Annotated in this window: 44 protein-coding genes and 3 pseudogenes (2 of these 47 cut by a window edge); 13 read left to right on the forward strand and 34 right to left on the reverse strand. The window is 65.0% G+C overall.

All coding sequences use genetic code 11. The annotated features are described in order from the left end of the window. Positions 1-291: the 5' end (the start) of a GDP-mannose 4,6-dehydratase gene (gene gmd / locus W7S_RS15275; RefSeq protein ID WP_008257886.1), read on the reverse strand. It extends 732 nt beyond the left edge of the window; the window shows 291 of its 1023 coding nt (coding positions 1-291); its start codon is at positions 289-291; the stop codon falls past the left edge of the window. On the opposite strand from gmd, the pseudogene W7S_RS27880 reads away from it, so the two are divergent. Together W7S_RS27880 and W7S_RS15280 are read left to right on the forward strand one after the other, a co-directional pair. Further along, positions 263-352: pseudogene (locus tag W7S_RS27880) on the forward strand (hypothetical protein); the annotation flags it as partial. The gene gmd and the pseudogene W7S_RS27880 sit on opposite strands and share 29 nt — an antisense overlap. A 382-nt stretch (positions 353-734) precedes the next feature. Further along, positions 735-1421 (forward strand): FkbM family methyltransferase, encoded by a 687-nt coding sequence (locus W7S_RS15280; protein ID WP_008257887.1) that lies wholly within the window; start codon positions 735-737, stop codon positions 1419-1421. Positions 1422-1443: 22 nt separating this feature from the next. Here the strand turns inward: W7S_RS15280 and W7S_RS15285 are convergent, their stop codons facing one another. Beyond that, positions 1444-2298: a 6-hydroxymethylpterin diphosphokinase MptE-like protein gene (locus W7S_RS15285; RefSeq protein ID WP_225337588.1), complete on the reverse strand. Its 855-nt coding sequence runs from the start codon at positions 2296-2298 to the stop codon at positions 1444-1446. Positions 2299-2884: 586 nt separating this feature from the next. Here W7S_RS15285 and W7S_RS26335 point away from each other — a divergent pair. Beyond that, entirely contained in the window at positions 2885-3703 is an 819-nt protein-coding gene (locus W7S_RS26335) for an FkbM family methyltransferase (RefSeq protein ID WP_165604839.1), read from the forward strand. A 267-nt stretch (positions 3704-3970) separates the two neighbouring features. On the opposite strand, the gene W7S_RS15295 is transcribed toward W7S_RS26335, so the two are convergent. The 6 genes from W7S_RS15295 to W7S_RS26340 form a co-directional block, all read right to left on the reverse strand. Further along, positions 3971-4693: an SDR family NAD(P)-dependent oxidoreductase gene (locus W7S_RS15295; protein ID WP_008257890.1), complete on the reverse strand. Its 723-nt coding sequence runs from the start codon at positions 4691-4693 to the stop codon at positions 3971-3973. Beyond that, positions 4690-5622, reverse strand: coding sequence for a phosphoglycerate dehydrogenase (locus W7S_RS15300; protein ID WP_008257892.1), 933 nt, complete (start codon positions 5620-5622; stop codon positions 4690-4692). Before W7S_RS15300 ends, W7S_RS15295 begins: the two co-directional genes overlap by 4 nt. Beyond that, positions 5619-6293 carry a cytidylyltransferase domain-containing protein gene (locus W7S_RS15305; protein ID WP_014711955.1) on the reverse strand — a complete coding sequence of 225 codons (675 nt, stop codon included), beginning with the start codon at positions 6291-6293 and terminating at the stop codon, positions 5619-5621. Before W7S_RS15305 ends, W7S_RS15300 begins: the two co-directional genes overlap by 4 nt. A 19-nt stretch (positions 6294-6312) precedes the next feature. Then, positions 6313-7272 (reverse strand): glycosyltransferase, encoded by a 960-nt coding sequence (locus W7S_RS15310; RefSeq protein ID WP_014711956.1) that lies wholly within the window; start codon positions 7270-7272, stop codon positions 6313-6315. 120 nt (positions 7273-7392) lie between these two features. Then, entirely contained in the window at positions 7393-8271 is an 879-nt protein-coding gene (locus W7S_RS15315; RefSeq protein WP_081490119.1) for an SMP-30/gluconolactonase/LRE family protein, read from the reverse strand. Between the two features lie 41 nt (positions 8272-8312). Next, a complete protein-coding gene (locus tag W7S_RS26340) occupies positions 8313-9074 on the reverse strand; it encodes an FkbM family methyltransferase (protein ID WP_081490120.1) in 762 nt (253 codons plus the stop codon). 148 nt (positions 9075-9222) lie between these two features. Between W7S_RS26340 and W7S_RS15325 the strand changes: the two genes are divergently transcribed. After that, positions 9223-10479 (forward strand): glycosyltransferase, encoded by a 1257-nt coding sequence (locus W7S_RS15325; RefSeq protein ID WP_008257898.1) that lies wholly within the window; start codon positions 9223-9225, stop codon positions 10477-10479. A 7-nt stretch (positions 10480-10486) separates the two neighbouring features. Here the strand turns inward: W7S_RS15325 and W7S_RS15330 are convergent, their stop codons facing one another. The 8 genes from W7S_RS15330 to W7S_RS15365 form a co-directional block, all read right to left on the reverse strand. Next, entirely contained in the window at positions 10487-11266 is a 780-nt protein-coding gene (locus W7S_RS15330) for an SDR family oxidoreductase (protein ID WP_036428983.1), read from the reverse strand. Between the two features lie 96 nt (positions 11267-11362). Next, complete coding sequence (locus tag W7S_RS15335; protein WP_008257900.1) at positions 11363-12166, reverse strand: class I SAM-dependent methyltransferase; 804 nt, start codon at positions 12164-12166, stop codon at positions 11363-11365. Positions 12167-12281: 115 nt separating this feature from the next. After that, positions 12282-13088, reverse strand: coding sequence for a TylF/MycF/NovP-related O-methyltransferase (locus W7S_RS15340; RefSeq protein WP_008257902.1), 807 nt, complete (start codon positions 13086-13088; stop codon positions 12282-12284). Positions 13089-13183: 95 nt separating this feature from the next. Beyond that, the gene (locus W7S_RS15345) at positions 13184-14470 is read right to left on the reverse strand and encodes a glycosyltransferase (RefSeq protein WP_148277772.1); all 1287 of its coding nucleotides are present in this window, start codon (positions 14468-14470) and stop codon (positions 13184-13186) included. A gap of 361 nt (positions 14471-14831) precedes the next feature. Then, positions 14832-16100: a glycosyltransferase gene (locus tag W7S_RS15350; protein WP_041297895.1), complete on the reverse strand. Its 1269-nt coding sequence runs from the start codon at positions 16098-16100 to the stop codon at positions 14832-14834. Between the two features lie 91 nt (positions 16101-16191). Further along, on the reverse strand, positions 16192-16998 hold the full coding sequence (locus tag W7S_RS15355) for a TylF/MycF/NovP-related O-methyltransferase (protein WP_041298244.1): 807 nt from the start codon (positions 16996-16998) through the stop codon (positions 16192-16194). A gap of 153 nt (positions 16999-17151) precedes the next feature. Beyond that, the gene (locus W7S_RS15360; RefSeq protein ID WP_014711961.1) at positions 17152-18261 is read right to left on the reverse strand and encodes an NAD(P)-dependent oxidoreductase; all 1110 of its coding nucleotides are present in this window, start codon (positions 18259-18261) and stop codon (positions 17152-17154) included. A 134-nt stretch (positions 18262-18395) separates the two neighbouring features. Beyond that, positions 18396-19388 (reverse strand): sulfotransferase family protein, encoded by a 993-nt coding sequence (locus W7S_RS15365; protein ID WP_041297897.1) that lies wholly within the window; start codon positions 19386-19388, stop codon positions 18396-18398. Between the two features lie 762 nt (positions 19389-20150). On the opposite strand from W7S_RS15365, the gene W7S_RS15370 reads away from it, so the two are divergent. After that, positions 20151-20843: a rhamnosyl O-methyltransferase gene (locus tag W7S_RS15370; protein ID WP_041298246.1), complete on the forward strand. Its 693-nt coding sequence runs from the start codon at positions 20151-20153 to the stop codon at positions 20841-20843. Positions 20844-20922: 79 nt separating this feature from the next. Here W7S_RS15370 and W7S_RS15375 read toward each other — a convergent pair whose 3' ends face one another. The 6 genes and pseudogenes from W7S_RS15375 to mutA all read right to left on the reverse strand — a co-directional run bounded on the left by W7S_RS15375 (position 20923) and on the right by mutA (position 30160). After that, on the reverse strand, positions 20923-21837 hold the full coding sequence (locus W7S_RS15375) for a sulfotransferase family protein (RefSeq protein WP_014711964.1): 915 nt from the start codon (positions 21835-21837) through the stop codon (positions 20923-20925). Between the two features lie 333 nt (positions 21838-22170). Further along, positions 22171-23253 carry an acyltransferase gene (locus W7S_RS15380; protein ID WP_014711965.1) on the reverse strand — a complete coding sequence of 361 codons (1083 nt, stop codon included), beginning with the start codon at positions 23251-23253 and terminating at the stop codon, positions 22171-22173. 373 nt (positions 23254-23626) lie between these two features. Next, positions 23627-24913: a serine hydrolase domain-containing protein gene (locus tag W7S_RS15385; RefSeq protein ID WP_014711966.1), complete on the reverse strand. Its 1287-nt coding sequence runs from the start codon at positions 24911-24913 to the stop codon at positions 23627-23629. Positions 24914-24967: 54 nt separating this feature from the next. Continuing rightward, positions 24968-25950 (reverse strand): annotated as a pseudogene (meaB, locus tag W7S_RS15390) (methylmalonyl Co-A mutase-associated GTPase MeaB). Positions 25951-26026: 76 nt separating this feature from the next. Next, complete coding sequence (gene scpA / locus W7S_RS15395) at positions 26027-28276, reverse strand: methylmalonyl-CoA mutase (RefSeq protein WP_014711967.1); 2250 nt, start codon at positions 28274-28276, stop codon at positions 26027-26029. A 6-nt stretch (positions 28277-28282) separates the two neighbouring features. Next, a complete protein-coding gene (gene mutA / locus W7S_RS15400; RefSeq protein WP_008257925.1) occupies positions 28283-30160 on the reverse strand; it encodes a methylmalonyl-CoA mutase small subunit in 1878 nt (625 codons plus the stop codon). A 180-nt stretch (positions 30161-30340) separates the two neighbouring features. Here mutA and W7S_RS15405 point away from each other — a divergent pair, with 180 nt between their 5' ends. Together W7S_RS15405 and W7S_RS15410 are read left to right on the forward strand one after the other, a co-directional pair. Further along, positions 30341-31108 (forward strand): TVP38/TMEM64 family protein, encoded by a 768-nt coding sequence (locus W7S_RS15405; RefSeq protein WP_008257927.1) that lies wholly within the window; start codon positions 30341-30343, stop codon positions 31106-31108. 49 nt (positions 31109-31157) lie between these two features. Continuing rightward, complete coding sequence (locus W7S_RS15410) at positions 31158-32141, forward strand: S1 family peptidase (RefSeq protein WP_008257929.1); 984 nt, start codon at positions 31158-31160, stop codon at positions 32139-32141. 46 nt (positions 32142-32187) lie between these two features. Here W7S_RS15410 and W7S_RS15415 read toward each other — a convergent pair whose 3' ends face one another. Together W7S_RS15415 and W7S_RS27315 are read right to left on the reverse strand one after the other, a co-directional pair. Then, positions 32188-33186, reverse strand: a complete 999-nt coding sequence (locus tag W7S_RS15415; protein ID WP_233471587.1) for a fatty acid desaturase — start codon at positions 33184-33186, stop codon at positions 32188-32190. 605 nt (positions 33187-33791) lie between these two features. Continuing rightward, positions 33792-34565, reverse strand: coding sequence for a 1-aminocyclopropane-1-carboxylate synthase (locus W7S_RS27315; protein ID WP_193375006.1), 774 nt, complete (start codon positions 34563-34565; stop codon positions 33792-33794). A 243-nt stretch (positions 34566-34808) separates the two neighbouring features. On the opposite strand from W7S_RS27315, the gene W7S_RS26345 reads away from it, so the two are divergent. Both W7S_RS26345 and W7S_RS15425 read left to right on the forward strand, forming a co-directional pair. Continuing rightward, positions 34809-35006, forward strand: a complete 198-nt coding sequence (locus tag W7S_RS26345) for an MbtH family NRPS accessory protein (protein WP_009953281.1) — start codon at positions 34809-34811, stop codon at positions 35004-35006. Between the two features lie 33 nt (positions 35007-35039). Beyond that, entirely contained in the window at positions 35040-45320 is a 10281-nt protein-coding gene (locus tag W7S_RS15425; RefSeq protein WP_014711968.1) for a non-ribosomal peptide synthetase, read from the forward strand. 108 nt (positions 45321-45428) lie between these two features. On the opposite strand, the gene W7S_RS15430 is transcribed toward W7S_RS15425, so the two are convergent. Together W7S_RS15430 and W7S_RS15435 are read right to left on the reverse strand one after the other, a co-directional pair. Further along, complete coding sequence (locus W7S_RS15430; RefSeq protein ID WP_014711969.1) at positions 45429-46913, reverse strand: cell wall metabolism sensor histidine kinase WalK; 1485 nt, start codon at positions 46911-46913, stop codon at positions 45429-45431. Then, positions 46910-47641 (reverse strand): response regulator transcription factor, encoded by a 732-nt coding sequence (locus W7S_RS15435; protein WP_014385186.1) that lies wholly within the window; start codon positions 47639-47641, stop codon positions 46910-46912. Before W7S_RS15435 ends, W7S_RS15430 begins: the two co-directional genes overlap by 4 nt. A gap of 255 nt (positions 47642-47896) precedes the next feature. Between W7S_RS15435 and W7S_RS15440 the strand changes: the two genes are divergently transcribed. Beyond that, positions 47897-48313, forward strand: a complete 417-nt coding sequence (locus W7S_RS15440) for a hypothetical protein (RefSeq protein WP_014711970.1) — start codon at positions 47897-47899, stop codon at positions 48311-48313. Positions 48314-48320: 7 nt separating this feature from the next. Next, a complete protein-coding gene (locus W7S_RS15445) occupies positions 48321-48815 on the forward strand; it encodes a nitroreductase family deazaflavin-dependent oxidoreductase (RefSeq protein WP_036428986.1) in 495 nt (164 codons plus the stop codon). Here the strand turns inward: W7S_RS15445 and W7S_RS15450 are convergent. The 3 genes from W7S_RS15450 to W7S_RS15460 are packed head-to-tail and all read right to left on the reverse strand — an operon-like array spanning position 48812 to position 50778. Further along, on the reverse strand, positions 48812-49168 hold the full coding sequence (locus W7S_RS15450) for a DoxX family protein (RefSeq protein ID WP_008257948.1): 357 nt from the start codon (positions 49166-49168) through the stop codon (positions 48812-48814). The genes W7S_RS15445 and W7S_RS15450 overlap by 4 nt on opposite strands. Positions 49169-49177: 9 nt before the next feature. Next, positions 49178-50308: an SPFH domain-containing protein gene (locus W7S_RS15455; protein ID WP_014711971.1), complete on the reverse strand. Its 1131-nt coding sequence runs from the start codon at positions 50306-50308 to the stop codon at positions 49178-49180. Between the two features lie 35 nt (positions 50309-50343). Then, positions 50344-50778 carry an NfeD family protein gene (locus W7S_RS15460; RefSeq protein WP_008257952.1) on the reverse strand — a complete coding sequence of 145 codons (435 nt, stop codon included), beginning with the start codon at positions 50776-50778 and terminating at the stop codon, positions 50344-50346. A 56-nt stretch (positions 50779-50834) separates the two neighbouring features. Between W7S_RS15460 and W7S_RS15465 the strand changes: the two genes are divergently transcribed. Continuing rightward, positions 50835-51779: a hypothetical protein gene (locus tag W7S_RS15465; RefSeq protein WP_014711972.1), complete on the forward strand. Its 945-nt coding sequence runs from the start codon at positions 50835-50837 to the stop codon at positions 51777-51779. Here the strand turns inward: W7S_RS15465 and W7S_RS15470 are convergent. The 5 genes and pseudogenes from W7S_RS15470 to W7S_RS15490 all read right to left on the reverse strand — a co-directional run. Further along, positions 51751-52798: pseudogene (locus W7S_RS15470) on the reverse strand (ferrochelatase); the annotation flags it as partial. The gene W7S_RS15465 and the pseudogene W7S_RS15470 overlap by 29 nt on opposite strands. Before the next feature lie 6 nt (positions 52799-52804). After that, positions 52805-53614, reverse strand: a complete 810-nt coding sequence (inhA, locus tag W7S_RS15475; RefSeq protein WP_014711974.1) for an NADH-dependent enoyl-ACP reductase InhA — start codon at positions 53612-53614, stop codon at positions 52805-52807. A 34-nt stretch (positions 53615-53648) separates the two neighbouring features. Then, on the reverse strand, positions 53649-54416 hold the full coding sequence (gene fabG1, locus W7S_RS15480) for a 3-oxoacyl-ACP reductase FabG1 (protein WP_009953266.1): 768 nt from the start codon (positions 54414-54416) through the stop codon (positions 53649-53651). Between the two features lie 115 nt (positions 54417-54531). Continuing rightward, complete coding sequence (locus W7S_RS15485; protein WP_369751691.1) at positions 54532-55725, reverse strand: IS30 family transposase; 1194 nt, start codon at positions 55723-55725, stop codon at positions 54532-54534. Positions 55726-55788: 63 nt separating this feature from the next. Then, positions 55789-56628 carry a hypothetical protein gene (locus tag W7S_RS15490; protein WP_041297901.1) on the reverse strand — a complete coding sequence of 280 codons (840 nt, stop codon included), beginning with the start codon at positions 56626-56628 and terminating at the stop codon, positions 55789-55791. A gap of 107 nt (positions 56629-56735) precedes the next feature. Here W7S_RS15490 and W7S_RS15495 point away from each other — a divergent pair, with 107 nt between their 5' ends. Then, positions 56736-57671: the 5' portion of an IS30 family transposase gene (locus W7S_RS15495; protein WP_369751691.1), read on the forward strand. Its footprint extends 258 nt past the window's final position; the window shows 936 of its 1194 coding nt (coding positions 1-936); the start codon lies at positions 56736-56738; the stop codon falls past the right edge of the window.

A 57671-nucleotide genomic window follows, 5' to 3' on the forward strand; every position in this document is an offset into this window, starting at 1 on the left:
TTCGTCGAAGCTGACACGTACGTGCGACTGCGCCGCAAGGTTGTACACCTCGTCGGGGTCGATGGTGCTCAGCAGGGTCACCAAGCGGGTCCCGTCGGTGAGGTCGCCGTAGTGCAAGAACAGGCGAGCGTCCGGTTGATGTGGATCGACGTAGAGGTGATTGATCCGCGATGTGTTGAAGGTCGAGGCTCGACGAATCAGCCCGTGGACCTCGTATCCCTTGTTCAGCAGCAATTCGGCGAGATACGAGCCGTCCTGTCCGGTGATTCCGGTAATGAGCGCTCGCTTCACTGGATTCCCGCTTCTGTCGCTGCATGCCCGTCACCGCACGACCGGCATTTCATCATCGCGGCTCTCACTCCTGCGCGTTACAAGGGCAGGGCGTTGCCGTTGCCTCATAGTAGATGTCGAAAGCAACAAGCATCGAGCGACCTCGGTTGCCGCCACTTGAGCGCGTTCGAAGGGACCACATCCCAGCGAGAGCTGCTGCGGAAGTCAATGAGGCACAACGGGTTCCAGTGTGCCGACTGACCACCTCGACTGGGCTGCTGCAACGACTACGCTGATCGCGTTCGCGACAAGGTTCTCGCCATTCTCCCGAAAAGGTAGACTACGGGACCGCACGACTTACGGGAGAGGCGATGACTCAATTGAACGCGATTCGGCAGGCCGCGACGACCCTGAGAAGAAGCCTTGTTTGGTCTCTTTTTGTTAGGCGCCGACTCCCCTACGTTGTGACTTTGAGGGACTTCGAGAGAGACGGCGTGCGGTTCGAGGTTACTAATGTCGTCGAATACTTCCGAGTCGCCGACCACGGCGGGGAGACGGAGTATCTCGCCGCGATGCTTCGGGATCTTCAGGATGAAGACGTGCTTTTTGACGTCGGCGCAAATGTAGGCCTGGTCGCAATCCACGCCGCCAAAATCTGCCGCACAGTAGCCTTTGAGCCTGACCCATCTTTCAAGCATCGACTCGAAACCAATACGGCGCTCAACCCTGACCGCGCATTTACTCTCCAGCCAATTGCCATCAGCGACTCGGACGGCACCGTTGTGCTGTACACGGACGGCGCCGCCGGCAACAGTCCTAGTCTGGCTCATCAGCGCGGTGAACACGAGAGCGTGTCAGTTTCTGCGCGGTCGCTGGATAGCCTCATGGCCGAAGGTGCCTTACCGCGCCCAACAGTGATCAAGTTGGATATCGAGGGCGCCGAGATCCTCGCCTTACGAGGCGCCAAACAACTCTTGACCGGTCCCGAGCGCCCTCGCGCTCTGTTTATAGAGGTTCACGACACGTTCCTGCCGGGCTTCGGATCTTCAGCTGACGAAGTTTATGCACTGCTGCAAGAATTGGGGTACACGACGACCGTCTATAGGGCCCGACGAGCCGACCAAACGCACCTGATTTTGCACGCTGCATAAGAACTTGACCTCCAGCAAGTTCTCACTTTCGGAGCGCCTCTTCGAGTGTGAGTTTGGGAAATACGGTCAGCGCACCGTCGACAGTCGCGTCGACAATTCGCCGCCCATCGTCCTCGAACACCTTGCGGGCAAGCCTATATGCAATCTCAGAGTTCTCGAGATCAGGTAGTTGCCACTTGAAACCCTTCGCAAAATAGCGCGGATCGAAATGGCTTGTGTCCGGTCCACTGGATTCGACCAGCTGGTTGGGGGCTCCGCTGACAGCGAAGCGGTGGTCGACCCCGATAAGTATCACCTCGGAGAACCCCATGTAGTACGCCAGCTGCATCGCCACGTACGTGACAGTATAGCCCTCCCAAATTCCGCGGCTCACATCGCGCGCGAACCACGGCCCAACCACGCTGTAGAGATAGGCGGTATTCGGTGCGCTGTCGAGGTATGCGCGGTTCAGGACGGTCGTGAAGAGCGGTGCTTTGATCTCCCGGAAATCCTCGACACATTGCTCGACCACATACCGGTTGACGACGGCATGGAATGTGGTCTCGAAACCAAGTTCGTCGAACATCAAATAGATGCGGTTCAAACCGAAGGTGTATTCGTCGCGCAAGAGGCTCAGGTCGGTGTTCCGAAGACTTGGGCCGTTTCCGATGATTACACACCGCTCATCAGCATGGATGCCCTTGAACTGGCGAATATATGCGCGATTAGCGCGGCCGCCAGGCGTCAGACTGGAGTGCAGGCCTGCTAAGCCGAATGAGATCGATCGAGTCAGGCTACGAGCTGGGCGGCTGCCAAGCATTTTCGCCGCCGTCCTGTGTTTCCAGTCGAGTTCCTCGGAGTCGACCACCACAACCTGCTGCTCTTCCGGCTCACCCACAGCGGATATCTTCCCCTAGTCGCGGTTATCTCGCTCCACGGACAACATCTGTCTTCTCCAGACGTGTCAAGCTTGCCACACCCTGATTGCCGCATTGGAATATGCCGACCGACTATGGACGCCCCCCGGTTGGCAGGAACCCATCGGAAGCACTAGCGATGGTCAGCGTTCATGCAGTCAGCGCACGGCCGCGCGCGAAGACTCGCCCGTGAGCTGGCCGCATGGTGCTGGTGGCTGGCCGTCCTGACAACTGAGCTGTGGCAGCGCCGCGCGACGACCGTGCGAAGAGCTTGGCGGTTGCGCAGCAACGTGCGCTAGCGTCCTGCGCCAGGAATCGGCTAGTAATTTTGAGCTAGATTCATGGCGCGCTGGAAAGACCCAGGTGAAGATGGCATTTACTGACGCGAGTGGTAGCCTCGCCGTCCAAGCCGTTGCAGGCAGCACGAAACGTTATGAACGGACAAAGCAGAAGGAAAAACTGCGACGCGGTGACCGAACGTGTCGCTGCCAGGTGTGCAACGGTTGCTCTCGCGCTTCGTCGTTCGGATTTCATCCTCGAACGATACGAGACTATCTGGGAGGGATCATGAAAATCATCGATCGTACTAAAACTGTGGTCAACATTTTGAGGCTTTACACGCAGAATCAACTGGGGAGGCCAGTAAGCGTTAAGATTGATGGGGTTAGTTATTATTTGAACCCGGAACCAGCCGCGCTCTATCACGCGCTCCATTCCGTGCCGAAACTCGAACGCATGGTGGAATTAGTCGCTGATGCTAGAACTATTTTCGATGTTGGTGCAAATTGCGGAATATTCGCAGCGCTCTGTGCCCAGAAATTTCCGTCGGCTGCCATACACGCTTTCGAGCCCGCGAAGGCGCTTCAGCCGATTCTCGCACGTAACTGCCCGGCGGAGAGCATTTCGGTGCACCAGCTTGCAGTCGGCGAACGCAACGAGGACGTCACACTATTCGTTAACCCGGATTCACAGCAGACCAATAGCCTGAAGCCCTCTGCAGTACAAGCCTTCGCAGATTCAGCTGATATTGAAATGGAGACCATTCGTTGTGTCACGCTGGATTCCTTCGTGGCCGAATACAAGAGTGGTCCAATCGATGTACTGAAAATCGATGTACAGGGTTTAGAAGGCGCAGTATTACGTGGCGCTCGGACTGCGTTGGAAACCGTAGAATACCTGTTTATTGAAGTGACCTGGCTGGACCTCGAGGGGGTGCAACGCGTTTTACCCACAGCCGAACACTATGGCTTTCAGCATGGCACGGTGGTCAATCCAGTTCACACGGGGGCAGATTTGCTGTTCACGCGGGAGCCACTGACCGCCGATATGCCGAACCTTCTCCGCTTTCGCCTCGGCGCTGAAAGCGAAGGGGAACCGTGGTTCTAATGCCGCTAGTACGGACGAAATGCGGACGTGTTATCCCTCGATTCAACCAACGATTCCTGACGTCGGCTGATTATGGGTCATCCAAACCCTGCGAAGGATCCTGACTGGCCGGCGAGGACAAATGAAGCGGCAGCCAAACGGAAGAATCCGATGCTATTCCTACGCCCCATTCGCCGGGGTTTGCACGGTGTGGGTTGCACACTGGTTGGAATTCTCCTAGCAGGCGGTGACCAGGCACGCTGTTACCACGCCCCGCCAAGCCATACTTCATTCCGATCCCAGGCGAGCCGTTGCTCCGCCGTCGACGACCAATACCGTTCCGGTGATGAAACGGGCGTCGTCACCAATCAGAAATGACACGGCTCCTGCGACGTCACTCGGCTCTCCGATGCGGCGAAGCGCAGTGCGCTGGCGCAAGAGGGCTTTGCGTTCCTCGGCTGTCTCCCCCCAGCGGGCGAATCCCTCGCGAAGCTTCGCGGTGTCGATGGCTCCCGGCGCGATGGCGTTGACGCGGATGCTCGGGCCAAGGTCCATAGCCGCGGACCGCACCCAACCCTCCAACGCGGCCTTCGTCGTTGCGTACGCCGTGATGCCTCCCGTTGTCGCGCGGCCATGAACGCTACTGATCACGACGATCGAACCATTGTTAACCGCAAGGTTTTCGTGAGTGCCCGACATCAGGGCGTCGACGGCGATGACGTTCACGCGCAGAGCATTTGTCCATACGTCGAAGGGCGTCTCCCCTGCACCCGCAATGGGCTGCACCGCGCCGTTGTGCACCACGGCTTTCAGCTTGTAGTCACCCGCCAACTCTCGGCCGAGGTCCACGAGTTGCTCGGACTCGCTCAGATCGACCTGAAGGTAGACATCTGCAGCCGGAGCAACGTCTTTATCGATCCCGATCGTGGTGTACCCGTCTTTGCGCATCCGTTCGCACAACGCCGCGCCGATTCCGCCTGCGGCACCCGTGACGATGACCGCGCGGCTCACCGCCCAAGCTCCTCGATCAGGAAGTCGACAGCCGCCTCACTCGCCCGCACCACACCCTCGCGGGTGTTCGATCCATTGTGCGCGCCCAGTACCACGTTGTGCAGCGTCCGAAGCTCGCTGTCCAGCGGCAACGGTTCGACCTCGAACACATCGAGTGCGGCTCCCGCGAGCCGACCATCCTTGAGAGCGTCGATTAGATCCTGCTCCATGACGACGGGGCCTCGGGCAACGTTCACCAGGTAAGTGTCCGGCCGTACCCGAGCGAGACGTTCGGCGTTAATGAGGTGAAATGTCTGCGGAGTTAGCGGACAAGCCAGGACGATGAAACGACTTGTTTCCAAAAGCTTGTCGAGGCCGACAATCGGCACGTCCGCTTGCGCACCGTCGGCGAATGGGTCGTAAGCAACGACATCCATGGCGAAACCCTTTGCACGATTGGCGATCTCACGCCCGATCGTTCCAAACCCCACGATGCCAAGCTGCGCGCCGGCCAGTGTCACCCCTTCCACCTTCGGCCACTCGCCACGACGGACGGCGGCATCCACCGCAATGTGGCCGCGCACCAGATTCAAGATATAGCCGAATGCCGCGTCTGCGACCTCGTGGCCGAAGACCCCCGGGGTGTTACGCACAGTTACCCCGTGGTCTCGAGCGGCTTGAAGATCAACAGAGTCCATGCCGATCCCCCAGCGGATCACGGTCTTGATCTTTTTTGCATTTTCAAAGAAGTCACGGTCAAGCTGGTCGTCGCCGGCAATGATCCCCACCAGGCGGTCGCCGTATTTGAGCAGTTCCGCCGCGGTGAGCTGTTGCCGCCCAAGGAGATCCGGCGCAACAACCTCGTAGCCAAGTTTCTCGATACGCTCACGGTGCCGCGGAAGCTCGACCTGCATCTGCCGGCAGGTCACCAGGATTAGCGGGGCGGTCACGCCCTGATCTCACCGCGCTCGGCGATAGCGGCGGCGAGAGAGAAGTCCTCTTCCGTGTCGATGTCCACCGCTTCAAGGGGCGCGATTTCAACCATAAACGGCCGTGCCCCAATGCGGGAGCCGTGCTCACGCAACAATTTCGGAGTGAAAATAAAAAAGCAGGAATTCTCGATGAACAAGGGCGGCAGATCCTGCGTTCGGAGCAGCATAGATGGGTCGTGGTTGATGGGCCTACTTTCAGCGTCCCAGAGCCTGGCCTGCAAGCGCGTGACACTAAAGACGGAGTCGCACTCACGATCGTGAGCCGTAAACAGTTGCAGCGCCGCAGAAACCGTGTCGGCCTTGAGGAATGGATTTGTCGAGTGTGTCTGCAGGACAATATCGGCGTATACCTGATCGAGCGTATTGCGCAAGACGTCGTTCATCGCGATGCCGCCGTCGCGTAGGTGCTGTGGACGAGCAACCACCTGCACGTGCGGGAAATTCTTGGCGCAGTCGTCGGTGATCAAGTCGCTGTCGGTATCGACCACAATGAGGTCGACTTCGGGCACCGAACTCAACATACGGACCACGTGGTGATACAGCGGGATTCCAGCCAGTGGGCGATAGTTCTTGCGCGGAACACGCTCACTGTTGTGGCGCATGGGTACGACGGCGACAGTGCGGGTCATGGCTCTCCACGGTTGTTGGCTACGGGTCTTCGGAGTAGACAATCTTCCGGCCAAGAGCAGGTGGAAGGTCGTCGCCTTGCGATTCAGCAGGGTAGTAAAAGCGCTCCAGCAAGCGTGCCGACACATGATCAGGCTCGCGGAAGCCCTGCCAAGCCCCAATAAACTGGGCGAATCGGAACTGCGGGATACTCAGTGCGTTGCTACGCAGAAGGTCCGCCTTGATCGCATCGCGATAATCACTCGCGATGTTCGATAATGCTAGCCCTACCGCCCTCGGCAGGGACATGTTCGACCCCTTGACAATACGGGCGTAGGCCATCGCCTCCCGCCGATAGCGATTGCGGATCGTGCTCCAGGTCTCCTCGTGCACATGGACCACCGGTGCGTCCGCGACATAGGCGATCTTGTGCCCCCTGTCCAGGGCCTTCTTGGCGAAGTCGAGATCTTCGAGGCCGGTGAGGCTCTCGTCATAAGGCGTCTCCTTCCACACCGACCTCAGTACCGCGGCGTTGGCGTTGTTGCTGAAGGGATGACCCTGGTCCCAGATGTTTTGGTTGGGGAACCATTTCAGCATCACCCGCGATTCGGAGAACTTGGTTCGCTCATCTCCAACCTGGCGCCCGTACGCGATGGCCACGCCATCGCGGTCGAACGCGCTGACGATGTGCTCGACGTAGGTGTTGTAGACCGGGTAGACGTGGGCGGAAGCAAACAGCAGAATATCGCCACTCGCTGCTGCGCAACCTTTGTTGAGCGCCCGCCCAAACGAGAACTCGTTCTTAGCGATGTGAACGACGGTGCAGCCGGCGGCCTCAGCGATCGCGACCGTGTTGTCTGTGGAACCGGAGTCAACCAGGATGACCTCGTCGAGTTTGACGGTCTGCTGTTCAAGCCCCTTGAGCAGTCGGCCGATATGCTTGCCTTCGTTCAAAGCACGGATGACCACCGACACCCGGCGCGGAGGATTGTTGTCACTCATCGCTGACGAGCATGCCCCATATCAGATGACTTTGTGTCTTGTCCATCAACTCTTCTCCGGTCGGCTCTCGTTGGAGGTGCAAGCGTGAAGCCTCACACGGTGAGCAGCTCTAGACGCCAATCATCCGGCAAACGCCGAAGTAACCGCGCCTCGGGATCCGGTATGCACTGCGAATAGTGCGCCGGCAGAATGCTCGTGATCGTCCGGCAGTCCTTGACGGGAGGTGGTGATATACAGGACATTGCCGCCGTCGCCACCAAACGCGCACGAACTGACCTGGGTGACGTTGGGAACCCTGATTGTCTCCACCAGCCGCCCAATTGGGTCGTAATGGTTAACCGCACCGCCACCCCACAACGCAACCCAGAGCCCATCTTCTTCATCGATTGCCATCCCGTCGGGGTATCCCGGCGAGTCGTCGATATGAATATGGAGCCGGCGGCCGGACCACTCGCCTGTCTGTGGATCGACGTCAAACACATCAATCCGCCGGGTCGGGGTATCGATGTAGTAGACGCGGGTACCGTCGGCTGACCATTGGACCCCGTTGGAGACGGAGACGGGCGAAAGGAGCACGGTGACCTGATGGCCGGGGGTGACACGATAAACGGCTCCCCTTCCTGGACGCTCGTCATACGCCATGGTGCCTATGACGAAGCCGCCTAGTGGGTCACAACCCCCCTCGTTGGTCCGGAGGTTGGGATCGTCGGTGACATCGGCGATTCGGTCGAACACCGACAACTCATCATTCGCGCCTATAAGACCGTGCTCGGTGGCGATCACAAAGCCACCCGACGCTCGACTTCTGATCACCGTGGTTACTGGACTCGGCACGTTGTAGCGCGACAGCCTACCGGACGAATCGGCCGCAACTATTTCACCGGCGAGGACATCCATACACAAAAGGCGACCGGCGGACGCATCCCAGTACGGACCCTCGCAATGGTAGGCGACGGGTACCGTCACGCGCTCAGCGTTTGTCACCGTGCTCCCCGGCACCGTGCCGTGGGCATGCCACGGCTACGCATGGTCCACTCGGTCTATAGGCCGTAGGCTTGGCGAATAGCATCTACGACCGGCCCCGCCGCTCCGCGACGCAAAAATACGCAATCGTTCTGAGAGTCGAACGACCCGTGCGGCGGATACTCTTTGACCAGGCTGAATCCCATGCCGTCGACAATCTCCTCAACCTCTGGTCGGAGCGCGATTCCTTTGTACAAGGGCAGCTTGAACAGCTCAAGGTGCAGGGCCATGCAGTCGCCACCGGAAAGATACTGAGCCGCGCCTTCCAGAATCTGCCGCTCAGCACCCTGAGCGTCGATCTTGAGGAGATGGTACGGATCTGGACGGTCAGCCAGCACAGCATCCAACGTGGTGCAATGGATCTCCTCGATGTGATCAAGCCGCGACCGCTCGAACCATGTCTTCGCAAGATGTGAGGGGCCGCGGGTCCGCAACGCATCGAAGTTGGCGCGCACATAGTCGGCGTTCTCCCGAAACATCGACGAGCCGTGTCCGGCCAGGCCTGCATACACGTAGAACGGCAGAGTGGCCGTTTCATTCCATAGGGCCGTGTCAATACTGACAACCCGAGAAGTTTCTACGCGCGGGTCGCGGGGTTCGAATTTGAGGACGTGGCTGAGAAGGTCAGATCGCTTATGCCAGGGGGTCGGCAATGGGCCTACCGAGCCGACATCGATCAATCCGACTAGTCCTCGGCCGCCACGGTTGATTACCCCATATCCGTGCGCCCTGTCGATCGCCTGTCGCGCGTAGCGGTATGCGGCTTCGAGGAGCCTCATGATGCCACCATAACTGATTCAAAGGCGGCCCGCCCTGAACCAATATGCAATCAATCAGCGCTAAGAGTCATCGTTGGGGTCGAACCAGAGATAATCGCGGGGACCCGGACGCCGACGATCCAAGACGAGTGCAAAGCTAGGACCCGTAATGAGATTTGCCCTGGCGAGTTACGGAACTCGCGGCGACATCGAGCCCTCCACTGCGGTGGGCCGCGAACTGGTGCGCCGAGGGCACGACGTTCGCCTGGCCGTCCCCCCCGAACTGGTTGGCTTTGTCGAGTCGATCGGACTCGCGGCGGTTCCCTACGGTCCCAAGGTGGAGGAATTCCTGGATGAGGAATTCCTCCGGAACATGTGGACGGATTTCTTTCGCAATCCGATCAGACAGGTGTCCAAGGTTTGGGATCCGCTTATCAAGTACTGGGGCGACGCGAGCACGACGCTGAAGTCGTTGGCGGATGGCGTCGACCTGCTCTCCACTGGCCTGAATTTCGAGCAGGCCGCCGCCAATGTTGCTGAGTACTACGACATTCCGTTGGCCTCGTTGCACCACTTTCCCATGCGAACCAACGGCCGGCTTGTGCCGAGCGTTCCTTCCCCGTTGGTGCGCTCGACGATGGCGACGATCGAGTGGTTGTTTTGGCGCTCGACGAAGAAGGTCGACAACGCGCAGCGACGAGAACTTGGACTGCCCAAGGCGACACATCGTTCGCAGCGACGAATCGCCGACCACGGTTGGCTGGAGATCCAAACCTACGACGACGTGTTTTTTCCCGGCCTGGCCGCCGAATGGGCGAAATGGGGTAGCCGCCGTCCGTTCGTCGGCGCACTCACCATGGAGTTGGCGACCGACGCCGACGATGATGTCGCCTCATGGATCGCCGCGGGAACGCCACCCATCTGCTTCGGGTCCGGGAGCATACCGGTCGAATCCCCCACCGCCACCGTCGAGATGATCGGTACGGCGTGCGCACAGCTGGGCGAGCGGGCGCTCATTTGCTTCGGCGGCACTGACTTCACCGACGTGCCGCATTTCGACCACGTCAAAGTCGTCGGCCCGGTCAACTACGCGTCCATATTCCCCGCCTGCCGTGCCGTCGTTCATCACGGCGGTTCGGGCACCACTGCCGCGAGCCTGCGCGCGGCAATCCCCACCTTGGCCCTGTGGAGTTCGGCCGACCAGCCGTACTGGGCGGCCCAGATCAAACGCTTGAAAGTAGGTGCCGCCCGACGCTTTTCGGCCACCACCCCACGCTCGCTGGTGGCGGACCTGCGTACCATCCTCGCCCCGGACTACGCGACCAGAGCCCGGGAACTCTCCGCCCGGATGAGCAAGCCCGCCGAGAGCGTCGGGACCACCGCCGACCTCTTGGAGGAGGCCGTCCGCCGGAAAGTGGTTGGCTGAGGCCGCCTTATCGCCGGCCCGCGGGGGTGGAATTCACCCGGCTGGCGACCGCCTTGACCGAATCGGGCAGGAACCGCAGGGCCACACCCACGGTCTTGGTGGTCAGCGAGCCGCCGACGACCTTGCGGTCGCCGCGCATCATCGCCTCGAAACCCTGCCTGGCAACCTCGGCCGGGTCATCCTTCGGCTTTTGCCCCGCACGTGTCTCGTCCATACCCGCGCGGTTGAAGAAGTTGGTCTCGATGGTGCCGGGCAGCAGGGAGGTGATGGTGATTCTGGTATCACGCAATTCGTCCTGCAGGGCCCCGGCGAAGGACTGAACGAACGACTTGGAGGCGTGATAAACCGCCTCGAACGGGCCGGGCGCCATCGACGCCAGCGACGAGGTGAGCAGTACCTTCCCCGCGTTGCGACGGGTCATGTTACGCAAGACAAGCTTGGCCAGATGCACCGTCGACTTCACGTTGAGGTCGATGATGGACATATCATGTGCCAGGTCGCCCTCGACAAAGCTTCCCCCGCCGCCGATGCCGGCGTTCAGTGCGGCCGCGTCGAGCGGCCGATCACCCTCTGTGGCCTGCTGATAGAGCTTTTCGACGCCTTCTGGGGTACGTAGGTCAACCTGTACCGGCCGCACGTCGACACCCCAGCGAGACAACGTGGTGGACGCCGGGTAGATGCCGTCGTTTTCGGCGGCCACCACCAGGTCATATCCCCGCTGGGCGAAAAGCTCCGCGAGCTCGAGACCAATTCCACTGGACGCGCCGGTGATCAATGCTAATGCCATAGCAGAGGCCTACCCGTGTGAAAGGACGTGAAACCCGATCGGACGACGACTCGCGGTCCGGTGCGCTAAAACCCTTGGGAGAAGGCCTGGTTCGCCTTAGCGTGCCGGCTTGATGAGCAGGCCCTGCCCCGTCGGCAATGTGCAGATTTTCACACCCAGCTCGCCGGCGACCTCGTCCATGGCGGCGCGTTGCTCGTCGCGTCCCCGGTTGGCGTAGTCGTCCAGCAGCACGAAGGCACCTGGAGTCAGGCGTGGCCAAAAGAACCGCAGCGCAGCGACTTCGGGGGGAGCGCAGTTCATGTCGATGTGCAGATACGCCACCGACCGCGCATCGACCTGCTCCAGTGTCTCGGGAACCGCGCCGACGATGATGCGCTGGTTTTTCCATTGCGCGAAATTGGCGCGGACGCTGTCAACGCCGTTGACGTACATCCCGTTGCGCAGGTGTCCTTTGCTGGTCTCCAGCGCCCCGGCCCGGCGTTCGTTCTCGGTAACGAACCGCGGGTCGAGACCGGCGAAGGTGTCAAGCAAATAGAACGTCTTGCCCAGCCGATCCCAGTCGAGGTACTCCATGATGGCGCTGCTCAAGAACCCGTAACTGACGCCGCACTCGACGAAATCGCCCTCGAGTTTGCTGGCGCTGGCTGCCGCCCACAGCCCCACGTGCACGCGCCATTGCCACTGGTACCAATCCTCGTTGCCGAGGGAGCGGGCGCCACGCTGGTAGGCGCGCTGGAATTCGGGATCGTCGAGAAATGCGTGAAAGTTGTTGAACGTGATCAACGCGTCGTTGGCGTAGACATCGGGCAACAGTGCGCGCGCGAGCCAGTATTCGGTGCGCACCCACCACATCCGCAGGCGGGTGCCGGTTGTCAGCCCTGGTGCCACGGCGGCAACCATAGCATCGGCACGTACCGCGTCCGGGGCAAACGGAATCGGTTCATCATGATCGTGTTCCGCCGCTCCTGCACCGGAGGGCAAATCGTCTCGTACACCTAGAGTTTCAGCGATCTCTTTAGGACTTACGCCATAGCACGCCGGTGCCGTCGATCTCGACGATCTCGTCGGTCACGCCATGCTTGTCGCGATAGTCCGTCACCGCCTGTGCGCACGCCTTGATCGCGTGGTAGTCGTCGACGATGCAGAAGCCTCCGGGCGACAGCCGCGGGTAGAGCGCATCGAGCGCCTGAATCGTCGACTCGTAAAGGTCGCCGTCAAGCCGCAGCACCGAAATGCGGTCGATCGGGGCGTCCTGCAGGGTGTCCTTGAACCAGCCCGGAAGAAAACGCACCTGGTCATCCAGCAACCCGTAGCGCTCGAAGTTGGCCTTGACGTGCTCTTGCGGCACACCCAGGATGCGCGCGTGGCGATGCAGCCGGATTCCTTTATCCGCCTTGTAATTGACGGTGTCGGGTGGCGGCACTCCGGCGAACGAATCGCACAACCACACGGTTCGCTTCTCGTCTCCATAGGCGGCCAATACGGCGCGCATCAAGATCGAGGCGCCCCCGCGCCACACACCGCACTCGACCAGATCGCCGGGCACGTCGTCTTCCAGGACCGTCTCCACACAGTGCTGCAAACTGGTCAGCCGCTGCATACCAATCATCGTCAAGGCATCTGCCGGCCAGTCCAATCCCAAGTCGCGCGCCTTTTTATTGAATGGCCGCTTGCGCACGAGCATCAGGTTGCGGGTACTGAACAGGGGACGCCCCAGGCGGTACAACCCCACCGGCACCAACTCGTCGCTGCCGTACCTGGTCAGATCGCGCCGAAGCAGATCGAGGTATGCAAACCGCGTGTCGTGATCAGTCACGGCCATAACTGCCCCTAACTCCGCGTGCCAGTAATACCGGTAGAGAGCCTAGACGTCCCTCCACGCCATCAATGCGTTTCGCTGTATCCGTCACCGGCTGCTCAGCGACTTCGCTCGGTGGATACCCCGGGAACACAGCGCCCCGAACGAGCGAACTCCTCCAACAGATCGACGGCGCGCCCTGCGCTCTCGGTGGGTTTGCTCATCCGAGTCGCCAGCTCACGGGCGCGGGTGGTGTACTCCGGGGCAAGGATCGTCCGCAGATCGGCAATGAGAGTTTCGGGGGTGGCGCTCGAGAACCGTCGGGATGTGCCGACCTTCAGTTGCTTGACACGCGACCCCCACATCGGCTGGTCGCCGGCCGTCCAGAGGATCAGCGAGGGGATCCCCGCGCGCAGGCCGGCGGCCGTGGTGCCCGAGCCGCCGTGATGAACGACCGCGCGACAGGCGGGGAAGATTTTCGTGTAGTTGACCACGCCGACGACCTTGACGTGGTCCAACTGGGGGACGTCGCTGAAGTCGCTCCAGCCGGAGCAGATCAACGCCCGCTCCCCCAACTCCGCGCAGGCGGCGCCGATCATTCTCACCGTGTCGGCGGGTGATTCGGCGACCGGCATGCTGCCGAAACCGAAGCAGATCGGAGGCGTGCCCTGGGCGATCCACGCCAACACCTCGTCATCGCATTCGGTCGTCAGTTCCATGGTCAAAGAGCCCACGAACGGCCGCTGACCGCCCCACTTCGCCCATTCGTCGGCCAGCCCGGGGAAGCACACGTCGTCGTAGGCCTGGATTTCCAGCGAACCCCGCTCGGCGATCCGCCGCGGCGAGGCCACCGTTGCAGTGGGAAGGCCGAGCTCGCGTCGCTGACGGTCCTCGGCCTTCTTGTTCATCCGCCAGCACATCCAGTCGTACACGGCCATTCCGGTGCGGACCATGGGCGCGGGCACCCCCGGTACCACCCTGCCGTTTGGCCGCATCGGGATGTAGTGCAGTGTGGCCATCGGAATGCCGTAATAGTCCGCGACGTTAATTGCCAAGTCCTGGTAAAGCTGGCCGGTGAATAGCAAATCCGCGCCGGCCCCTACCGACATCAACGCGGAGCTCATTTCCTGCCAGTTCCTCAGCACAGGCTCCCAGGCTTCCCGGATCAAGGTAACCGGACCGCGGACGAAATTCTTGAAAAAGTTCCGTATGAACTCGTCGCTCCAAAAGTCGTGCATATCTGGCCCATAGGCGATCGCCGGGAGTCCGGCCGCTTCGGCAAGTTCGACGAGATTGGGCGGCACGGCCATACGCACCGAATGGCCCCTGCGCATCAGTTCACGACCGATGGTGAGGCATGGCTCTATATCGCCACGCGTTCCATAGCTTGCCACAGCAAATTTCATCGCGCCCGTTACCTTAATCAATCCGTGACCGCGAGGGCAAGATTGATGACGGCGTTTCCACCCCGTAATCTGCGGCTCGCCATCCGCCCTGGGATTGAATCAGAGTCGCTGGTTGCCCTTGCTTCGCAACGGTTTTGCCTACCCGCGCCGCGAAGGGGTCGCGACACGATAGCGGCGTACTTGAGTGCGACAAAGCCAACCTCATCGGCCTTCCCCCCGACCGTAGAACTATGACGACCCTTGGGCGGTGTGGCTGAACCCGGCGTCGCCCGATGTCGTGTCAGTGTGCCAGACGATCGATGTCGTGTCCTGGGAAATCGGTAAGTCACCCCAGCACAACTGCTGTAAAACCCTTTGATGATCAGGCATGAGTTCGCGAGTTCACGAAGTTCTCCACAACATCGGCGGCCTTGACGACGCTGTCCGCCGGCTTGGTCATCCGGGCGGCGATCTCGCGAGCGCGCCGTGCGTAATCCGGGGCGAGGATCCGGCTCAGATCCTCCACCAATGATTTGCGATCGGTAGCCGAAAACCGGCGCGTGGTACCAACTTTCAGCCGCTTGAGTTGAGCTCCCCAGATGGTCTGATTGGCGTCCATCGACAGAATCAGCGTCGGCACACCAGCGCGCAGGCTGGCGGCCGTGGTTCCCGAGCCGCCGTGGTGAACGACCGCGCGGCAGGCGGGAAAGATCGTCGCGTAATTCACCGGCCCCACCACCTTGACGTGATCGGCGAGCGGGACGCCGCCGAAGTCGCTCCTGCCGGCGCAGATCAACGCCCGCTCGCCCAGCTGCGTGCAGGCGGAGCTGATCATCTCGACGGTATCGGCCGGAGATTCCACCGGCATGCTGCCGAAGCCAAAGCAGATCGGCGGTGTCCCCGCGTGAATCCAGGACATCACGTCGTCGTCGGCCTCGGTGGTCAACTCCATCGTCAGCGTTCCGACGAACGGTCGCAGGCCATCCCATTCCGCCCATTCATCGGCCAGCCCGGGGAAGCAGGCCTCGTCATAGGCCTGGATTTCCAGTGATCCGCGCTCGGCGATCCGCCGCGGTGACGGCGATGTCGCCTTCGGCAGCCCGAGTTGGCGGCGCTGGGTGTCCTCGACCTTTTTGTTCAGTCGCCAGCAGTACCAGTCGAACGCCGTCATCGCCGAGCGCGCCAACGGCGGCGGCAGGATCGATACGACCTGTCCATTGGGCCGCATGGGGACGTGATGCAGGGTGGCCAAGGGAAGGTCGTAAAACTCCGCGACGTTGGCGGCGGTCTCCTGGTAGCTCTGGCCGGCGAACAGCAGGTCAGCCCCGTCGGCCAACGACATCAGCGTCGTGTTCATCTGCGCCCAGCACTGGTCACTGAGATCCCACATCTCGCGCCACATGCCGCGCATCTCCTGGATCTTCCAGAATCCGCGGAAGAACGAGGTCCAGAAGTTGCGGTAGACGTCCAGCCAGGTCTGCGATTCCAGCCCGTAAGGGACCGCGGTCAGCCCTGCCGCTTCAGTGAAACCCACCGAGTCGGGCGGGACGGCCATGACCATGTCATGGCCCCTGCGCTGCAGTTCGCGGGCGACCACCACGGAGGGCTCGATGTCGCCGCGCGTTCCGTAGCTGGCCAGCACACATTTCATCGCGGATCAAAGCCCTTCGGTTGCGCCATCACACTGATGCACCGATCACTTTAGATAGCGCCGAATCCCCACTGCACCGGTTTGCCGATCGTCACGGCTTGCGCCACAGCACGCCGGTGCCGTCGATCTCCTCGATCTCAGCGGTGACACCGTGAGCCGTGCGGTAATCCGCCACGGCCTGCCGACATGCGTCGATGGCGTGGTAATCGTCGATGATGCAATACCCGCCGGGCGAGAGTCGCGGGTAGAGGGCGTCGAGGGCCTGGATCGTCGACTCGTAAAGGTCACCATCGAGACGCAACACCGAAATGCTTTCGATCGGGGCGTCCTGCAGGGTGTCTTTGAACCAGCCCGGAACAAAACGAACCCGGTCATCGAGCAAGCCGTAGTGTTCGAAATTCGCCCTGACCTGCGCCTCGGACACCGCGAGCACCCCGGCGGCGCGATGCAAATTGATGCCTTTGTCGGCCTCGTAATGCGCGGTGTCCGGTGGCGGCACCCCTTCGAACGAATCGCATAGCCACACGGATCGCTTCTCGTCGCCGTAGGCGGACAACACGGCGCGCATCAGAATCGACGCACCTCCGCGCCACACACCGCACTCGACCAGGTCACCGGGGACGTCTTCCGTCAGAACCGTTTCCACGCAGCGCTGCAGGCTGGTCAACCGCTGCATGCCGATCATCGTCAAGGCATCCGCCGGCCAATCCAGGCCCAACTTCCGCGCGTGCTCGTTGAACGGACGCTTGCGGACCAGCATCAGGTTGCGGGTGCTGAAAAGAGGACGCCCCAGACGGTCCCAGCCCACCGGCACCAACTCGTCGCTGCCGTACCGGGTGAGGTTACGTCGCAGCAGGTCAAGGTAGGCGGATCGGGTGTCGAGGAACGGAGATCGCATGTCACGATCGGCCACGGTCAAAGCTGCCCCCTGGTTCAAAATGAAAGGACTGGCGTGGGTGGTCCCGTCCCTGCCCCTACCGGGGAGTAGCAACCATCATAGGCCGTGATTAGCACTGCCTCCGCTACCGCCAGCCGCGCCAGACCGCAGGTCTCAGCGGCGTCCCGCCTGTTCAACGACGGGGCGGCCCGATTCGTTCGATCCGGCGGCGGCTTCGGGCCGCTCGGCGATCCAGTCGAGCAGCGCGCGCAAACCGTCATCGAGCGAACGCTCGGGGCGCCAACCGAGCTCGTTGATCGCGGGCTCGACGTCGCAGCTCGCTGCGCGCACGTCGCCGTCGCGGAATTTTCCGACGACGGTCGGTTCGGGGGCGTCACACATGGCGGCGATCTTGTTGGCCAGCTCGTGGATGGTGGTGGCCTGGCCGGACCCGATGTCGAGGCAGCGCGGCTGGGTCGCCGGGCGCTGGACCGCCGCGAACAGCGCGTCGACGACGGCGTCGATGTAGACGAAATCGCGCACGATGCGGCCGTCTTCGTAGACCTCCAACGCAAGCCCCTGGCGCGCCAACCGCGCGAAGAGGGCGACGATCCCGGTGTACGAATTGGTCAGCGATTGCCCCGGTCCGTAGACGTTCTGCAACCGCAGCACGCTGAGGCTGGTGTCGTGCGCGGACGTCCAGGCGGCCAACAAGTGTTCTTGGGCGAGCTTGGTCGCCGCGTACACGTTGGTGGGCCGGGGTTCGGTTCGGTCGGCGCGGCTCGGCAGCGGCACCGCCTGTTCACCCGCGGGTCCTTGCGGATCCCAGCGGCCCGCGACGAGCTGCGCGTGGCTGCGGGGACGCGGGTAGAAGATCTGCGAGCCGGACTGCCAGGAGCCCTCGCCGTACACCGCCCGCGAGGACGCCAGGACGAGCTGCTCGGGCACGTGTCCCGAGCGGCTCAAGGCGTCCAGGAGTTGGGTGGTGCCGACGACGTTCACCGAGCCGTGCCGCGTCGCCTCGGACAGCGACTGCGCGGTTCCCGTCTCGGCGGCCAGGTGGACCACCTGGGCGGGGCGGAACAATCGCAACACCGCGTCGAAGTCGGGCGCGTGCGTCACGTCCCCGGTGAACAGCCGCGCCGACGGCGGCAGCTCGATCGGCCGATCTCCCCCATGCACCTGCGGATGCAGCACGTCCATCACGGCGACGTCGTATCCGGCTTCGAGGAGGCGACGTGCGAGCGCCGACCCGATGAATCCCGCCCCACCGGTGATGAGCACGGACGCTGACACGAATCGACGCCTCCCGTATCGGATGCTGAGGAAAATGTGCGATCGGCACATTCGCCGTGATCGCGGTCCGGTCGATCATATCGGGGACGTATCGCGCGCCCGCACCAATTTCGCGAAAGGCGCTACGCCCAGGTCCCCCTGTGCCGGTGGGCCATGGCGATGATTTCCATCACCGGCCTGGCGATGGCCGGCCGGAAAAGCCGGAACAGCATGCTGTTGGACAAGCCGTGAAAATCTTCGTACGCCTTACGAAAGTCGCGCTCGCTGGCCCGGTAGGCCGCGAAAACGCGGTCCAACGTTGACATGTCGATGGGGTCGTCCTGCGCGGCCTGGCGAAGCGCTTCGTAGACCGTGGAAATCCAATCGGCGCCGAAAAGGTCGTTGACCGGACCGCAATGCCGCTGCCGATGCAACCCCGGGGTGAGGAAGCTTTCGATGGCGTCCTCGTCCTGGGTGTGCAGTTCGATCGGCAGTTCCGTGGAGATCCGTTTCATTTCCCGACGCCAGTCGTCGAGAAGGTTCGCGTAGTCAACGAATACCCGCGACACGCCGCGTGAATTTCGTTCGGCCAGGATGTTGCATTTCAACCACAAGGCGCTCGCGAGTGCCGGAGACACGTGCCAGGACTTCACGATCGACGAAATGACCTCTTGCGGATGACGTACCGCGATCACGGCGGCGACGTCGAAACCCGCCGTGCGCGCCGCCTCGAACCACAGGTCGGACAGCGTGGTGATCCTGGGTTCTTTGATCACCACCAGTGGCGCCGCCGGCAGGGTGGACAGATACTCCGCGACTTTGGCGACGCACGCCTTGTTTTCTTTGGTGGGTGAATCGTCATCCAGGAAGCGAAGTGAGGGGTCGTACCAGTTGGTCCCCAGGCGGCTCAGGATCGTTTCGTTGAGCGAAATGGCCGCTCGCGGTTCCCAATACCCGAGCGGATTGTTGGCGTCGGCGCCGAGCATCGCGGCCGGCAGCGTGCCACCGCAGAGCGAGAGGACCCGCGTGAGCGCCGAGGTTCCCGACCGTTGCGGTCCGAGCACGAAAAGGGCGACCGGACGATTTCCGGCGCTGAGGGGGCGATCGACCGGCTTGGTCATCCGGGCCAATCTCATCGCGAATCCAACTTTCACTGGTCGTGCGCCTGAACGACGTTCGGAGTTCGGTTGATATCCAGGGGTTTCCGACTCGGTGCACGCGCGATCAACACGCGTAGCAACCATTTGGAATCGACACCGTCGCGCACACTACGGTGTCAGAGAGCTAAATCCCAGCCTGCCCAACGACTTTGGCAAAGAGAACGCGATATACCGCGGTCCTCACAGGAGTCAGGCTTGACTTGTGACCGGCAACTTCTGCCCCCCGGTAAGAACGATCGAACCATTGCGCCCGCTAAGGACTATAGCCAGACCACACCATCGAAGTGCCGCTTTTACGAAACTATTTTGCGTACTTAATCTTTGGGCGTGGGCTTCGGCCTGTTAGCGGGCCACGCAGGTGCGGCGGCTCGCCGGCTTACTCGGCGCCATCCTGTACAGCGAGCAGCTGAGCATGTAGATAGTAGTGACTCCTGCCGCTTGGAGATTTTGGAGGAAACAAGGCTTCGCGATTGAAGGTCGCGCGACGGACACACCGATGTCAGGCGAGCGGCGTGACGACTCGCCGGGACCAGGCCTGGAATCCCCCCGCAGAAGTCGATCTTCGGCCGGGGCTGATGGGTGGAAATGGCGCTTGTCAAAGCCGCGGAAGCCGCTGATCCCGAGGATGGGCGGACAAATAAAGACGGCCGTCTCCCGCTTCTGGAATGTCAGGCGGGGCCCGCCCAGGTAATACGTAAAAGCCTCGTCCTAGAGGCGCTTTCGTGATAAGTAATGACGATGACGACATGGCGAGAAAAAGTCAGCTTCCTCGTGACACGGCTCTACCGACCATCCGGGGACGCGGCTGAAGAATACTTAAAGTGGTATTTCGGCAACCTGGTGTGGCAGCAGACTAAGTGGCTGGGCGTCAACTGCTGGAAGTCGGTAACCGATCTTTGGAACTACCAGGAGATCTTGTTCGACGTCAAGCCTTCGCTGGTTGTCGAATTCGGCACCCGTCATGGCGGCTCTGCGGTGTTCTATGCGAGCATCATGCGGCTGATCGGCCAACCCTTCAAAGTATTTTCCGTCGACATCTCCTTAAGCGCTCTTGATCCCGAGGCACGCCACTATCCCGAAATCGAGTTTGTAGAATCGTCGTCCACAGAAGCGGCAATCGCAGAGCGTATTCGGCAGCTGAAAGCCGGGTACCCGGGCAAGATCTTTGCAATTCTGGATAGCGACCACACCAAGGATCACGTACTGGCCGAGATGAAAATGCTGCGGCCGCTGCTGTCCGCCGGCGACTATCTTCTAGTCGAAGACTCCTGCGTGAACGGCCATCCGATCATGCCCGGATTCGGCCCGGGGCCCTACGAGGCCATCGAGGCGTACGAGCAGGAGTTCCCGAACGATTACATCCACGATTATGAGCGTGAGAAAAAATTCGGGTGGACCCTGGCACCCAATGGCTACCTGATCCGCAAGTGATTGGGGCCCTGCCACAATCGAATACTGGGCAAAGTTCATTCGGTGACCCCGCGTGTCGTGAATTCCGAACCATCGCCGACTAGGCCCAGGCTCCCCTGCGGCGGTGCACCACCGCGGCGACCTCGAGGATCCGCTTCACGATGAACGGACGGAACACCCGGCGAAGCAGGCTGTTGGTGCGGGCGTGGAATTCCGTGAACGCCATGCGGAAATCACGCTCGCCGGCCCGATACGACTCGAAAACCCGGTCCAGGGTGGCTAGGTGCAGGGGGTTGTCCTGCGCCGCCCCCCGCAGCGCCTCGTAGACGGCGGATACCCAGTCCGCACCGAAATGGTCCGCCACCGGGCCGCCGCATCGCTGGCGTCGAAGCTCGGGGGTGAGAAATTCCTCGACGGCGCTCTCGTCGACGGTGTCCAGATCGATTTCCAGTGCGGCGGCAATGCGCTTCACCTCTCGATGCCAGTTGTCGAGGAGGTTGCCGTAGTCGACGAACACGCGCGGGATCCCGCGGGTGTGCCGCTCGGCGAGCAGGTTGTACTTCAGCCACAATGCGCTGGACAGCTCCGGCGAGGTATCCACGTACTTCGCCGCCGAGGCGACAACCTCTTGCGGATGGCGCACCGCAATCACGGCGGCGATGTCGAAGCCGACCTGGCGCGCCGCCTCGAACCAGAGGCCCGACAGCGCCGTGATCCTCGGCTCCTTGATGACCACCAGCGGCGCCGCCGGCAGTGTGCCCAGATACGCCGCGATCTCCGCGATCCAGGCCGCCTTCTCGTCGGCGCCGAATGCGCACTCCTCCTGCAGGCGCAGCGTCGGGTCGTACCAATTACTGCCGTGGCGGCGCATGATCGTCTCGTTGAGCATGATGGCCGCCCGCGGCTCCCAATAGCCGCGCGGGTTGTTCCCGTCGGCGCCGCACATTCCGGCCGGGAGCGTGCTGCCACACAGCGACAAAACCCGGGTCAGCGCCGACGTTCCGGACCGCGCCATTCCCAACACGAACAGCGCAACCGGACGGACGGCGGTTGCTTGGCGGGCGGATGACCCTGGGAGATCGGCCGGTTGGCTCGTCCGGGGAGCTGTCATCGGTGGCCCACACCTTTCAGTTGCGCGTCATGCGCGCGTCATGCGGCCCCCGGGATCACGGGTCATTATGCATGAGTTTGCAATTTGTGGGGCAAAGTTCAATTACGCGCTTCCGGCAACGCCGTCGCCGAGCAAGAAGCGCGTTCAGCAACGCCCATTAGTCGGTTGTTCTGGCCGCGACTTTTCTCTAGTTAAAGGTGAGATTGAGGGTCATGCGGCGCGGAATCCGCGACGGACCTAGTCGCCGGTGACGGTCTGCGCGGACGGTTGCGCATCAGCGACCACGCCGTCCCGTTCCCGCGCTTTGCGCTTGAAGCGGGATTTGAGCGCAAGCGCACGCTTCTCCACCAGGAACCAGCTCAGTGCGGCCAGTGGCAGGGTCGCGACGGCGGCAACAACGGCGAACACGAGTGGAGGCAGGAAGCCCAGCCCGCAGATCACCAGCAGCTGCTGGATGGGCCACGCGTAGATGTACACGCCATAGGACAGGTCCGTGCGTAACCGCATGCGCTGGTTGTGGATCAGCGCTCCCGAAACGATGACGACGTAGGCCAGTGGGATGGCGGCGACTACTCGATAGTTCGGCACCAGCAAGCCGGCCGCCACCACGATGGCCGCGCTCACGGCAACAAGTAACCATCGGGCGGGGATCATGTCTTGGAACTGATGCAGTACCGCTCCCGCGGCGAAGACGAGGGCGAAACGCGTGATCATCTGCGGGATCGTCTCCACCGCGCCCACCGGGTAAGAAACGAGCGCCGCACCCACCAAGAACAGTGCGAACACCACCGGAGCGGGCCAGCGGCGTTTGAGGAGTCCGGCCACGCCGGCAACAGCGATGGCGATGTAGCAGAGGAATTCGAATACGAGGGTCCACAGCACGCCGTCCCACACCCCCGGGAAGGGGACGTTTCGGGGTGTTCCGTCGATACCGGTGTGATAGACGTTCAGCACGGCGTTGTTCAGCACGTACGCGAACGGTGCGGGAGATAGCAGCAACCTGGCTGGCGAGCCTCCTTGGATCGCCACGCTGAGCGGGGCGATGACAAAAGCCACCACGGCCAGGCAGACCCACAGCCCGGGGAAGATGCGAAGAACACGGGCGACGAAGTACTCGCGAAGCTGCGGGTTGCGGACCCAGCTCGCCGTGATGAGGAAACCCGATATCGCGAAGAATCCGTCCACCCAGACCTGGGTGAGCAGCTGTTCCACCGGTGGGTAGATCTTGCGGCCGGTGAGGGCCCAGGAGTGTTGCAGGATGACGCCAGACGCCAGCACCAGGCGCCAGACGTTGAGCGCGTTGTTCCGGGGGTCGAACACCTGGGCGAGCGTCGAGCCCGCCGACCCTCGCGGCTTTGGCCGGCGGTTGACGGTTGCATCGGGGCCAGAGACTGTCGGGTGCGCGCTCACCTGACCGATTCTCGCTGCCCGGCGCCCGGGTGCCAAAATCGCCGTCGAGTCATCAGCACACCCGCAAAAGCAGGATTACCGGCGGGCATTGTTTTCGGGCAACGCCGCGGCAATTTGCGGGAATGAATTGAGCAAACATCCAGCACAGATTACAACGCATGTGAACAACTGCACATGGGCATTCGACCACCGTCATTCAAACGGGCGAGTCGATTTAAGCGCCCCCGTAAATTATGCGGTCATTTGCATTGCGGGTCAGTGTCCGCCTGGATGCCTTTCGGCGTCAGCCGGCGACGGCTCCCGGCTCGCAGTACGGCGCCCCGAACTCGGTGACCGGACGGAATCCGCGTTTGCGGGCCTTGTCCGCGGCCCTGCGGATCAGCGCATAGATCCCGACGAACGCCGCGTGGTCGCTCATCACCAGGGGCGTCAGCAGACGGTTGTGCACCAGCGCGAACGCCACCCCCGAGGCGGGGTCGGCCCATCCGACCGAACCGCCCATCCCGACGTGACCGAAGCCGGGCATCACGCCGCCGATCGGCAGGCTGTGATAACCGAGGTGGAATGCCAACGGCACGTAGATGTTTCGGTCCGGCCGCAGGCTGCGCTCGCCCGTCAGGCCTGCCGTCAGGTCGCGGGAGAGGAATCGGATGCCGTCGACCTCGCCACCGTTGGCGATGGCGCCGTACATCCGCGCCAGGCCGCGCGCCGTGGCCACACCGTTGGCCGCCGGGATCTCGGCGTCGAGCAGCGGGGTGTCGCCCTGCACCGCCGCGACCATGCCCGGGAAATAGATGGACCGGAACCCGCCGGAGAGCTCGTTGGCGACCTTGCGCGAGACGTAGTTGACGAGCGAACTGCCCAGCAGGTTCTGCGGCGCGACGATCTCGGCGACCCGCGTCGGGCATCCGGCCGGCGGCCGGCCCAGGTACAGGCCGTCGACGCCCAGCGGCTCGGCGAGTTCCTCGCGAATCAGCGTGCGCATCCCTTTACCGGTCACCGCCCGGCCCAGACCCGACATTAGCCAGCCGAAGGTCAGCGCGTGGTACGCGGATTTGCCGAGCAGCCGCCCGGGAGCCGCCGCCGCCAGTCGCTCCTCCATGACCACGTGATCGAGGAGGTCTTCCTTGGTGGCGCCGCGCAGCCCCGAGAGGCCGGCCTGGTGGCGCATCACCTGGCGCACGGTCATGTCGGCCTTGCCGTTGGCGGCGAACTCGCGCCAGTACTCGGCGACCGGGGCGTCGTAGTCGATCAGCCCCCGGTCGGCGAGCCGGTGGATGACGGTGGCGGCCATTCCCTTGGTCGCGGAGAACACCATCGGGGCGGTGTTCTCCGACCACGGCCGCTGCCCGCCCCGGTCAGCAAACCCCGTCCAGACGTCCACGACGGGCTGGCCGTCCACATAGACGGCCAGGGCCCCGCCACCGAACCGGCGGGCGGGAAACATGCTGGAAAAGCTACGAACGACGCACCCGAAGTGTGAGTCCGCCGCGCCGGACACACGGTGACCTGCGTCAAGGTCATCGTGGACACGGACCGCGCGGCGATTGACTCGGCTATCCACCGTCACACTTTTGAATTTACTTGGATTACACACCGGGCAGGAGCGAAACCCCCCGATTATTTACCTATCCGTTAGCCAGACGCGGCCGTCAATATTTGCTGGGCGGCCAGCGCCGGAGTTAGCTCCCCCGCCTTGACCTTCCGCTCGACGTCGGCCCGGATCTTGCGCACCGCCGGGTTGGAGGCCAGCCGGTCCAGCACCGTGTCGCGCACCATCTGCCAGGTCCAGTCGACCAACTGGCCGCGGCGACGCGCCTCGAACTCCCCCGCCTCGCTGAGCACCTGACGATGGCGTTCGACGGTCTCCCACAGTTCGTCCAGGCCGGTCCCCTCCGCAGCGCTCATCGTGAGAACGGGCGGGCGCCAAAGGGTTTCGCGCGGATAGATCAGCCTGATCGCCCCGGACAGCTCGCGGGCCGCCGACCGCGCCTCGGGCAGGTGATTCCCGTCGGCCTTGTTCACCACCACGATGTCGGCCAGCTCCAGCACGCCCTTTTTGATGCCCTGCAGCTGGTCGCCCCCGCGCGCCAGGGTCAGCAACACGAAGGTGTCGACCATGTTGGCCACGGCCACCTCGGACTGCCCGACGCCGACGGTCTCGATCAGGACCACGTCGAACCCGGCGGCCTCCAGCAGCACCGACGTCTCGCGGGTGGCCTTGGCCACCCCGCCCAGGGTGCCCGACGTGGGCGACGGCCGAATGTATGCATCCGGGTGCATCGCCAGGCGCGCCATCCGGGTTTTGTCACCGAGGATCGAGCCGCCGGTGCGCGTCGACGACGGGTCGACGGCCAACACCGCCACGCGATGGCCCAGTTCGATCAGGTGCATGCCGAGGGCCTCGATGGTGGTGGACTTACCCACCCCGGGAATGCCGGTGATCCCCACACGGTGCGCCTTGCCCGAGTCCGGCGTCAGCTCCAACAGCAGCCGCTGCGCCTTCTCCTGATGGTCCTTGCGGGTGGACTCCAGCAGGGTGATGGCGCGCGGCAACGCCGCGCGGTCGCCGCTGCGGACCGCCTTGGCCAGCTGCTCTGGGTTCATTTCCACACCGCGAGACCGCAACTGGCGACGCATTTCCCGAGTAACCCCGTCGGTAGTTGCAGTCTCGCACGCATCATTAGAGGTCGTAACCCAGCCGCTCGGCGAGCTTGTGCAGCAAGCCGATCGCGGCGTCGGCGATCACCGTGCCGGGCGGGAAGATGGCGGCGGCCCCGGCCTCGTACAGCTCGTCGAAGTCCCCGGGCGGGATGACGCCGCCCACCACCACCATGATGTCGGGCCGCCCCACCTCTTTGAGCGCGTCGCGCAGCGCCGGCACCAGCGTCAGGTGACCGGCCGCCAGCGAGGACACCCCCACCACGTGCACGTCGTTGTCGGCGGCCTGGCGGGCCACCTCCTCGGGCGTGGAGAACAACGATCCGACGTCCACGTCGAAGCCGATGTCGGCGAACGCCGTCGCGATCACCTTCTGGCCCCGGTCGTGGCCGTCCTGCCCCATCTTGGCCACCAGGATCCTGGGGCGGCGACCGTCGGCCTCTGCGAACTTCTCGACCAGTTCGGTTGCGCTGGTCATGTTTCCGGCCTTTCCAGCTTCGTCGCGGTAGACGCCGGCGATGGTACGGATCTCCGCCTGGTGACGGCCATAGACCTTCTCCAGCGCGTCGGAGATCTCGCCAACGGTGGCCTTGGCGCGGGCCGCGTCGATGGCCAGCGCCAGCAGGTTGTTGCCCAGCCCATCCTCACCCGCACGACCGTGCGCGGCCGCGGCGCGTGACAACTCGGCGAGCGCGGCGTCGACGGCCCGCTGGTCGCGGCTTTCCCGCAGCTCCTTGAGCTTGGCCAGCTGCTCGGCGCGCACCCGGCTGTTCTCGACCTTGAGGACCTCGACCTCCTGGTCCTCCTCGACCTGGTACTTGTTGATGCCGATCACTGGCTGGATCCCGGAGTCGATGCGGGCCTGCGTGCGCGCGGCCGCCTCCTCGATGCGCAGCTTGGGAATGCCGTCGCTGATGGCCTGGGCCATGCCGCCGTGCTCGGCCACCTCGGCGATGTGGGCGCGGGCCTTCTGCGCGAGCTGATGGGTCAGCCACTCCACGTAATACGAGCCCGCCCACGGGTCGATGGGCCGCGTGGTGCCCGACTCCTGCTGCAGCACCAGCTGGGTGTTGCGGGCGATGCGGGCCGAGAAGTCGGTGGGCAACGCCAGCGCCTCGTCCAGCGCGTTGGTGTGCAGCGACTGGGTGTGCCCCTGGGTGGCGGCCATCGCCTCGATGCAGGTGCGGGCTACGTTGTTGAAGGCGTCCTGCGCGGTCAGCGACCAGCCCGAGGTCTGCGAATGTGTGCGCAGCGACAGCGATTTGGCGCTCTTCGGGTCGAACTGGGAGACCAGCTCGCTCCACAACAGCCGGCCCGCCCGCAGCTTGGCGACCTCCATGAAGAAGTTCATCCCGATGCCCCAGAAGAAGGACAACCGCGGCGCGAACTTGTCGATGTCCAGCTCGGCGTCCAGGCCGGCCTTGATGTAGTCCACCCCGTCGGCCAGGGTGTAGGCCAGCTCCAAATCCGCTGTGGCACCGGCCTCCTGGATGTGGTACCCGGATATCGAGATGGAGTTGAACTTCGGCATCTTGGCGCTGGTGTAGGCGAAGATGTCGGAGATGATGCGCATCGACGGCTTGGGCGGATAGATGTAGGTGTTGCGCACCATGAACTCTTTGAGGATGTCGTTCTGGATGGTGCCGGCCAGCTTCTCCGGCGGGACACCCTGCTCCTCGGCGGCCACCACGTACAGCGCCAGGATCGGCAGCACCGCGCCGTTCATGGTCATCGACACCGACACCGTCGACAGGTCGATGCCGTCGAACAGCTGCCGCATGTCGAGGATGGAATCGATTGCCACACCGGCCATTCCGACGTCACCCTGCACGCGCGGGTGATCCGAGTCGTAGCCGCGGTGGGTGGCCAGGTCGAACGCCACCGACAGGCCCTTCTGTCCGGCCGCCAGGTTGCGGCGGTAGAAGGCGTTGGATTCGGCGGCGGTGGAGAACCCGGCGTACTGCCGAATCGTCCACGGCTGGTTGACATACATCGTCGGGTACGGCCCGCGTACGAACGGCGGTTCGCCGGGGAAGCTGTGCAGCGGATAGCCGTCGGCCTCGACCGCGGCGCGGTCGGCGGCGATGTAGACCGGTTTGACGTCGATGTCTTCCGGTGTGTGCCATTGCAGTTGGTCGGGCGTGTACCAGTGCGCGGCCGCGGCCGCGGCGACGTGTTCTTCGACGGCGGCTTCGGTCGCCGGTTTTATGGTCCGTTCGCTGTGCAGCGGCACATCGGCGAAGCTGCCGACAGCAGGTGCAGTGGTCGTCATAACTGGCTACGCCCCCAGCCTCGTGAGCAGATCCGACAGTGCTTCGACCGCATTGATTTTCGCGGTCAGGAATTGGTCCGGTTGGTGCTCGGCGTCGGCCACGGCCTTTTCCGGTCCGGCCAGATAAACCCGGTCGATGCCGGCGGCGCGCGCCGCCTGCACGACGCCGGACGCCTCGTCCTGGTAGCGCTTGTCGGTGCCGCAGATGACCGCCACCGTTGGCGTCCCCGCCTCAGCCACCGCCGCCGCGACGCCGGCGGCGTCGACGGTTCCGGGGTTGACCGCCTCGATGCCCCCGGAGGCCAACAGGTTCGACGCGAAGGTTGCCCGAATGTTGTTCTCGGCCAACGGGCCCAGCGGCAGCAACAACGCCTGGGGGCGCGAGCCGGTGCGGGCCACGAAGGCGTCGGAGCGGTCGCGCAGCGCTTCGAACTCCGCGGCGTAACGCACCAGCTTCCCGGCGGCGAGCGGCGAATACGACGAGTCGCTTTGCGGCAGCGGCGGTTCGGTGAGGTTCGGGAACTCGTTGACACCCGTGATCGCCGTGCGGCGGTGCGCGATGTCGTCGCTGCGGCGGGCCGCGATCTCGCCGATCTGGGCGGCGATGAAATCGACGGCCTCGGTGAATCCGCCGTGCGCCTCGATCGCCTGGAAATGCTGCCAGGCCTGTTCGGCCAGACGGGCGGTGAGGTCCTCGACGAACCACGACCCGCCGGCCGGGTCCAGCACGCGACCCACGTGCGACTCCTCGAGCAGCAGCAGCTGGGTGTTGCGGGCGATTCGCCGCGCGAAACTGGTTGCGGTGCCCGGGAATCCCCCGTCGATCGCCACGTCGAACGGGAACACCAGCAGCGAGTCCGCGCCGCCGACGCCGGCACCGAAGGCGGCCAGGGTGCAGCGCAGCATGTTCACCCAGGGGTCGCGCTGCGTCATCATCGGCAGCGAGGTCTCGGCGTGGATGACGGCCGCACCGGCGTCCGGGTCGCCGACGACCTCGGCGACCCGCGCCCACAGGTTGCGTGCGGCGCGGAACTTGGCGATCGTCATGAACTGGTCGTCGTCGGCGGCGAACCGGAAGCTGATCTGGCGCAACGCCTGGCCGATCGGCATCCCCGCCTCGGTGAGCACCCGCAGGTAACTCACCGCGGCCGCGACACCGGCGGCCAGCTCCCAGGTCGCGTTGGCGCCCAGATTGTGGAACGCGGGTCCGTCGACGGTGATCGCCCGCACGCCGGTGTGCTCGGCGGCCCGCTTGGCGACGGCGACCACGTCCTCGATCTTCGGGGCGGCACGCTCACTGAGCGCCGCGGTCAGCGGGTCGCCGCCGAGGTCGATCGACACGGTGGCGCGCTGGTCGGGTTCCACCCCCTCGGCCAGCGCCAGCGCCACGTCGCTGGCCGCCGCGTAGTCGGCGCCGGCTTCGAGGATCAGCGGCGCCATGCTCAGGTAGACGCCCTGCAGCGCGTCGGCCAGCTGGCCGGGCGCCACGCCCGACTCCCCGATCCGCAGCACCAGGGCGCTGGCCCCGTTGCCGAGCGCGTCGAGCACCGCGGAGTTGACGTCGGCCGCCGCGACACCGGGCACCGGGGTGGCCGGGAACGCCTCGGCGACCCGCCAGCCGGTCTTGACGTCGCGCAGCGCGTCGCCGCCTCGCACGTAGGGCCACTCGCCCGGCAGCGGCGGTTCGGGAAGCTCGTCGAGCGCGGTGTAGAGCGCGCGAATCGCGATCCCGTCGTACGTCGGGGTCTCCAGCAGGCGCTCCGGCGCGTCCCCCAACTGCTCGGGGTCCTTCCGGGTGCTCTTGGCCAGCACTCCGGCGACCGCACTGCGCCAACGCCCGCGAACCTGTTCTAGGCCGGCGAGCTCGGGTACATCAATGGACACCGATTGCTCCCTTTTCCCAGCATTTGGGCTACAGCTTTGGGGATACCACTTAGCTATTGAGGCTAATTGATGGGAGCTCTCCGCTAAAAACCGCCAGGCGCCGCCACCCGACCGGGTTCTGGACGAAACGCCAGCCGCGGGCAACGCCCAATTCATCTGCGCCCCGTAACCTTGGATGCCGTGACGGGTTCCGCCACCAGCAAAATCACCGCGACGCTTCGCGATCTCGGCTGCGCCATCGGCGCGGCGGCGCGAAGTGTGTCTCGGTCGCGGATCGTCTGGACAGTGGTGGGCATCACAGCGCTGCTGGTGCTGGCGTCGTGGCTTCCGCTGCCCTCGCCGGTGCAGATGCGCGACTGGGCGCAGTCCCTCGGACCGTGGTTCCCGCTGGCGTTCTTGGTCGCCCACATCGTCGTGACGGTGGTGCCCATCCCGCGGACCGCGTTCACGCTGGCGGCCGGGTTGCTCTTCGGCCCGCTGCTGGGCGTCGCCATCGCGGTGGTCGCCAGCACGGCGAGCGCGATGATCGCCCTGCTGTTGGTGCGGGCGCTCGGGTGGCGGTTGAACCGCCTGGTGCGCCACCGATCGATCGACACGGTGGAAGAACGGCTGCGGCGGCGGGGCTGGCTGGCGATCGTGTCGCTGCGATTGATTCCGGCGGTGCCGTTCTCGGCGCTGAACTACGCCGCCGGCGCGTCGAGCGTGCGGGTGCTGCCGTACGGCCTGGCGACGCTGGCCGGCCTGCTGCCCGGCACCACCGCCGTCGTCGTCCTCGGCGACGCGCTGGCCGGTCACCCGAGCTCGCTGCTTTACCTGGTGTCGGCGATCACCAGCGCGCTTGGCCTGGCGGGCTTGATCATCGAGGTCCGCCACTTCCGTCGGCACCACCGCCGCGCACACCGTCGCGTCGATGACGAACCCTCCCCCGAGCCGGCCACCGTCGGCTGATCCACCAACTCTGTCGAGAGCGCCGCGCGAGGCGGCAAAGACCGATCTAATGGGAGGCGTGTACGCGCTGGAGTTCGCCAGCTGGGGGTCGCCTTATTCGCCGGCTCGTACCGTCGCGCTGCCGCTCAGTGCCCTGGTGTTGGCGGTGCTGGCCGTGTTGGGCTTTCTGCCCAGCCGGGACCAGCGCCGGCGCAAGCCGAAGAGCCGTTTCTCCGATGTGCCGCAGCGCGCCAAACTGCACACCACACTGCTCATCCTGGCGGCGGTGTGCAGCACCGCCGCCCTGGTGGCGGCCGTCTGCCTGTACCCCAGGGCCGCGACCCCGGCGCGGCAGCCTCCCCTACCGCCGCCGCCGACCCTGGCGCCGATCGATCTGCCCGCGGCCAGCGCCATCGGCCCGGGTGCCGGCATTTACGTCGAGTATGCCGACGGATCCGGTGGAATGGGTTGCACCGCGGGATTTTTGGTGCATACCGGGGGCGGCCGGGCCGGGATCCTCACCGCCGGTCATTGCAATCGGCCCGGTCAGCGGAGCAAGGTGACGATGAACCTGGGCGGGGTCCTTCCCTACACCACGCTGGGCACGTTCACCGAGACGATCAGCGAGGGGGTCCACGACGAACAGCACGACATCGGCCTGATCACGCTCGACGCTGACAACGTTCCCCAGTCCGCGGCGGTCGCCGCGTCGCTACCGGTCACCGGCGTCGCCACCAATCTTCAAGTCGGACAACAGTTGTGCAAGTTCGGCATGGGTTCGGGCGCGGACGCCTGCGGGCAGATCGTGGAGATCACCGCCAGCAAGGTCGTGTTCCTGGCGAGCGGCCAGTGCGGCGATTCGGGTGGGCCGGTGTACCACTACGAACGCGACGGCACCGTCAGCGCCGTCGGCATCCTCATCCGCGGCGGCGCCCCCTACACCCCCAAAGCCGGGTGCGCGGCGCGCGCCCAATTCTCCGTCGCCGAGTTGGTGCGGCCGTGGCTGGACAAGTGGAACCTGACCGCGATCACCGCGCCGTCGTCCCCACGCTGAACACTCTCGGCCCCGCCCTTCTTCAGGCCAGCTTCGCGCTGAGTTCCTAACGTCGCGGCAAGCGGTGCGAGAAGGGCGATTTCGCGCCGCCGGGACAGGCGCCGGGCGGTCCGTTGCGCCGCCGGGATGATGAGGGCGGGGGTGCGCCAGCCGCGTCGAGGTGTGGTCGAACCGCTACCCACCGATCTCCGCGATCCGCTTCGACGATGCCGCTACTGACCCCCCGCCATCTGCGGTACTCCGAAGGCGTCATGTCCTGGCCCCACGCGGTGCTGATCGGCACGTTTCGATCCAGATACTCCGATTCTGCGGCCCGCCATGCCTTTACGTACAGGTAGAAAGGAATCGCAGTATGGAGGTGATGAACTACGTGGTAGTTCTGATACATCAATAACAGACACAGAACACGCTCCCAGCCAACCCGAGCGCGGGTGACGTGGAATCGATTGGTCTTTATCGGAACAAGACCGTGATGAGGCAGCCAGTCAAACCACCACGCGAGGATGACCATGCCGATCCGCTGTGGGATGAAATAGATAAGCACCAGCTCTCGCCAGTAGCCGAGAATCAGGATGGTGGTTACGAAGGCAAGGGCCAGAGTGAGGTATAGGGCAAATCCCACGGCTTCCTTACGGGGGCGCCGGCGCAGGCGCATTAAGTAAAAGCGGCAATACCAGGCATCGATCGTCAACCAGCGCAACGGCAGCTGCCAACGCGGACCCGTGAGACTCCACGCGTCCGGATCCTCATGGATACCTTCGTTGGTGTTGCGATGGTGCGCCAGATGCGTATACGCGAGCATGGGGAAAGTTCCGAACAATGAGACGAACGGCATCGACAAGCGACCGAATACCTGGTTGATCCACTTTGGTCGGCCGACGGTGTGGTGAATCGCTTCGTGCAGCACCGAGAACATGGAAAACGTTACGAGACCCTGAACGACGATGGTGACCGCCAACCACCAACGACTCACTCCGCACAGAACCGCCGCCGTCGCCCCCAACCACGCAACGAGCGACCCAAGCCAGACCAGCACGGTCGGCACCGCAATGGTCGGCCGCACGAACCTGGGAGCTAGGGGGCCCCGCGGAATTGCGGCCACATCACCGGCGCCCCGTGACCTTAGCTCTGTGGCGGCAAGCATTTCGACCCCCGTCACCACGGCGCCCGACGAGGAATACGCCGCCGATGCACTGCATAGAAGACCATGTGGCACCACCTTGTTCCGACTTTGCTGGTCATATTTCTTCGGGCAATAAATTATTTGCCGATTTCGACATGCGGGTGAACACAATAAATGCGCGGGTATACGTAAGCCATTGCGCGCGGATCCACGCGGTTGAGCGTAAGTACATTCACGTCCTCCTTGCCGCGCAGAACCAATCGAGTCTTTCTTTGTCCATGGGGAGTGCGATGTCGCAGGATGTTCGGCCCGGATTAAACCGGGGCGTTCACCAGGACAAACGTTTGTGACCTAGTCGCTAAAAAGCAACGTTGTTAGTGCCGGAAAGCGGCGTTCATGGTTGATTTCCAGATGTCGTCGCCTGGCGCTCCCCTCAGGTCGAAGTTGCTAAGCTTTCCTGCCCCAAAGTTGGTCACTTCAGATGGACGGGGCGTTCCCGCCTTTCGACAATCCGGGTGCACGGAAGCTCAAGCATTTTGCATTACCTCCGATGTCGCGGGCTCCGGACTCCACGCATGCGCGCAGGTTTTTCCGCTTTTCAAAAGCACCGTGAGGTCTCCGGCCAAATCGGCCGTTACCGATCTGACGGAGGAAAGTCGAACATGATTCATGAGATCCGCCAGGGCGTTCAACTTATAGTGCGATTCCAGCTGCGGACTCATCGCACCAGGACGTATTGCGATTGGTATTGTTTCGCGATATTTCATGCCCAGCACGAACGCGGTCTTGGAATCGGCGCTCACCATGAACGGTTCATCGCCCTTGTCGAGATTCCTGAGCATAAGAAGTGGAATATCGCTCACCCAAAGAGGCTCGACAGGCTTATCGCGATCCGTATGGGTACCGAGTGGATTTTTCGGATGAGTCCACGCAATCGTCAGGCCAGCGGCTATAAGCTCGAGTCTCATTTTCTGTCGCCACACTTCGCCTTGGGCAGCGACCGCTTGCAGGAAATTATCGACATTCTGATACGCGACTCCGACAACCAAATAACGATCAGAATGTCTAGCGTGAAATTCACGCATCTCCGAGATAGCCCGGAAAAATTCCTCCTCATCCAGGAGAAAATCGCTCGTATCGTAGTAGAATTGGCGCTTTCCGAGCATCGTCTCGGTGAATGGACAATGAGCTTTTCGACCGTCGCCACGGACAAGAAAATCAAGATATTGTTGTATTACCGGCACGCAGTCGTCCGTGTGATGGCTGAGTTCAGTGAAGACATAATCCGATCGTCGGTTCATTGACGCCCCTCCCCATGGCGAAACTCAACACCCACGTCCTACCGGTGCCTGCGCTCACGTTGATCGCCCGAGATCAGGTGCGTCGCCGGCGGTAAATCCCCCGAATCGAAACGGAGTGTAACCGTGGTCCGCCCCGCACGTTCGCAAAATCGCCGATACGCGGCGACACTGTTATCTCCTGGCACGGTTGGCAACCGTCACACCGATCCGGAGACACGACGTGCGCCGGGCTTCCGGGGTGATGTGGCGAACGATCAAGAGCGACACGGCCTGTGGCCGGCCTCCGCCGATGTCCCAACTGGATGGCGGATGATCGCTACGGGAGCCGACGCGCGGCGTTCCTGCATTCGCATCGAGAAGAATTGGCCGGACATTCGGCCGAAATCTCTGCGCGACCGGCAGGCGACGGGCAGGATTTTGACCAGTAACCACTCGAGGTAAGCGGGGCGAGTGGGTGGAGCTCTGGGGGAGTCGATGGGGCGTGATGGCCTGGCGTTACCGCTGACACGCGGACAACTGGACATCTGGCTCTCGCAGGAATCGGGCTATGCCGGCACGGATTGGCAACTCGGCCTGTTGATAAAGATCGAAGGCTCGATACGCCGGGATGTCCTCGAGCGGGCGATCCGCCAAGCGGTATCGGAAGCCGAGCCGCTCCGGGTTTCATTCTTCGAGATCGACGGGCAGGTGCTCCAACGGCCGATCGATTGCCCGCACGTCGAGGTCGAGTTTCACGACCTGACCGGCTCGCTCGATCCCCTGCAGGACGTCCGTCGGAGTGCTTCCTCCATCCAGCGCACGCCGATGGCGTTGAACGGCCAGCTATTCAGATTCGTCCTGTTCCAGACGCAGGCCGAGGAGTTTTACTTGTTCGGCTGCTGCCACCACATCGTTTTGGACGGGTTGGGCATGGCGCTGGTGTCCCGTCGGGTTGCCACCATCTATTCGGCAATGGTGGCTGGATCGCCCGTTCCCGACGCCTATTTCGGCTCGGCGCAGGATTTGATTGACCTCGAGTCGGGATACGAAGCATCCACCGACTATCTGGAAGACGAGGCGTACTGGCGCAAGAACCTTCCGCCGGAGGGCGGACACGACTATCAGCTCCCCCAGACCGACGCCAGCGGGGACCCGTGTTCGCGTTCGGCCTCGGTCCAATTTGACGCGACCGCCGTCGCCCGCATGCAAGCGTTGGCAAAGAAGCTGCGCATCCGTCGCTATTCGGTCATCACCGCGGCGTCCGCACTCGTGGTGCATGCATGGTCGGGAAGCGGTTCGGAGGTGGCACTGGATTTCCCGGTCAGCCGGCGCGTACGTCCCGAGTCGAAGACGCTCCCAGGGATGCTCGCCGGAGTTGTGCCGCTGGTCCTGCAGACGTCACCGCAGACAACGGTCGCCGATTTTTGTCAGCACGTTGACGTCCAGATACGACAATTGCTGAAGCATCAACGGTTTCCGGTGCACCAGCTCGACGGTGAAGTCGGCTCCCGCAGCCTCAGAGAGCCATCGAACCGGGTAGGTGTCAATTTCATCCCATCTCGATTGACCCTGGAGCTCGGAGGCGCTCCGGCAACCGCGACGTACACCAACAACGGCCCGGCCGGGCACTTCGGCCTGTTCTTCATCGGGGCCGCCGATCAGCTGTTTCTCAGCACGGCGGGGGTCGGACAACCCTTTGCGAGCTTTGGCGTTCCCTATCTGGCGGCACGCCTGCAGCAGGTGCTGATGGAAATGACCGCCGATCCACAACGGCCGATCTCCTCGATCGAAATCCTCGATGCGGAAGAGAACGACCGGCTCGATAGGTGGTCGCATCGCGCGGCGTCAGCCCGGCCGGTAACCGCGTCGGCGTCGATTCCGGCGGTGTTCGCCGAGCACGCCGAGCGCACCCCCGAGGCAATAGCGGTGACGTTCGACGGCCGCGCCATGACGTATCGGGGGCTCGATGAGGCCGCGAACCGGTTGGCCCATCTTCTGGCCGGCCGTGGGGTTGGCCCAGGGCAGTGTGTAGCGCTGCTTTTCCCCCGGAGCGCGGAGGCGATCGTGGCGATGCTGGCCGTGCTCAAGACCGGGGCGGCGTATCTGCCGATCGACCCGGCGCATGCGTCGGCGCGGATGGAGTTCGTGCTTGCCGATGCCGCACCGACCGCCGTGATCACCACGGCCGAACTGCGCTCACGGCTGGACAAATCCGACCTGCCGGTCATCGATGTCCACGATCCCTCCATCGAGGCCCAACCCGGCACCCCACTTCCGTATCCCGCCCCCGAAAATGTCGCCTACATCATCTACACCTCCGGTACCACCGGAACACCCAAGGGCGTAGCCATCACGCACCACAACGTCACGTGGCTGATCGAGGCGCTCGACGAACTCCTGCCGCCGGGCGGGGTGTGGGCGCAGTGCTACTCCTCGGCCTTCGACCTATCGGTGTGGGATATCTGGGGTGCGCTGCTGCGGGGTAGGCGGCTGCTGGTGGTGCCGGAGGCAGTCGCCGGGTCCCCGGAAGATCTCCACGCATTGCTGGTCGCGGAACACGTCAGCGTCCTGACTCAGATTCCGTCGTCGGTGGCGATGCTGTCACCGGAAGGGCTGGAGTCGACGGCGTTGGTGGTGGGCGGTGAGGCCTGCCCGACCGACGTCGTGGATCGTTGGGCGACACCCGGGCGGGTGATGATCAATGCCTACGGCCCGACCGAGGCGACAGTGTGTGCATCGATGAGTACGCCGCTGACGCCGGGACCGGGCCTGGTGCCGATCGGGTCGCCGATACCCGGGGCGGCAATGTTCGTGCTCGACAAGTGGTTGCAGCCGGTGCCGGCCGGGGTGGTCGGTGAGCTGTACCTGGCCGGTCGTGGCGTGGGCGTCGGGTATGTGCGGCGTGCTGGTTTGACCGCGTCGCGCTTTGTGGCGTGCCCGTTCGGGGCCCCCGGAACACGGATGTATCGCACCGGCGACCTGGTCTCCTGGGGCGCGGACGGGCAGCTGCGACACCTGGGCCGCGCCGACGAGCAGGTCAAGATCCGCGGGTACCGGATCGAAGTCGGTGAAATCCAGGTAGCCCTGGCTGCTCTCGACGGGGTGGACCAGGCGGCGGTCATCGCCCGCGAGGACCGCCCGGGCAACAGGCAGCTGGTGGGTTACATCACCGGCACCGCCGACCCGGCCGAGATCCGCGCGGCACTGGCTGATCGGCTCCCCGCCTACATGGTCCCCGCCGCAGTGGTCGTGTTGCCGGCAATCCCATTGACGGCCAACGGCAAACTCGACAAGCGTGCCTTGCCCGCACCCGAATTCACCGCCGGTGAGTACCGGGCCCCGGCCGGCGCGGTCGAACAAATCCTGGCCGAGATCTACGCCCAAGTCCTCGGGATGCGGCGGGTAGGGGTCGATGACTCGTTCTTCGACCTCGGCGGCGACAGCATCCTGTCGATGCAGGTCGTGGCCCGCGCGCGCGCAGCCGGGGTGATGTGCCGCCCGCGTGACGTTTTCGTCGAACAGACGGTGGCGCGACTGGCGCGGGTCGCGACGGTGTCCAGTGCCGAAGGCGGCGTCGTCGACGAGGGAATCGGCCCGGTGGTGGCCACTCCGATCATGCGCTGCCTGCGCGACGTCGAGGGCCCGATCGACGAGTTCAACCAGACCATGGTGGTCGCCGCCCCGGCGGGTGTGACGGCAGCCGACGTGGCGGTTGTCCTTCAGGCGCTACTCGATCGGCATGCGATGTTGCGGCTGCGCATCGACGATGACGGCGCCGGCGACTGGTCGCTGGAGGCACCCGAAGCTGGGTCGGTGGACGCGCGCGGATGCCTGCATACCGTCGATGTGTTGTCGAATGAGGCGCTGGCACAGGCCCGCTCGCGGTTGAACCCTGGGGCGGGAGTGATGGTCAGCGCGGTGTGGGCGACGTCCACCGGCGAGCTGGCATTGATCATTCATCACCTGGCCGTGGACGGGGTGTCGTGGCGAATCCTGTTGGAGGACCTCAACATCGCCTGGGCACAGCATCACGGTGGCCGGCCCGTGGCGTTGCCCGCCGGCGGGACATCGTTTGCGCGGTGGTCGGCGCTGCTTGCCGACCATGCGCGCCGCGCCGAGGTAGTGGCGCAGGCCGAGGCGTGGCGACAGGTGGCAGCAATACCGGCCGCGTTGCCGACGGTGCAGCCCGAGGTGGACACCTACGAGTCCGCGGGCCAGCTGTCGGCGTCGCTGGATGTCGAGACAACCCGCCTGCTGCTGGGTGAGGCGCCGGCGGCGTTCCACGCCGGGGTCGGCGATATCTTGCTGATCGCTTTCGGCCTGGCGTTCGCGGAGTTTCTCGGCGCCGGCGCGGCTGTGCCGATCGGTATCGACGTCGAGGGTCACGGGCGCCACGAGGAGCTGGCTCCCTGCGTGGACCTGTCTCGCACGGTGGGCTGGTTCACCACCAAATATCCGGTCGCGGTGACGGTCGGTGGCCTGTCGTGGGCACAGGTGGTCACCGGTGGGGCCGCACTCGGCGCACTGATCAAGGACGCCAAGGAACAGCTGCGCGCCCTGCCCGATCCGCTGACCTATGGTCTGCTGCGCTACCTGAACCCAGAGGTTGATCTCGGTGGGTCTGACCCGACGATCGGGTTCAACTACCTGGGCCGTCTCGGTGCGGGTGCCGACCTGCCCGGCGATTTGTGGCGGATCAACGTGGACAGCCTGTCGTTTGCGGGCATGGCTGCGGCGGTGCCCCTGCCGTTGGCGCACACGGTGGAGCTCAATGCCGGCACCATCGACACCGACGCCGGGCCGCAGCTGCAGGCGAACTGGACGTGGGCGCGCTCGGCGCTGAACGACGAGCAGGTCGGCCGCCTGAGCCAGTTGTGGTTTGAGGCTCTGGCCGGTATCGGCGCGCACGTCAAAGCCGGCGGCGGCGGGCTTACCCCATCCGATATCGCTCCCGCCCGACTCAGCCAGCAGCAGATCGACGAACTCTGCTCGCAGGGCGACGTCGTGGACGTGCTGCCGCTGACCCCGGTGCAGCAGGGTCTGCTGTTCCACACCAGCTTCGTGCCGGGTCTGGACGACCTGTACACCGTGCAGCTCGGTATCACCGTCCACGGCCCCCTCGATGCGCAGCGCCTGCGCGAGGCCGTGCAGGCGGTGGTCAACCGCCATCCCAACCTTTTGGCCCGCTTCCGCGAAGACTTCGGCGAGCCGGTGCAGGTCATCCCGGCGAAGCCGGTGATCGGGTGGCAGGACGTCGAGTTGGACCCCGCGGGCGCGGACGCCGATCAGCAGGTGGAACGCCTGTGTGCCGCTGAGCGCGCCGCGGTCTGCGGCCTGGCTGACAAGCCGACGTTCCGTGCGGCGTTGATCCGCGTCGCAGAAGACCAATACCGGTTGGTGCTCACCATTCACCACATCGTGGCGGACGGCTGGTCGCTGCCGATCCTGATGCGGGAGGTGTTCGGCAGTTACTACGGCGAGCGGCTGCCCGCGGCCCCGTCGTACCGCAGCTTTGTCAGCTGGCTGGATCGGCAGGATCGCAATGCTGCACAGGCGGTTTGGCGCGACGTGATGGCGGGCTTCGACGCGCCGACATTGGTGGGCACGTCTGGCCAGGTAGGGCGCCACGACGTCGCGTCCTTCCGGATGTCCGCCGAAACCACGGCGTCCCTGACCGAGTTGGCCCGCTTGTGCCACACCACCGTGAGCACCGTGCTGCAGGGCGCGTGGGCGCAGCTGCTGATGTGGCTGACCGGTCAGCATGATGTGGCGTTCGGCACCGCGGTCTCCGGTAGGCCGACCGAGCTGAGCGGCTCGGAATCCATTGTGGGGCTGATGATCAACACGGTGCCGGTGCGGGCCAACGTCACCACCCGGACCACAGTGGCCGATCTGTTGGAGCAGCTGCAGCGCGTCCACAACGAAACCCTCGAGTACGAGTATCTGGCTCTCCCTGAGATACACCGCGCCACCGGCCACGATCAACTGTTCGACACGCTGTTCCTGTACGAGAACTATCCGATCGACGCCGGTGCCCTGTCGGGCGCCGATGAGCTGGCCATTACCGCGTTCGACAGCCGCGAATTCAACCACTATCCGCTTTCGGTGGTGGCGACGCCGGGCCACGAACTCAGTGTTCGCGTCGAATTCGACACGGACGCATTTGACCGTGCGGCCATCAACACGCTGATCGACCGGTTGCGGCGCGCGCTGGTGGCAATGGCCGCCGATCCCGCCCGGCGGTTGTCGTCGATCGATCTGCTCGACCGCTGCGAGCACGACCGCCTCGACGAGTGGGGCAACCGGCCGGCGCTGGCCGAGCCGGAGGCGTCCGCGGTCTCGATCCCCGAATTGTTCGCCGTTCAGGCGACGGTCCGCGACCCGGAGGCGGTGGCGATCAGCTATGGGGATCGGTCATGGACTTACCGTGAGGTCGAGGCGTCCGCTAATCAGTTGGCGCACTTGCTGATTTCTCAGGGTGCGGGCCCGGGTACGCGTGTGGCCCTGTTGCTTCCGCGTACGCCCGAGGCGGTGGTGGCAATGCTGGCGGTGCTCAAAACCGGTGCCGCCTATGTGCCGATCGATCCGACGGTGCCCCCGGCGCGGATCGAGTTCGTGTTGGGCGATTCTGCGCCTATCGCGGTGGTCACCAACGCGGACATGCGGTCACGACTGGAGGGGTCGGGCCTGCCGCTCATCGACATCGACGACCCTGCGGTGACGGCCCAGCCCGAGACGCCGTTGGCGCCGCCGGCTGCGGACGATATCGCCTACGTCATTTACACCTCGGGCACGACCGGGACGCCCAAAGGTGTTGCGGTGCCTCATCGCAACGTCACCCAATTGCTGGACTCGCTGGACACCCAGTTGACGCTGGGACAGGTGTGGACACAGTGTCATTCGTTGGCATTCGACTTCGCGGTGTGGGAGATCTTCGGTTCGCTGCTGTACGGCGGGCGGTTGGTGATGGTGCCCGATTCGGTGGTGCGTTCGCCAGAAGAGTTGCACGCCTTACTGGTTCGTGAACAGGTCAACGTGTTGAGCCAGACGCCGTCCGCGTTTTATGCGCTGCAGACCGCTGATGGGCTCGCCTCGGAGCTGGGTCAGCAGCTGAAGTTGCAGGCGGTGGTGTTCGGGGGCGAGGCGCTCGAACCCCAGCGTCTGCAGACGTGGCTGAACCGCCATCCCGGACTGCCGCGTCTGATCAATCTGTATGGCATCACCGAGACGACCGTGCACGCTTCGTTCCGCGAGATCCTCGACGGCGACGTCGACAGCAATGCCAGCCCCATCGGCGTGCCGTTGACCCACCTTGCCTTCTTCGTACTCGACGGGTGGATGCGTCAGGTCCCCGCCGGGGTGGTCGGCGAGCTGTACGTGGCCGGTGCCGGGTTGGCCGCGGGGTATGTGGGCAGGCCGGGATTGAGCTCGACGCGGTTTGTGGCGTGCCCGTTCGGGGAGCCGGGGGCCCGCATGTATCGCACCGGGGATTTGGTGTCGTGGGGCGCCGACGGACAGCTGCGTTACGTCGGCCGCGCTGATGAGCAAGTCAAGATTCGCGGGTATCGCATCGAGCTTGGTGAGATCCGAGCGGCCCTCGCCGATTTGGACGGGGTCGATCAAGTGGCGGTGATCGCCCGCGAGGACCGCCCCGGCGACAAGCGCCTGGTGGGCTACATCACCGGGGCCGCCGACCCTGCTGAGATCCGCACTCAGTTGGGTGAACGGTTGCCGACCTACATGGTGCCGACCGCGATCGTCGTGCTCGAGGCGATGCCATTGACGGTCAACGGCAAACTCGATGTCGGCGCCCTGCCGGCACCCGAATACTCCGATGTCGACCGTTACCGGGCTCCATCCAGCGCGGTCGAGGAAATCCTGGCCGGCATTTATGCCCAGGTATTGGGTGTGCAGCGGGTCGGTGTCGATGACTCGTTCTTCGATCTGGGCGGCGACAGCATCCTGTCGATGCAGGTCGTGGCGCGCGCTCGCGCGGCCGGCGTAATGTGCCGTCCGCGTGACGTTTTCGTCGAACAGACCGCGGCGCGCCTCGCACAGGTCGCCACGGTGGTCGCCGACGGCGAGGGCGGCGTGGTCGACGAGGGCACCGGGTCGGTGGTGGCCACCCCGATCATGCGCTGGCTGCACAGCGTCGAGGGTCCGGTCGAGCAGTTCAACCAGACGATGGTGTTGCAAGCTCCCGCGGGCGTCGCACGGACCGACGCGATGGTGGTGCTGCAGGCGTTGCTTGACCGGCATGCCGCGTTGCGGCTGCGCGTCGACGACGACGGCGCCGGCGGCTGGTCGTTGTGGGTGCCCGGAGCCGGGACGGTAGATGCCGGCGGCTGCATGGACACCGTCGACGCGCTGTCGGCCGAGGCGTTGGTGGCGGCCCGGTCACGCCTGCATCCGGAGACCGGGGCATTGCTGCGCGCGGTGTGGGCCGAGTCGACCAATCAGTTGGCGTTGATCATTCACCACCTGGCCGTCGATGGCGTGTCGTGGCGAATCCTGTTGGAAGACATGAACATTGCGTGGGCCCAGCGTCGCAGTGGCCAGCCGGTGGCGCTGCCGGTAACCGGGACGTCGTTTGCCCGGTGGTCGTCGTTGTTGGCCGAGTACGCGCAGACCGCGGAGGTGATGGCCCAGGCCGAGGCGTGGCGTCAGGTGGCGGCGATCCCGGCCGCGCTGCCGCCGGTACAGGCGGAGGACACCTACGTCAGCGCCGGCCAATTGTCGGTGTCCCTGGATGTCGAGACGACCCGCCTGCTGCTCGGTGCGGTCCCGGCGGCGTTTCATGCCGGGGTGCAGGACATCCTGCTGATCGCGTTCGGCCTGGCGTGGACCCAATTCTTGAGCGTCAGCGCCCCGATCGGCATCACTGTGGAGGGCCACGGCCGCCAGGAGGAGCTGGCCCCGCATGTCGACTTGTCGCGCACGGTCGGCTGGTTCACCACCAAGTACCCGGTGGCGCTGAACTTCGGGGGTCCGGCCGGCGGCCTGTCCTGGGGACAGGTAATAGCGGGTGAGGATGCACTGGGCGCTCTGATCAAGGACGCCAAGGAACAGCTGCGCGCCCTGCCCGATCCGCTGACCTATGGTCTGCTGCGCTACCTCACCCCTGAGTTCGATCTGGGTGGGTCCGACCCCGTGATCGGCTTCAACTACCTAGGCCGCCTGGGTGCGGCGGCCGAGCTCTCCAGTGAGCTATGGCGGCTCAGCGAGAACAGTTTCTCGCTGGGCGGCGCCGCGGGCGCCGTGGAGATGCCGCTGGCGCATACCGTGGAGCTCAATGCCGGCACGATGGACACCGAGGCCGGCCCGCAGCTGCGGGCCAACTGGACCTGGGCGCGTTCGGCGCTGCACGACAACCAAGTCAGCCGGCTCGCCGAGCTGTGGTTCGACGCGCTGGCCGGCATCTGCGCGCACGTGCGTGGCGGTGGGGGCGGCCTGACCCCGTCCGACATCGCGCCGGCCCGCCTCACCCAGCGCGACATCGACAGGCTGGCGCAGCAGTACCGGATCGGCGATGTGTTGCCGCTAACGCCGCTGCAGCAGGGCCTGCTGTACTACGCCGGCAGCGGGCACGGCGGTGACGACTTGTATGCGGTGCAGCTCGATATCACGGTGAGTGGTGCCCTTGACCCGCAACGCTTGCGCGAGGCGGTGCACGCCGTCGTCACCCGCCACCCGCACCTGGTGGCCGGTTTCTGCGATGACTTCGGCGAACCGGTGCAGGTCATGCCCGCCGATCCGGCGCTGGCCTGGCAGTACGCCGAGCTCAGCCCGGCAGACGGCGATGTCGAGGAACAGGTGCGGCAGCTGTGCACCGCCGAACGCGTCGCGGTCTGCGATCTGGCGGGCCGACCGCCGTTCCGGGCCGCCTTGATCCGCACCGCAGACGATCTGTATAGGTTCGTGCTCACCAACCACCACATCGTGCTCGACGGTTGGTCGAAGCCGATCCTGCTGCGGGAAATCTTCGCCAGCTATTACGGCGTGCGGTTGCCCGCCGCCCCGTCGTATCGCAGCTTTGTCACCTGGCTAGCCGAACAAGACCGAGGCGCGGCTCAGACAGCATGGCGTGAGGTCCTCGACGGGTTCGGCGCTCCCAGCCTGGTGGGACCCCCGGGGGGCCTAGCGCTCGGTCTGCGCGGTGCGGAGTCGTTCCAAGTGTCCGCGGAGACCACGAAGGCGTTGGGCGAGCTGGCGCGCTCGTACCACACCACGGTCAGCACCGTCCTGCAGGCCGCGTGGGCGCTGCTGCTGACCTGGCTGACCGGACAGGACGACGTGGTGTTCGGCACCGCGGTGTCCGGGCGGCCGACCGACCTGGCCGGCGCGGAATCGATGATCGGTCTGTTGATCAACACGGTCCCGGTCCGGGCGACCATCGGCGCGGAGACGACCACCGCCGACCTGCTTGAGCAGCTGCAGGGCGCCTACACCAAGACGCTTGACCACCAACACCTGGCTCTGAGCGAGATACACCGTATAACGGGACACGACCAGTTGTTCGACACGATGTTCGTGTACGAGAACTATCCGATCGACACCGCCGCGCTGTCGGCCGTCGACGAGTTGAAGATAACTGGCTTTACGAACCGCGAATACAATCACTACCCGCTTTCGGTGCAGGTCGCGCCGGGCCACGAGCTGGGTCTCCGCGTCGAATTCGATACCGACGTGTTCACTGCGGACCGAATCGAGAAGCTGGTCGAACGGTTCAAGCGCGTGCTGGTGGCCATGACCGCAGAGGTGGAGGAGCAATCATGACCGCCCGTGCGGGATCCCCGGCCGCCAAACACCTTGGACCAGAAGCGAATCCATCGCAGACGTCGCTGTTTAACCCTGGACTCGTCTGCCACACCCGGCCCGACTCAGCTACTCCGATCGCCGGGCGGTGATCGGCAGGCTGAGCCGGAACTGAGCGCCGCCCTCGTGGGGCAGGCACACGAGTTCGCCGCCGTGGGCGCGCGCCAGGGCCCGCGCGATCGCCAGTCCGAGCCCGGCACCGCCGTGGTCTCGGGCGCGTCCGGCGTCCAGGCGCACCAGCCGCTCGAAGACGCGATCCCGCTCGTCGTCCGGGATGCCCGGCCCGGTGTCGGTGATGGTGACCTCCGCGACGTCGTCGTCGGCGCGCAGGTCGACGGTGATGGCGCCGCCGGCCGGCGTGTACCGGCGGGCGTTGTCGAGCAGGTTGGACACGATCTGCGACAGCCGGGTCGCGTCGGCCCGGAGCGTCAGCGACGGTAATCCGTTGCGGCGCACCGTGATCTGCGGTGCCAGCATGGCGGCTCGGTCGACTTCGCCGTCGAGCACGGCGGCCACGTCGACGTCATCGCGCTCGAGCGCGAGCCCGGCGTCGATGCGGCTCAGGTCCAGCATGTCGGACACGAGCCGCCCGGCCCGGCGCGCGTCGGAGAGCAACAGGTCCGCGCGACGGTACTGCCCGTCGTCGGGGTGCTCGGAGGCGCCGTGTGCGAGTTGCTCGGCGGCGACCTGGATGCCGGCGATCGGGGTGCGCAGCTCGTGGGCAGCGTCGACGAGGAATCGCCGGGTTGCCGTCTCCGCGCGCTGTGCGGTGTCGGCGGCGCGCCGGGCGCGGCGCTCGGACGTTTCCAACGCGTCCAGCATGCCGTCGAAAGCGCTTGCGGCGCGGCCGAGTTCGGTGTCGGTGCGCTCGGGATGCAGGCGCCGGCCGCGGTCGCCCGTGGTGATGGCGGTGGCCAGTGCGGTGAGCCGATCCAGCGGCCGTAGCGCCGCCCGGCTCACCGCGATCAGCAGCAGCGCCGCGACCAGCAAGGTGACCAGGGCCGCCGCGATCAGCAGCCCACGCAGTTGGTGAGTGACCTGCGTGGTCTGCGTGGTGTCAGCGACCAGGATCACCCGGGAGCCGTCGGGCAGCGGGTGCACCACGGCCGTCGCGGTGGCGTCCGGTGGGGGGCCGGGCGGGGGCGGGAGTGGGTAGGGCGGTGGCGGGTAGGGCGGCGCATACGGCGGCGGCGGTGGCGGAAAGGGCGGCGGAGGCGGATAAAACGGCGGTGGCTCGACCGGCCCGGCGGTCAGGTCGGGGCTGATGCCGCGGTCTCCGTAGGCGGCGCCGTCGGCGGTGACGACGAGCCCGCGAATCCCGCCGCCGTTGAGTTCGGCCGCGATCCGATCGGGCGAGGTGTGCGCGGCGCTGAGCGCGTCGGCGCGCGATGTCTCGGCGAGCAGCCGGTCGTGCAGATTGTGGCGGGTGAGGACGCCCATCGTGACGTCGATGGTCACCCCGAGCACCATTAGCAGGACGGCCAGCAGCGCCAACACCACCAGCGTCACGCGCCGTTGCAGCGACGGAGTCGGCGTCGTCGATGCGCCCGTCATGGCCGCTCGGGTTGCAGCCGGTAGCCGATGCCGCGAACGGTGTGCAGGATCCGGGGGCCGTGGGCCTCGAGCTTGCGCCGCAATCCGCTGACGTGCACCTGCACCAGGTTGGGGTCGTACGCGTCGTAGCCCCACACCCCGTTCAGGATCTGGGCGGCGGAGACGATCCGGCCCCGCTGCTCCACGAGGAAGGCCAGCACGCGCAGCTCGGTGGCGGTCAGGTCGAGCCGGTGGCCGTCGCGCGCGGCGACCCCGGCGCCGAGGTCCAGCGCAACTTCGCCCACCTGAACCACCTGCGGCAGCCGTCCGCGCCGGCGCAACACCGCGCCGACCCGCGACACCAGCTCGGCCAACTCGAACGGCTTGATGACGTAGTCGTCGGCTCCGCCGTCGAGGCCGCGCAACCGGTCCGGCAGCCCGTCGCGAGCGGTGATCAAGACGATTCCGATGTCGCCCCATTCGCGGATGACATCGATGAGCGCGAACCCGTCGCGGCCCGGCAGCATCACGTCGAGCACCACGAGATCGGGCCGCATGCCGTCGAGCACCTCTTCCAGCCCGTCGCCGTCGCAGCGGGCGTCGGTGTGATAGCCGACATCGGCGAGCGCCTCGCTGACCATCTCCCGGATGGTCTCTGAGTCTTCGACGACCAGCACCCGCGGTGTGCCCACGCTGAAGTGACCGCCGCGACCCGCGGCCGTGCGGACGCAATCAGTCATGACCACCATTGTCGGCGCCGGTGCTGAAACGAACCTGAAGACGCCGGTCTCTCCCGCCACGGCAGCCTCGTTGGTCACAAGAGGTCGGCGATGTGTTCGGTGCCCACCTCCGAGCGACAATCTCGCTGCCGGCGCGGCGTCGCGGCCGTTGTCGCTCGGAGGTGGGCACAACACTGCTTCCTTCCGCTCGTGACGGCAGTGGCGGATGGGACTCGGCGCAGTTTCTTCAGATCCACTTCAGATCCGGCTCCTACCGTCCGTGACATGACCACGAACGACGACATCGACACCAATCCGCCGAGCAATCCGCCGCCCGCCCACCGTCCGCCCGAGCGACGCCGTCACCCCACCGGTGTGGTGATCGCCGCCGGGGTGGCGGGAGCGCTGGTGGGCGCGGTCGGCACCGTCGCGGCCATCGCCTTCGCCTGGATCGTCAGCGTCGGTCCGCCCGGCCCGCCGCCACCACCCGGGCCCCCGCCGATGCTGTTCCATGCGCCCCCGCCGCCGATGGCCGGTCCGGGAGGGTTCGGATTTGCGCCGCCGCCCAGCCCGCCCGGCCAGCCCGGCCCGCCCGGCCCGCCGGGCCCGCTGGAACCGCCGCACGGCGCCTGGCCGGGACCGCCGCACGAGGGTCTCCCGACGCCGCCCCCGCCGCCACCGTCCCCCGCGCCGCGCCCCTGAGTGCAGGATGGGGAGCGTGTCACGAGATCAATCGTCTCCGCTCCCCGCCAAACTCGCCGCACGGCTGCTGCGGTCGCACCACCTGATGCGCGCACCGATCTGGATCTACAAGGCCCGTGCGGGCGCGCTGTTCGGTTCGCGCATCCTGTTGCTCGAACACATCGGCCGCAAATCCGGAGCGCCGCGCCACGCGGTGCTGGAGGTCATCGACCACCCGTCCCCCGACACCTACGTCGTGGCCTCCGGATTTGGCCGAAAAGCCCAGTGGTTCCGCAACATTGCGGCCAACCCTCGAGTACGGGTCTACGCCGGCAGCCACGCGCCCAGGCCCGCCGCCGCGCGCGTCCTCGACCAACACGAGGCCGACCGCACGCTGGCCGACTATCGAAGCCGCCACCCCAAAACGTGGGAGCGGATGCGCCCGGTGCTCGAGGACACGCTCGGCGCGCCGATCACCGACACGAATACCCCGCTGCCGCTGGTCGAGTTGAAGCTGGACTAACCCCGGTCCGGGCCCTTGACCGTCATCGCGGCGAACAGGGCCAAAAACAGCGCGGCCGGAAGACCGTTGACGACCTTGTCGCGCACCCGGACGTGCGCGCCGACCGCCACCACGAAATACAGCGTCAGCATCGCCGTCGTCACCCTCGCCAGGACGGGGAAACGGGTGACCGACAGCAGGCCGACCGCGGCGGCCGCCTTGACCACCGGCAACACGGGCCGAACGTTCTCCGGCAGGCCCACGTCATCCAGCACCTTCTTGATCGGGGCCACCTGGACGCCGCACAGTACCGCGTCGACGGCGTGGAAGGCGCCAAGCGCCGCATAGGTCTTGGGGGAAGTCAACGCACTCATCCCGCAATCCTATTGAGTCAGCTCGCCCGGGCCTTCCGCCGGCTGACGGGCGATCGCCTCCGCCTTGGCCACCGCCTGGGCGATCGCGGGGTCGGTTTCGGTGGAGAACCAGTCCGCGACGTCGGCGTCGTCGTCGGCGCTGTGCTTGGGCGCGTCCTCGACCGGCGAGGGCTGGAAGCGGAACACCCCGTCCTGGCCCGGGGTGCCCAGGAGTTTGGTGAATCCCTGCAGCGCCGCGCTGAAGTCGCTGGGCACCACCCACACCTTGTTGGCGTCGCCGCGGGCCATCTCCGGCAGCGTCTGCAGGTACTGGTAGGCGAGCATCTCAGGGGTGGGCCGGCCCGCCTTGATCGCGGCGAACGTCTTCTCGATGGCCTTGGCCTGCCCCTGCGCCTGCAGGTAGGCGGCGGCGCGCTCACCCTGGGCGCGCAGCATCCGGGACTGCCGGTCGGCCTCGGCGCCCAGGATCGCCGCCTGCTTGGCGCCCTCGGCGGCCAGGATCTGCGCCTGCTTCTGGCCCTCGGCCTCCTTGATGGCCGCCTCGCGCATACCTTCGGCGGTCAGGATCATCGCCCGCTTCTCGCGGTCGGCCTTCATCTGCTTTTCCATCGACGCCTGGATCGACGGCGGCGGGTCGATGCTGCGCAACTCGACCCGCGCGACCCGCAGGCCCCAGCGGTTGGTGGCCTCGTCGAGCACGCCGCGCAGCTGCCCGTTGATCTGGTCGCGCGATGTCAGGGTCTGCTCCAGCGTCATGCCGCCGACCACGTTGCGCAGCGTGGTGGTGGTGAGCTGCTCGACGCCGACGATGTAGTTGCTGATCTCGTAGACGGCCGCCTGGGGAACCGTGACCTGGAAGTAGACGACGGTGTCGATGTTGAGGGTCAGGTTGTCCTCGGTGATCACCGGCTGCGGCGGGAACGAGACCACCCGCTCACGCAGGTCCACCCGGGCCCGGATGCGGTCGATGAACGGCACCAGCAGGGTGAGTTGCCCGCTGACGGTGCGGCTGTAGCGGCCCAGCCGTTCGATCACCGCGGCCTCGGCCTGCGGTATCAGGGCCACCGACTTGGCCACCACGACGATGGCGAAAATCACCAGCACCGCCAGCAGCACCAGACCAGTAACCGCACCTTGCATCGGAGTTCCTTTCTTTCGCAGCCGTTCTCGCAGCCCTACAGGCCGGCCTTGAAGACCACCGCGGTGGCGCCGTCGATCTGCATCACGGTCACCGGCTCGCCCGGTTCGTAGACGTCGTTCTCGTCGAGCGGACGCGCGGTCCACACCTGGCCGTCGAGCTTCACCTGACCGTTGTCGCGGGCCACGCGCTCGAGCACCAGCGCGGTTTTGCCCTCCAGCGCTTCGATTCCCAACCGCGGCACGTTCGGCGTCAGCCGGCGCCGCAGCGGCGGACGCACCACCACCAGCAGCAGCACCGACACGACCAGGAACACCGCGCCGTCCACCCAGACCGGCGAATCCAGCAACCAACTCGTGAGCGCCGCGGCCAGCGCGCCCCCGCCGAGCATCACCAAAAACATATGGCCTGTGAGCGCCTCCGCACCGGCCAGCACCAGCGCGAATATTAGCCAAAGCAGCGCGGCGTGCATGCGGCAAGGATACGCGTGATCCGCCTGTGCGGGGCAAAACAACTACACTGCGTCTGGTGTGGTGTCCCAGTGTTTCGTTGTCCCTGTGGGCCAATGCCTGGCTCGCGGGTAAGGCCGCGCCCGACGACGTCCTGGACGCGTTATCCGTTTGGGCGCCAAAGCAATCGGTGACCGCGTATGATGCCGTGGCGGCGGGTCATACCGGGCTGCCGTGGCCCGATGTCAACGACGCCGGGACGGTCACGCTGCTGCAGACTCTGCGCGCCGCGGTGGGCCGCCCCACGTCGACGCGGGGGGCGCCTCCCCTGATGCGCGGGACCATCAACATGGTTTTGCCGGTACCCGGCGATGTGCGCGGCCTGGCCCCGGGAACACAGTTCGAGCGGGACGCGCTGTCCGCCGGCGAGGCGATCATCATCGCCAACCCCCACACCCCCGCCACCGCCGTCGGCCTGGTCCCCGAATTCTCCTATCAGGACGACGACGACACGCCCGACGACTACGAGACCGGCCTGGCCGAACTGTGCACGCTGACGTGGACCGTGTACTCGCTGCCCGGCGCCCCGATACTCGACCACTACGAGCTGGGCGACGCCGAATACACCCTGCGGTCCGCCGTGCGCTCGGCCGCCGACGCGCTGGGCACCATCGGGCTGGGCTCGGCCGCGGCCGACGTCGACGATCCGCGGGGACTGGTCGAACAATTGCTGGAATCCGCACGGCAACACCGCATTCCGGATCACGCGCCGTCGCGCGCGCTGCGGGTGCTGGAGAACGCCGCGCACGTCGACGCCATCATCGCGGTCAGCGCGGGGCTGAGCCGGTCCGACTCACCGGACCGTTTCGCCGCGCCCATCGCCGCCGGCCTCGAACCGCTGGGCACGCAGTCGTCGTCGGAGGCCCGCATCGCCAGCGACGCGCTGCGACCGCTGACCGCCGTGGTGCGTTCGGCGCGGATGGCCGCCGTGACCGCGATCCTGCATTCGGCCTGGGCGGACTAGTCCTGATAGCGGGCCGCACAGTGCGGCGGCTCGCATGGCGCGCCGTCGACGCTGGCGAGGCAGCCGGGCACCGGGTCGGGACCAGTCACGCGTTCGGGCGCCCGGCCGTGGCGCAATTCGTCGATCAGGTCGACGGCCAGTTGCGCAAAACGCGGGTGGGCGTTGGGCGTTGACGCCCGCACCATGACTATCCCCGCGGCCTCGGCCTGTCCCGCCAACTCGTGGTCGAGGTCCCACACCACCTCGATGTGGTCGGCCACAAAACCGATCGGGCAGACGACGACGGCCGTCGTGCCCGCCTCCGCCAGGGCCGCCACGTGGTCGGCGACGTCGGGCTCAAGCCACGGAACCTGCGGCGGCCCCGACCGCGACTGCCATACCAGGTCGTAATCGCCGTATCCGGCGGCGGCCGCCACAAGGCTTGCGGCGTAGGCGACTTGCCGGCTGTACAGCCGCGGGCCCAGCCGCTCGTCGGCGGCCACCGGGATCGAATGCGCGGTGAACACCAGGCGCGCGCCGGGAACCGTCTCGGCCGCGTCGGTGATCGCCCGGGCGAACAGCTCGACAAAAAGCGGGTGGTCGAAATACGGCCGCAGCTTGACCAATTCGGGTGCGTCCGGCCCGGCGGCGCGTCGCGCCCGAGCGATGTCCTCGACGTATTGTGTGCAGCTGGAATAGCCGCTCCACGCCGAGGTGGTGAACACCGCCGCTCGGCGAATCCCGTTGTCGCGCATGGTTGCGACGGTGTCTTCGACGTAGGGCTCCCAGTTGCGGTTGCCGAAATAGACCGGGATGTCCAGGCCGCGGTCGGTCAGTTCGGCGCGCAACTGCTCGATCAGCGCCAGGTTGATCCGGTTGATCGGTGACACCCCGCCGAAATGCAGGTAGTGCTCGGCGACGTGGTCGAGGCGTTCCGGCGGCACGTTGCGACCCCGGGTGACGTTCTCCAAGAACGGCCGCACCTGCTCGGGGCCTTCCGGCCCACCGAAGGACAGCAGCAGGACGGCGTCGAATTCCATTAGGCCCTAAAGCAATTGCGTGCTGGCGCCACCGTCGGCGTAGATGATGGTCCCCGTCGTCGCCGGCAGCCAGTCCGACAGCAGCGCGCACACCGTCTTGGCGACCGGTGTCGGGTCCTTCATGTTCCAGCCGATCGGGGCGCGCTGGTCCCAACCCTCCTCCAGCAGCTGCATCTGGGCGCCGGCCTCTTCGCCCAGCGCACCGCCGACGATCGCGCTCATCGCCAGGGTCCGGATCGGGCCCGCGGCAACGAGATTGGAGCGGACGCCGAACTTACCCGCCTCGCGCGCCACAAACCGGTTGACCGATTCCAGCGCGCTCTTGGCGACCGTCATCCAGTTGTACGCCGGCATCGCGCGGCTCGGGTCGAAGTCCATGCCGACGATCGAACCGCCGGGGTTCATGATCGGCAGCGTCGCCTTGGCCAGCGAGGCGTACGAATACGCCGAGATGTGAATGCCTTTCGAGACGTCCTCGTACGGCGCGTCGAAGAACGGGTTGATGCCCATCCCCGTCTGCGGCATGAACCCGATCGAGTGCACCACGCCGTCGAGCTTGTTGCCGTCGCCGATCTCGGCCGTCACCCGCTCGGCCAGCGAGTCCAGGTGCTCCTCGTTCTGCACGTCGAGCTCGATCAGCGGCGCCTTCTCCGGAAGCCGGTCGGCGATGCGCTGAATCAGGCGCAACCGGTCAAAACCGGTCAGCACCAACTGCGCCCCGGCCTCCTGGGCCGCCTTGGCGATGTGAAACGCGATCGACGAATCGGTGATGATCCCCGAGATCAGGATCCGTTTGCCGTCGAGCAGTCCAGCCATGTCCGTCCTTAGTGTCCGTATGTCGTATTTGAAGTCAGTGGCCCATGCCCATGCCGCCGTCCACCGGGATGACCGCGCCGGCGATGTAGCTGGCGTCCTCGGATGCCAGGAAGCTGACCACCCCGGCGACCTCGGCGGCGGTGCCGACCCGCTTGGCCGGGATGAAGTCCAGCGCACCCGCCTGGATCCGCTCGTCGAGGGCACGGGTCATCTCGGTGTCGATGTAGCCCGGCGCCACCACATTCGCGGTCACGTTGGCCTTGGACAGCTCGCGGGAGATCGAGCGGGCCATGCCGATCAGGCCGGCCTTGGCGGCCGCGTAGTTGGACTGGTTGCCGATGCCCCAGCTGCCGGAGACCGAGCCGATGTAGATGATGCGGCCGAACCGCTTTTTCTGCATGCTGCGCGCGGCGCGCTGGGTCACCCGGAACGCCCCGGTGAGGTTGGCGTTGATGACCTCCTCGAACCGCTCCTCAGTCATCCGGATGAGGAATGCGTCCTTGGATATGCCGGCATTGGACACCAGCACCTCAACCGGGCCCTGGTGCTCCTCGACCTCCTTGAACGCGCGGTCGATGGCCTCGTTGTCGGTGACGTCGCACACGACGCCGAACAACCCCTCGGGCGCCCCGGATCCCCGGTGCGTGACCGCCACCTTGTGGCCGTCGGCGGCCAGCCGCTGCGCGATCGCCAGACCGATCCCCCGGTTTCCTCCGGTAACCAGGACCGAGCGGGCTACGAATGCGGGTCTGCCGTAGTCGGCAGCACTTTCGGTGGTGTTCTCGGTGGCCGTGTCAGTCACCCCGTCAACCTATCGCCTCGGCTCACGCTGGCCGAAACCTCCCCCGTTTCACCACGCGGCCGTAACGCCAGGGCGAAAAATCGCGCCTCAAAGTCAAGTGGCTAATGCATTTTTGTTAGGCGGCTTGGTCGAGGAGGGCGGCCAGGCGTTGGGCGGGGGTGTCGAGGTCAAGGGTTGGGCGCGGTCGTCGGTTGAGGGTGTCTTGGATGCGTTTGAGGTCTGCTGGGGTGTAACCGCTGAGGTCGCTGCCCTTTTCGAACCAGAAGCGCAGGAGGCGGTTGGTGTTTTCGTTGGTGCCGCGTTGCCAGGGCGAGTGCGGATTGCAGAAATAGACCGGGGTGTTGAGTTGCAGGTGAATGTCGCGCCAGCGGGCCATTTCGCTGCCACGGTCCCAGGTGATTGATCGACGAAGGTGTTCGGGTAACTGGCGCATCGCTTCGATCATCGCGCCGGCCACCGTCTCGGCGGTGTGATCGCCGGGCAAATGCAGCAGCATCGTAAAGCGGGTGGACCGCTCGACCAGGGTGCCGATGGCGCTGTTGGGGCCGACGATCAGATCACCTTCCCAGTGGCCGGGCACCGCGCGGTCGGCGGCCTCGGCGGGCCGGTCGCTGATGGTGAACACATCGTGGAATTTCCCCCGCCGTTCGGTGTGGTCCCGGGATTTGCGGGCCGCGCGTTTCGTCGACAAACGCTTACTCAGGTCGGCGCGCAGTTGACCACGAGTTTGGACGTAGAGGCACTGGTAGATGGTTTCGTGGCTCACCCGTGCCAGCCTGTCATCGGGGTGATCGCGCGCCAAGACATCGGCGATCAGTTTGGGACTCCATCCCTGATCCATCCAGTCCTCTATGGCCTCGCATAGCGCGCGGTCTTGGAGTTTGAATGCTTTGGGACGCTTGGCTTTCTTGGCGGCGCGGGCATGGGCAAGACCAGCGTGGTAATCCCCGTCGGGATTGCGATTGCGTTTGAGCTCACGGGAGATGACGCTGGCGTCGCGGTCGAGCTCGTCGGCGATCTCGACCTGGGTGAGGCCCTTGTCCAGACCCCGCATAATCACCAGGCGTTCATCGAAACTGAGCCGGTGTCCCCGCGCGCCCGGCCGGGTCAGATCACCTGGTTCGGCAAGGCCGGTATCAGAGCCCGTACCACTTCGTAATTGCATTGATCCAGCGTCATGCCACCAGCTCCATCCGGTCTGGATCGACACACCGACCTGACGGCCGGCTTCACGCAATGATTCCCCTGCACACACCCGATCAAAGAACTCTCGCCGCATCGAACGCGGATAAGCAACTGACACCTGCAACCTCCTCAAACGTGGAAATTGCATTGACCGTATGAATCTGCCGCGCGATTTTTCGCCCTGGCGTTACAAGCGGCGGCTTCGGGCGTCGCGCACCCGGCGAATGATGTCGGAGGGATGGTGCTCGGCGATGACGCGGACGACGATCCAGCCGTAACGCTCGAGCATCTCGAGTCGGCCGATGTCCTTGGCGTATTGGGTGCGCAGGGACCGATGGTGGTCGCCGTCATACTCGACCGCGACCTTGATGTCCTCCCACCCCATGTCCAAATACGCCTCGGCCCAACCCCATTCGTTGCGTATGGCGATCTGTGTCTGCGGCCGCGGGAAGCCGGCATCGATCAACAACAGACGCAGCCACGTTTCCTTCGGGGACTGAGCCCCGCCGTCGACCAGTTCGAGAACCGCCCTGGCGGCCCTCACGCCGTGGCGGCTGCGGTAGCGGTCCGTGAGCACCTCGACGTCGGCCATCTTCAGCTCCGTCGCTTGCACCAGCGCATCGATCGCGGCGACCGCGATGTCTCTGGGATGACGACGTGCCAAGTCAAGCGCGGTGCGCGCCGGCGTGGTGATGCGCATCTGCTCGACGACGGTGATCTCGTCCGGTTCGATGCGTTCCTCCCAGACGTGTGCGCCCGGGGCCGGACGTCGATTGGTATCGATGATCTCGGCGGGTCGGGACGGGTCGATCCACCGAGCGCCATGCATGGCGGAGGCCGAGAAGCCCGCCAGGACGCCCCTTCGGCGCGATCGCAGCCAGCACGCCTTGGCCCGCAGCATCGCCGTCAGTTCGGCATCCCTCGGCAGGTACACGTCGCGATGCAGGGCGACGTAACGACTCCGCAGCTCATGCCGCGACATCAGTCGCGCGGCCAGGGCTTCGCTGCCGAGGAGCGGGTCGGTCATGACGAGAGTGTGCTGAGTCACACCGACACCGGATCGCGCTCGTAACGCCACGGCGGGATTTCGCGGGCAGATTCATACGGTCAATGCAATTTCCACGTTTGAGGAGGTTGCAGGTGTCAGTTGCTTATCCGCGTTCGATGCGGCGAGAGTTCTTTGATCGGGTGTGTGCAGGGGAATCATTGCGTGAAGCCGGCCGTCAGGTCGGTGTGTCGATCCAGACCGGATGGAGCTGGTGGCATGACGCTGGATCAATGCAATTACGAAGTGGTACGGGCTCTGATACCGGCCTTGCCGAACCAGGTGATCTGACCCGGCCGGGCGCGCGGGGACACCGGCTCAGTTTCGATGAACGCCTGGTGATTATGCGGGGTCTGGACAAGGGCCTCACCCAGGTCGAGATCGCCGACGAGCTCGACCGCGACGCCAGCGTCATCTCCCGTGAGCTCAAACGCAATCGCAATCCCGACGGGGATTACCACGCTGGTCTTGCCCATGCCCGCGCCGCCAAGAAAGCCAAGCGTCCCAAAGCATTCAAACTCCAAGACCGCGCGCTATGCGAGGCCATAGAGGACTGGATGGATCAGGGATGGAGTCCCAAACTGATCGCCGATGTCTTGGCGCGCGATCACCCCGATGACAGGCTGGCACGGGTGAGCCACGAAACCATCTACCAGTGCCTCTACGTCCAAACTCGTGGTCAACTGCGCGCCGACCTGAGTAAGCGTTTGTCGACGAAACGCGCGGCCCGCAAATCCCGGGACCACACCGAACGGCGGGGGAAATTCCACGATGTGTTCACCATCAGCGACCGGCCCGCCGAGGCCGCCGACCGCGCGGTGCCCGGCCACTGGGAAGGTGATCTGATCGTCGGCCCCAACAGCGCCATCGGCACCCTGGTCGAGCGGTCCACCCGCTTTACGATGCTGCTGCATTTGCCCGGCGATCACACCGCCGAGACGGTGGCCGGCGCGATGATCGAAGCGATGCGCCAGTTACCCGAACACCTTCGTCGATCAATCACCTGGGACCGTGGCAGCGAAATG

The organism is Mycobacterium sp. MOTT36Y, assembly GCF_000262165.1.
GTDB lineage: Bacteria > Actinomycetota > Actinomycetes > Mycobacteriales > Mycobacteriaceae > Mycobacterium > Mycobacterium intracellulare.

What these genes read in the sequence shown, in the direction of transcription:
- W7S_RS26335 (WP_165604839.1), top strand. Translation starts at nt 2,885, where the DNA reads ATGAAAATCATCGATCGTACTAAAACTGTGGTCAACATTTTGAGGCTT.
- W7S_RS15305 (WP_014711955.1), bottom strand. Translation starts at nt 6,293, where the DNA reads ATGACCCGCACTGTCGCCGTCGTACCCATGCGCCACAACAGTGAGCGT.
- W7S_RS15310 (WP_014711956.1), bottom strand. Translation starts at nt 7,272, where the DNA reads ATGAGTGACAACAATCCTCCGCGCCGGGTGTCGGTGGTCATCCGTGCT.
- W7S_RS26340 (WP_081490120.1), bottom strand. Translation starts at nt 9,074, where the DNA reads ATGAGGCTCCTCGAAGCCGCATACCGCTACGCGCGACAGGCGATCGAC.
- W7S_RS15325 (WP_008257898.1), top strand. Translation starts at nt 9,223, where the DNA reads ATGAGATTTGCCCTGGCGAGTTACGGAACTCGCGGCGACATCGAGCCC.
- W7S_RS15330 (WP_036428983.1), bottom strand. Translation starts at nt 11,266, where the DNA reads ATGGCATTAGCATTGATCACCGGCGCGTCCAGTGGAATTGGTCTCGAG.
- W7S_RS15335 (WP_008257900.1), bottom strand. Translation starts at nt 12,166, where the DNA reads ATGGTTGCCGCCGTGGCACCAGGGCTGACAACCGGCACCCGCCTGCGG.
- W7S_RS15340 (WP_008257902.1), bottom strand. Translation starts at nt 13,088, where the DNA reads ATGGCCGTGACTGATCACGACACGCGGTTTGCATACCTCGATCTGCTT.
- W7S_RS15345 (WP_148277772.1), bottom strand. Translation starts at nt 14,470, where the DNA reads ATGAAATTTGCTGTGGCAAGCTATGGAACGCGTGGCGATATAGAGCCA.
- W7S_RS15350 (WP_041297895.1), bottom strand. Translation starts at nt 16,100, where the DNA reads ATGAAATGTGTGCTGGCCAGCTACGGAACGCGCGGCGACATCGAGCCC.
- W7S_RS15355 (WP_041298244.1), bottom strand. Translation starts at nt 16,998, where the DNA reads ATGCGATCTCCGTTCCTCGACACCCGATCCGCCTACCTTGACCTGCTG.
- W7S_RS15365 (WP_041297897.1), bottom strand. Translation starts at nt 19,388, where the DNA reads ATGAGATTGGCCCGGATGACCAAGCCGGTCGATCGCCCCCTCAGCGCC.
- W7S_RS15370 (WP_041298246.1), top strand. Translation starts at nt 20,151, where the DNA reads ATGACGACATGGCGAGAAAAAGTCAGCTTCCTCGTGACACGGCTCTAC.
- W7S_RS15375 (WP_014711964.1), bottom strand. Translation starts at nt 21,837, where the DNA reads ATGGCGCGGTCCGGAACGTCGGCGCTGACCCGGGTTTTGTCGCTGTGT.
- scpA (WP_014711967.1), bottom strand. Translation starts at nt 28,276, where the DNA reads ATGACGACCACTGCACCTGCTGTCGGCAGCTTCGCCGATGTGCCGCTG.
- W7S_RS15410 (WP_008257929.1), top strand. Translation starts at nt 31,158, where the DNA reads ATGGGAGGCGTGTACGCGCTGGAGTTCGCCAGCTGGGGGTCGCCTTAT.
- W7S_RS27315 (WP_193375006.1), bottom strand. Translation starts at nt 34,565, where the DNA reads ATGAACCGACGATCGGATTATGTCTTCACTGAACTCAGCCATCACACG.
- W7S_RS15425 (WP_014711968.1), top strand. Translation starts at nt 35,040, where the DNA reads ATGGGGCGTGATGGCCTGGCGTTACCGCTGACACGCGGACAACTGGAC.
- W7S_RS15430 (WP_014711969.1), bottom strand. Translation starts at nt 46,913, where the DNA reads ATGACGGGCGCATCGACGACGCCGACTCCGTCGCTGCAACGGCGCGTG.
- W7S_RS15435 (WP_014385186.1), bottom strand. Translation starts at nt 47,641, where the DNA reads ATGGTGGTCATGACTGATTGCGTCCGCACGGCCGCGGGTCGCGGCGGT.
- W7S_RS15440 (WP_014711970.1), top strand. Translation starts at nt 47,897, where the DNA reads ATGACCACGAACGACGACATCGACACCAATCCGCCGAGCAATCCGCCG.
- W7S_RS15445 (WP_036428986.1), top strand. Translation starts at nt 48,321, where the DNA reads ATGGGGAGCGTGTCACGAGATCAATCGTCTCCGCTCCCCGCCAAACTC.
- W7S_RS15450 (WP_008257948.1), bottom strand. Translation starts at nt 49,168, where the DNA reads ATGAGTGCGTTGACTTCCCCCAAGACCTATGCGGCGCTTGGCGCCTTC.
- W7S_RS15455 (WP_014711971.1), bottom strand. Translation starts at nt 50,308, where the DNA reads ATGCAAGGTGCGGTTACTGGTCTGGTGCTGCTGGCGGTGCTGGTGATT.
- W7S_RS15460 (WP_008257952.1), bottom strand. Translation starts at nt 50,778, where the DNA reads ATGCACGCCGCGCTGCTTTGGCTAATATTCGCGCTGGTGCTGGCCGGT.
- inhA (WP_014711974.1), bottom strand. Translation starts at nt 53,614, where the DNA reads ATGGCTGGACTGCTCGACGGCAAACGGATCCTGATCTCGGGGATCATC.
- W7S_RS15490 (WP_041297901.1), bottom strand. Translation starts at nt 56,628, where the DNA reads ATGACCGACCCGCTCCTCGGCAGCGAAGCCCTGGCCGCGCGACTGATG.